Source organism: Prosthecobacter sp. (genome assembly GCF_046154365.1).
Classification (GTDB): Bacteria; Verrucomicrobiota; Verrucomicrobiia; order Verrucomicrobiales; family Verrucomicrobiaceae; genus Prosthecobacter.
This window is the reverse complement of the sequence record NZ_JBJXFV010000129.1, coordinates 1-48,295: the sequence shown is the minus strand read 5'-3', so window position 1 is coordinate 48,295 and position 48,295 is coordinate 1. Positions and strand designations below refer to the sequence as shown.

General features: G+C 60.8%; 41 protein-coding genes, 1 tRNA gene and 1 pseudogene. 25 read left to right on the top strand and 18 right to left on the bottom strand.

Features of this window, described 5'->3' with window-relative positions; all coding sequences use genetic code 11:
* Positions 1-392 (bottom strand): ISAs1 family transposase (locus ACKVY0_RS16970; RefSeq protein WP_409216015.1); only part of this gene is annotated, 392 nt, incomplete at its 3' end.
* 89 nt (positions 393-481) lie between these two features.
* Here ACKVY0_RS16970 and ACKVY0_RS16965 point away from each other — a divergent pair.
* Positions 482-1,201 carry a hypothetical protein gene (locus tag ACKVY0_RS16965; RefSeq protein WP_409216014.1) on the top strand — a complete coding sequence of 240 codons (720 nt, stop codon included), beginning with the start codon at positions 482-484 and terminating at the stop codon, positions 1,199-1,201.
* 13 nt (positions 1,202-1,214) lie between these two features.
* On the opposite strand, the gene ACKVY0_RS16960 is transcribed toward ACKVY0_RS16965, so the two are convergent.
* From ACKVY0_RS16960 to ACKVY0_RS16925, 8 genes are all read right to left on the bottom strand, one after another.
* Entirely contained in the window at positions 1,215-1,541 is a 327-nt protein-coding gene (locus ACKVY0_RS16960) for an FtsB family cell division protein (RefSeq protein ID WP_409216013.1), read from the bottom strand.
* A gap of 6 nt (positions 1,542-1,547) precedes the next feature.
* Positions 1,548-2,834 carry a phosphopyruvate hydratase gene (gene eno, locus ACKVY0_RS16955; RefSeq protein ID WP_409216012.1) on the bottom strand — a complete coding sequence of 429 codons (1,287 nt, stop codon included), beginning with the start codon at positions 2,832-2,834 and terminating at the stop codon, positions 1,548-1,550.
* A 614-nt stretch (positions 2,835-3,448) separates the two neighbouring features.
* Positions 3,449-4,219 (bottom strand): SDR family NAD(P)-dependent oxidoreductase, encoded by a 771-nt coding sequence (locus ACKVY0_RS16950; protein ID WP_409216011.1) that lies wholly within the window; start codon positions 4,217-4,219, stop codon positions 3,449-3,451.
* A 47-nt stretch (positions 4,220-4,266) separates the two neighbouring features.
* The gene (locus ACKVY0_RS16945) at positions 4,267-5,169 is read right to left on the bottom strand and encodes a hypothetical protein (protein WP_409216010.1); all 903 of its coding nucleotides are present in this window, start codon (positions 5,167-5,169) and stop codon (positions 4,267-4,269) included.
* Positions 5,170-5,233: 64 nt separating this feature from the next.
* Positions 5,234-6,268, bottom strand: coding sequence for a carbohydrate kinase family protein (locus ACKVY0_RS16940; RefSeq protein ID WP_409216009.1), 1,035 nt, complete (start codon positions 6,266-6,268; stop codon positions 5,234-5,236).
* Between the two features lie 4 nt (positions 6,269-6,272).
* The gene (locus tag ACKVY0_RS16935) at positions 6,273-8,156 is read right to left on the bottom strand and encodes a hypothetical protein (protein ID WP_409216008.1); all 1,884 of its coding nucleotides are present in this window, start codon (positions 8,154-8,156) and stop codon (positions 6,273-6,275) included.
* A gap of 39 nt (positions 8,157-8,195) precedes the next feature.
* Positions 8,196-9,299 carry a sialidase family protein gene (locus tag ACKVY0_RS16930; protein ID WP_409216007.1) on the bottom strand — a complete coding sequence of 368 codons (1,104 nt, stop codon included), beginning with the start codon at positions 9,297-9,299 and terminating at the stop codon, positions 8,196-8,198.
* 18 nt (positions 9,300-9,317) lie between these two features.
* Positions 9,318-10,097 carry an ABC transporter ATP-binding protein gene (locus tag ACKVY0_RS16925; RefSeq protein ID WP_409216006.1) on the bottom strand — a complete coding sequence of 260 codons (780 nt, stop codon included), beginning with the start codon at positions 10,095-10,097 and terminating at the stop codon, positions 9,318-9,320.
* Positions 10,098-10,391: 294 nt separating this feature from the next.
* Here ACKVY0_RS16925 and ACKVY0_RS16920 point away from each other — a divergent pair, with 294 nt between their 5' ends.
* From ACKVY0_RS16920 to ACKVY0_RS16880, 9 genes are all read left to right on the top strand, one after another.
* A complete protein-coding gene (locus tag ACKVY0_RS16920) occupies positions 10,392-13,343 on the top strand; it encodes a tetratricopeptide repeat protein (protein WP_409216005.1) in 2,952 nt (983 codons plus the stop codon).
* A 28-nt stretch (positions 13,344-13,371) separates the two neighbouring features.
* The gene (locus tag ACKVY0_RS16915) at positions 13,372-14,304 is read left to right on the top strand and encodes a tetratricopeptide repeat protein (RefSeq protein ID WP_409216004.1); all 933 of its coding nucleotides are present in this window, start codon (positions 13,372-13,374) and stop codon (positions 14,302-14,304) included.
* A gap of 31 nt (positions 14,305-14,335) precedes the next feature.
* Positions 14,336-15,163: a MotA/TolQ/ExbB proton channel family protein gene (locus ACKVY0_RS16910; RefSeq protein WP_409216003.1), complete on the top strand. Its 828-nt coding sequence runs from the start codon at positions 14,336-14,338 to the stop codon at positions 15,161-15,163.
* A gap of 53 nt (positions 15,164-15,216) precedes the next feature.
* Positions 15,217-15,645: an ExbD/TolR family protein gene (locus tag ACKVY0_RS16905; protein ID WP_409216002.1), complete on the top strand. Its 429-nt coding sequence runs from the start codon at positions 15,217-15,219 to the stop codon at positions 15,643-15,645.
* Positions 15,646-15,656: 11 nt separating this feature from the next.
* Positions 15,657-16,133, top strand: coding sequence for an ExbD/TolR family protein (locus ACKVY0_RS16900; protein ID WP_409216001.1), 477 nt, complete (start codon positions 15,657-15,659; stop codon positions 16,131-16,133).
* A 109-nt stretch (positions 16,134-16,242) separates the two neighbouring features.
* On the top strand, positions 16,243-18,327 hold the full coding sequence (locus ACKVY0_RS16895) for a prenyltransferase/squalene oxidase repeat-containing protein (RefSeq protein WP_409216000.1): 2,085 nt from the start codon (positions 16,243-16,245) through the stop codon (positions 18,325-18,327).
* Positions 18,328-18,590: 263 nt separating this feature from the next.
* Entirely contained in the window at positions 18,591-19,565 is a 975-nt protein-coding gene (locus ACKVY0_RS16890; RefSeq protein ID WP_409215999.1) for an MBL fold metallo-hydrolase, read from the top strand.
* Positions 19,566-20,117 (top strand): dihydrofolate reductase, encoded by a 552-nt coding sequence (locus tag ACKVY0_RS16885; RefSeq protein WP_409215998.1) that lies wholly within the window; start codon positions 19,566-19,568, stop codon positions 20,115-20,117. It abuts the gene before it with no gap.
* A 34-nt stretch (positions 20,118-20,151) separates the two neighbouring features.
* Positions 20,152-21,000 (top strand): hypothetical protein, encoded by an 849-nt coding sequence (locus tag ACKVY0_RS16880; RefSeq protein ID WP_409215997.1) that lies wholly within the window; start codon positions 20,152-20,154, stop codon positions 20,998-21,000.
* Here the strand turns inward: ACKVY0_RS16880 and ACKVY0_RS16875 are convergent.
* Positions 20,997-22,352 (bottom strand): DUF1501 domain-containing protein, encoded by a 1,356-nt coding sequence (locus ACKVY0_RS16875; protein ID WP_409215996.1) that lies wholly within the window; start codon positions 22,350-22,352, stop codon positions 20,997-20,999. The genes ACKVY0_RS16880 and ACKVY0_RS16875 overlap by 4 nt on opposite strands.
* Positions 22,353-22,617: 265 nt before the next feature.
* On the opposite strand from ACKVY0_RS16875, the gene ACKVY0_RS16870 reads away from it, so the two are divergent.
* The 6 genes from ACKVY0_RS16870 (at position 22,618) to ACKVY0_RS16845 (ending at position 32,451) form a co-directional block, all read left to right on the top strand.
* Entirely contained in the window at positions 22,618-26,349 is a 3,732-nt protein-coding gene (locus ACKVY0_RS16870) for an IPT/TIG domain-containing protein (protein ID WP_409215995.1), read from the top strand.
* Positions 26,350-26,364: 15 nt separating this feature from the next.
* Entirely contained in the window at positions 26,365-27,189 is an 825-nt protein-coding gene (locus ACKVY0_RS16865; protein ID WP_409215994.1) for an SseB family protein, read from the top strand.
* Positions 27,190-27,345: 156 nt separating this feature from the next.
* The gene (locus tag ACKVY0_RS16860) at positions 27,346-28,311 is read left to right on the top strand and encodes an ATP-binding cassette domain-containing protein (RefSeq protein ID WP_409215993.1); all 966 of its coding nucleotides are present in this window, start codon (positions 27,346-27,348) and stop codon (positions 28,309-28,311) included.
* Positions 28,308-29,066: an ABC transporter permease gene (locus tag ACKVY0_RS16855; RefSeq protein WP_409215992.1), complete on the top strand. Its 759-nt coding sequence runs from the start codon at positions 28,308-28,310 to the stop codon at positions 29,064-29,066. Before ACKVY0_RS16860 ends, ACKVY0_RS16855 begins: the two co-directional genes overlap by 4 nt.
* A gap of 20 nt (positions 29,067-29,086) precedes the next feature.
* On the top strand, positions 29,087-30,586 hold the full coding sequence (locus ACKVY0_RS16850) for a Gldg family protein (protein WP_409215991.1): 1,500 nt from the start codon (positions 29,087-29,089) through the stop codon (positions 30,584-30,586).
* A gap of 14 nt (positions 30,587-30,600) precedes the next feature.
* Positions 30,601-32,451 (top strand): DUF4340 domain-containing protein, encoded by a 1,851-nt coding sequence (locus tag ACKVY0_RS16845; protein ID WP_409215990.1) that lies wholly within the window; start codon positions 30,601-30,603, stop codon positions 32,449-32,451.
* Positions 32,452-32,535: 84 nt separating this feature from the next.
* Here the strand turns inward: ACKVY0_RS16845 and ACKVY0_RS16840 are convergent, their stop codons facing one another.
* The 3 genes from ACKVY0_RS16840 to trmD form a co-directional block, all read right to left on the bottom strand.
* Positions 32,536-33,294: a hypothetical protein gene (locus tag ACKVY0_RS16840; protein WP_409215989.1), complete on the bottom strand. Its 759-nt coding sequence runs from the start codon at positions 33,292-33,294 to the stop codon at positions 32,536-32,538.
* Between the two features lie 110 nt (positions 33,295-33,404).
* Positions 33,405-33,495: transfer RNA gene (locus tag ACKVY0_RS16835), tRNA-Ser, on the bottom strand.
* Between the two features lie 91 nt (positions 33,496-33,586).
* Positions 33,587-34,255: a tRNA (guanosine(37)-N1)-methyltransferase TrmD gene (gene trmD, locus ACKVY0_RS16830; RefSeq protein WP_409215988.1), complete on the bottom strand. Its 669-nt coding sequence runs from the start codon at positions 34,253-34,255 to the stop codon at positions 33,587-33,589.
* A 117-nt stretch (positions 34,256-34,372) separates the two neighbouring features.
* Between trmD and sucC the strand changes: the two genes are divergently transcribed.
* From sucC to ACKVY0_RS16815, 3 genes and pseudogenes are all read left to right on the top strand, one after another.
* Positions 34,373-35,560: an ADP-forming succinate--CoA ligase subunit beta gene (sucC, locus tag ACKVY0_RS16825; protein ID WP_409215987.1), complete on the top strand. Its 1,188-nt coding sequence runs from the start codon at positions 34,373-34,375 to the stop codon at positions 35,558-35,560.
* Between the two features lie 148 nt (positions 35,561-35,708).
* Positions 35,709-36,083 carry a hypothetical protein gene (locus ACKVY0_RS16820; protein ID WP_409215986.1) on the top strand — a complete coding sequence of 125 codons (375 nt, stop codon included), beginning with the start codon at positions 35,709-35,711 and terminating at the stop codon, positions 36,081-36,083.
* Positions 35,999-36,202: pseudogene (locus ACKVY0_RS16815) on the top strand (serine/threonine protein kinase); the annotation flags it as partial. The gene ACKVY0_RS16820 and the pseudogene ACKVY0_RS16815, both read left to right, overlap by 85 nt.
* 135 nt (positions 36,203-36,337) lie before the next feature.
* Here ACKVY0_RS16815 and ACKVY0_RS16810 read toward each other — a convergent pair.
* Complete coding sequence (locus tag ACKVY0_RS16810; protein WP_409215985.1) at positions 36,338-37,291, bottom strand: Rpn family recombination-promoting nuclease/putative transposase; 954 nt, start codon at positions 37,289-37,291, stop codon at positions 36,338-36,340.
* Positions 37,292-37,423: 132 nt separating this feature from the next.
* Here ACKVY0_RS16810 and ACKVY0_RS16805 point away from each other — a divergent pair, with 132 nt between their 5' ends.
* The 5 genes from ACKVY0_RS16805 (at position 37,424) to ACKVY0_RS16785 (ending at position 44,311) form a co-directional block, all read left to right on the top strand.
* Positions 37,424-38,719: a Gfo/Idh/MocA family protein gene (locus ACKVY0_RS16805; protein WP_409215984.1), complete on the top strand. Its 1,296-nt coding sequence runs from the start codon at positions 37,424-37,426 to the stop codon at positions 38,717-38,719.
* A 268-nt stretch (positions 38,720-38,987) separates the two neighbouring features.
* Entirely contained in the window at positions 38,988-42,143 is a 3,156-nt protein-coding gene (locus ACKVY0_RS16800; RefSeq protein ID WP_409215983.1) for a fused MFS/spermidine synthase, read from the top strand.
* A 6-nt stretch (positions 42,144-42,149) separates the two neighbouring features.
* On the top strand, positions 42,150-43,253 hold the full coding sequence (locus ACKVY0_RS16795; protein WP_409215982.1) for a cytochrome-c peroxidase: 1,104 nt from the start codon (positions 42,150-42,152) through the stop codon (positions 43,251-43,253).
* Positions 43,250-43,669 carry a hypothetical protein gene (locus tag ACKVY0_RS16790; RefSeq protein ID WP_409215981.1) on the top strand — a complete coding sequence of 140 codons (420 nt, stop codon included), beginning with the start codon at positions 43,250-43,252 and terminating at the stop codon, positions 43,667-43,669. The genes ACKVY0_RS16795 and ACKVY0_RS16790 overlap by 4 nt, the downstream gene beginning before the upstream one ends.
* 333 nt (positions 43,670-44,002) lie before the next feature.
* Positions 44,003-44,311, top strand: a complete 309-nt coding sequence (locus tag ACKVY0_RS16785; RefSeq protein WP_409215980.1) for a hypothetical protein — start codon at positions 44,003-44,005, stop codon at positions 44,309-44,311.
* 156 nt (positions 44,312-44,467) lie between these two features.
* Here ACKVY0_RS16785 and ACKVY0_RS16780 read toward each other — a convergent pair whose 3' ends face one another.
* Entirely contained in the window at positions 44,468-45,028 is a 561-nt protein-coding gene (locus tag ACKVY0_RS16780) for a J domain-containing protein (RefSeq protein ID WP_409215979.1), read from the bottom strand.
* A 6-nt stretch (positions 45,029-45,034) separates the two neighbouring features.
* The gene (locus tag ACKVY0_RS16775) at positions 45,035-45,403 is read right to left on the bottom strand and encodes a HesB/IscA family protein (protein WP_409215978.1); all 369 of its coding nucleotides are present in this window, start codon (positions 45,401-45,403) and stop codon (positions 45,035-45,037) included.
* Positions 45,404-45,542: 139 nt separating this feature from the next.
* Here ACKVY0_RS16775 and ACKVY0_RS16770 point away from each other — a divergent pair, with 139 nt between their 5' ends.
* On the top strand, positions 45,543-45,902 hold the full coding sequence (locus tag ACKVY0_RS16770; RefSeq protein ID WP_409215977.1) for a hypothetical protein: 360 nt from the start codon (positions 45,543-45,545) through the stop codon (positions 45,900-45,902).
* Positions 45,903-45,912: 10 nt separating this feature from the next.
* Here the strand turns inward: ACKVY0_RS16770 and ACKVY0_RS16765 are convergent, their stop codons facing one another.
* Entirely contained in the window at positions 45,913-46,857 is a 945-nt protein-coding gene (locus ACKVY0_RS16765; protein WP_409215976.1) for an NAD-dependent epimerase/dehydratase family protein, read from the bottom strand.
* Complete coding sequence (locus tag ACKVY0_RS16760; RefSeq protein WP_409215975.1) at positions 46,854-48,149, bottom strand: nucleotide sugar dehydrogenase; 1,296 nt, start codon at positions 48,147-48,149, stop codon at positions 46,854-46,856. The genes ACKVY0_RS16765 and ACKVY0_RS16760 overlap by 4 nt, the downstream gene beginning before the upstream one ends.
* Positions 48,150-48,295 lie beyond the last annotated feature (146 nt).

Sequence of the window (48,295 nt, the reverse complement as noted above, 5' to 3'; positions counted from 1 at the left end):
GTGCCGCGAAGAGTTTTGCCATCAATGGCAATGTGCAGACCGTTGAGTGGGCCACTCCATTGGCTGAGGATGTCGATCATGGCTTGTGGATCGATCTTCATGAAGACATTGCGGAAGACGTCATGCGAGGGTGCGCCATGCTTGAGAGTGAGGAAGCTGCGTAGCCAAGGCAGTTGAGTTGTGGCGAAATCCTCCATGTCAGTGAAGCTGTCAGCATCGCAGAGAATGGCACAGAAGGAACAGACAAGAACTTCATCGAGCCGGTGGAGGACTTTGCTTTGCTGGCGTGTGTCATCAAAGAGAGAGAAAGCAGAGCGCAAGCGGTGCAACACACTGAGATCAGCAGCAGAGGTAATGGCAAAGGCAGGAGAGGCGGATAGGTTGGGTTTCATCTACACTCTCATCACTCATTATGGTAATTTGTACGGTGAAGAGTTTATTCATTCGCTGCGTGTAATAACCAGGTTTTCCATCTCTGCTCATGCGTAAGCCCCGCTCTGATTCTGATCGTCTCGCGACCTTGGAGACGATAGCCACGACTGCTGCCCTCAACAACGATGACGCCCGGCTGCTACCCGCCGCGCTGCGCCAAAAAGTGGACGCCTTCCTGCCCGCCTACCGCCCCGCCGTGCAAGCCGTGGAGGCAGCGACAGCGGGACGTGCCAAAGAAGTGAGCGAAAAAGACGCCTCCCTGGAAATCCTCATCACTCATGTGCGCGACTTCTTTGAAGTGCTCAAACGCCGCACCGCCCGCCTGCACCACGATGTCTCCGCCCTCGTCCATTACGGGCTGCCCCAGTCAGGTGACGTACCCAAGCAATACAACGAAAGCGTGGCAGAAGCCGCAGCGGACGGGATCGTGAAGGGAGAGGCGGCGGCGGTGGCCGCAGGCTTCCCGGCGATGGCGAACCCCTCGGCAGCGGAAGTGCAAACGGCGCTGGACAGCTACCGCAAGGAATCTGGCGAGGTGGTGCCTGCGGATGCCGCCGTGCGCCAGGCGCAGACTGCGGCGGCTACGCAGCGTGAGGCGGCGAATGAACTGATCGGCGATGTGAAGGATGAGCTGACGCACGCCCTGCGCAAGCTGGGCGGCCCCGCCCAGCGCCGGGTGCTGCGCCTGTTCGGCTTCAAATTCACCGCGAACGCAGGTGAGAAGCCAGAAGAGCCGGTGCCTGCTCCCGTGCCAGCGCCGGGTGCGTAAGCCGTGCGCCTGCCTACTCAAACCGCAGGACGTACTCGCCTTCTTTCTGCATGTGCAGGCGGTCGCGGGCGGCCATTTCGAGGTAGGCGTTGTCGTTTTTGATCCACTCCATGCGGCGCAGGAGCTTGTCGCGGTCGGTTTTGACGACATCGCGCTGCGCTTTGAGCTGGTCGAGCTTGGTGCGCATGGCGAGCTGCTCATCCAGCGGGTTGTCACACAGGACATAGACTACGGGGACGATGAGCAGCAGGAGGATGAACTTGGCGAGCTTGAGAAGGGCGCGCATCCAATACTCCCAGGGGGTCTGGGGTTCGGCTGCGCGCACTTCTCGGTAGTTCATCGGTGTTTAGACTTTCATGCGGCCACCAAAGATGGCGTTTTCACCGAGTTCCTGCTCGATGCGCAGGAGCTGGTTGTATTTGGCGATGCGGTCGCTGCGGCTCATGGAGCCGGTCTTGATCTGGCCGCAGTTCGTGGCGACGGCGAGGTCGGCGATGGTGTAATCTTCGGTTTCACCGGAGCGATGACTCATGACGGCGGTGTAACCATGACGGTGGGCGAGATCGACGGCGTCGAGGGTCTCGGTGAGGGAGCCGATCTGGTTCACTTTGACGAGGATGGAGTTTGCCACGCCGAGGTCGATGCCCTTCTGGAGGAATTCGACGTTGGTGACGAAGAGATCGTCGCCGACGAGCTGGGTGGTGGCACCCATTTCCTTGGTGATGATGTCCCATCCTGCCCAGTCGCCTTCGGCACAGCCGTCTTCGATGGAGATGATGGGGAACTTCTTCTTCAGCTCGGCGTAGTAGGCCACGAGTTCGGCGGCGGTGCGCTCGGACTTGTCGGACTTCTTGAAGACGTACTTGTTCTTGGTCTTGTCGAAGAACTCGGAGGAGGCGACGTCGAGGGCGATGAAGATGTCCTCACCGAGCTTGTAACCAGCCTTGTCCACGGCCTGGGCGATGACTTCGAGGGCGTGGTCAGCGCTCTTGAGCGTCGGGGCAAAGCCGCCTTCGTCACCGACGGCGGTGCTGAGGCCGAGATCGTGCAGGATTTTCTTTAGCGAGTGGAAGATCTCCGCGCCGTAACGCAGCGCCTCGGAGAAGGACGGGGCGCCTTTCGGCATGATCATGAACTCTTGGAAATCGATCGGGGCATCGGAATGCGCGCCGCCGTTGATGATGTTCATCATCGGCACGGGCAGCACCTTGGCGTTCGGGCCGCCGATGTATTTGTAGAACGGCATGCCGAGTGTCGCGGCAGCGGCCTTGGCGACGGCCAGTGAGACGCCGAGAATGGCGTTCGCACCGCACTTGGACTTGGTCTTGGTGCCATCGACTTCGAGCATGGCTTTGTCGATGCCGACCTGATCAGCGGCATCGGCACCGATGAGGGCATCAGCGAGTTCGTTGTTCACGGCATCGACGGCCTTGAGCACGCCTTTGCCAAGGAAACGCTTCTTGTCGCCGTCGCGCAGCTCCAGGGCTTCGTGTTCGCCGGTGCTGGCACCGCTGGGGACTGCCGCACGGCCCATGGCACCGCCTTCGATGTAAACATCCACTTCAACGGTGGGGTTGCCGCGTGAGTCGATGATTTCGCGTCCGATGATGCGTGCGATGTTAAGTTCTTCCATGAGATTAGATTATTTAAGTTTTGCTAATTAATTGGGATTTTTCAAGAAGGTTTCCAGAAATCTCCGGGGGAGCGGGCTTCATACACGGATGCAGCAGCCGCTCAAGTACGGAGTCCTGCCTTGTCGCGGAGTCCTGCCTTTAGGCGGAACAGTTGGCACTGCCTGCATGCGCTTCGCCTCCTCCAGAGGGAGTTGATGTGGATTCGTGGTGTCTGGGCTGATGAACGCCTTTCCGGCTAAAGCCGGGACTCCGTACGGGGAGTCCGTGCCAGCGCCCCGGTGCCGCATCCAACGGGACGGAGGGTTTTCATGCCGCCGAGTGCGGCAAGAAAGTGAGGCGAGTTTAAAATTGACGCAGCAGCAGGCTGTCTGCGCCCTGAGCCGTAACCATGCAGAAGGTGAACCACAGAGGCACCGGGTACACAGAGGAATTATCAAACGCCTGGAAGTCACCTCATGGTGAAGTCGATCAACAAGACTCTTCCCTCTGTGTCCCCTGTGTCTCTGTGGTTCCATTGCATGGACACGGCTGAGGGCAACGTGCCGTTGTCGATCTCGCTGCGCTCGGTTCGCGCTCCAGTGGTGGCAGCCATTGCGGCGCAACGACGGTGCTTTTACAGCACGTTCACCGCTGCACCGCCATCGACGACGATGCCTTGGCCGGTGATGTAGCTGCCGGCTTCGCTGGCGAGCATGAGGGCGGGGCCGGCGAGTTCGCGGGGGGCGGCCCAGCGTTTCACGGCGGTGCGGTCGGCGAAGTATTGCTTTTCCTCGTCGTTGAGGAGCTTGCCGGGCATGTCGGTGAGGAAGGGGCCGGGGCAGAGGCAGTTCACGGTGATGCCGTAGGGGCCGAGATCGAGGGCGCTGGCACGGGCGAGGCCGATGAGCGCGGCTTTGCAGGCGCAATAGACGTTGCGCTTCAAGCGACCACCGACGCCGAGCACGCTGGAGATGTGGATGACGCGGCCCCACTTGCGCGCCTTCATGCCGGGGACGATGGCGCGGGTCAGGCTCATGACGGCGGTGAGATCGACTTCGACGTTGCGGTCCCAGACCTCGTCGGTGATTTCGTCGATGGCCTGCGGGTTGTTGATGCCGGCGTTGTTGACGAGGATGTCGATCTTGCCGAGACGCTGCTCGGCTTCTGCGGCCAACGCTTTGACGGCGGCACGATCTGCCATGTCGGCGACCATCCATTCGACGCGCACATTCAATCCATCACCGATTTCAGCAGCGGCGGCTTTGAGTTCGTCAGCGTTGCGGCTGGAGATGAAGACATCGGCACCGGCTTCGGCGAAACCGCGTGCCATCGCTTTGCCGAGGCCTTTGCTGCCGCCAGTGACGAGTGCTGCTTTGCCGGAGAGATTGAAAAGTGGGGAGGGCATGCGCGCGGTTTAGCATGCGTGCATGAACTGCGCGAGCGGAAAGCGCGTCATGCCGCAGCAGCGGCGAGTTCGGTCTTGTCGAGCTTGGCGATGTCGGTGAATGCGGCTTTTTTATCGACCGTGAAGTTGGTCAGCGTCAGTTTCAGATGATGCGCGTCGCACTGCGGACATTTCTTCAACGTGAAGGTGATGCGAGCGGCGGCGTCTTTTTGAATGGCGGAATCAAGCGCGGCGACGGCGGCTTCGGTGTCGGCGAGTGGAGCGGTGGCGATGGGAGCGGTGATTTCGTTGGCGCGAGCGGTGAGCGTCTGGATGGCGGCCTGCAACGCGGCGAGGCGGTCTTTTTTGGCGAGTTTCTTCACGATGGACCACTGATCCGGCGAGTGGATGTGCGCGGTACGGTGGGCTTTGAGGTATTGCTGGCATTTTTTGCAGTAGGGCATGCCGAAGACCGTGAGGGAAGGCACCATGGCACCGAGCGCGTAGCCGCCCATCTCCAGCAGCTTGAAGAGATAGCCCCACATGCCGAGCGGGCTGCCGGGCTCGCCGGAGTTGCGGTCTTTGAAGGACATGCCCTCGCAGATTTCACGAATGTAGTCGGTGAAGCCGTAGCGCTCCGGCGGGATGTGCAGGCGCTCAAGCAGATGCGTGTAGGTGAGGTATTGCGCGGCGAAGTAGTCGATGATCGCCGTGGTGATCATGCCAAAGACGAAGGCCTTGCTCAGTTTCACCTGGAGCAATCGCGAAGCGACGGCATAACCGACACCGCTGGCGATTCCCACAATGAGCGCTCCGCCGGGGATGATGGCGTTGACGTACCAGCCCATGATGTTGAACTCCTGGGTTTCATTGAGGTAATGCACGAGCCAGAGGGCGAGGGCGGAGGTGCCGAGGCCGCAGAGATAGACGATGAGGCCGGGCTGACGGAGGGATTTGCTGGGAGTGCTCATGGATATTCGATGGAAATATCAGGCGGCGAATTGGGAGTCAATCCTGTTGGTGATTTCAACTCACTTAAACGCGGAATCCAAGTTCATCCGCGAGCTTCAAGCAGTTGGCAACGGGGCGCAGGCCCAGCGACGGCGTGGGATGCGTGAGGCAAACGGCGGCGGTGCAGACGGCGAGTTTGAGGCGTTCGGCAATGGGCCAGTTCTCGTGCGTGCCGTGGAGGTAGCCGGCGGCGAAGGCATCGCCTGCGCCAGTGGCTCCGGCGATGAAGCCTGCGGGGAGTTGGAGTGAGGGTTGGTGATGAACTGTTCCGCTTCTTTCGGCGACGATGGCTCCGGCTTCGAAATGGATGATGACCTCGCGACGCACGCCTTGGCTGAGGAGTTGCTGGGCGGCAGTTTGGATTTTTGCGAGGTCGGGTGGTGATGATTTGAGGTCGATGCCGGTGGCATTACCGGCTTCGATTTCGTTTACGATGAGAAAATCGGTGAAGGGCAGGGAGGCTTCGGTGATTTCACGAAATTGCGGATGGTTCGAGCTGACGAGATCGACACTGGTGAGCAATCCGGCCTGTTGCGCGGTTTCGAGCACGCGGCTGGCGATGGTGCGGCCATCGGGGAGCAGGCGGTCCATCTCAGTGAGGAGCATGAGGTAGCCGAGGTGGAAGATTTTGGCCTGCGTGCGGCTGAAATCGAAGTGCTGTTCGCCAAGCAGGGCATTCGTACCGAGTTGGTGGAAAAACGTGCGACGTCCGCTGCCGGTGACGGTCATGGCATCGGTGTAGCTCGTGGGAGCGGCATCGGTTTGATGCAGCTGTGCGATGCCGATGCCGGCGGAGTGGCAGTCGCGCAGAATCCAGTCGCCATTCGGGTCTTGGCCGACGAGTCCGGCGGCTTCGAGCGGGTAATCGACGCGCATGGCGGCCAGGTCTTTGAGGACGTTGTAGGGGCCGCCGCCGTTGGAGGAAGTCTCGCTGCTGATGAAGGCGAGCATGTCCTGCTCAGGATAGGCGTCGATGAGCTTGACGTGATCAATGATGAAATTGCCGCCGGCGAGGATGCCGGAGCGAACTTTGAACTTTGAACCTTGAACGTTGAACATCGAATCAGGGCTTGATGCGCTCGTAGTGGCCGCGGAATTCGTCGATCAGCGTGCCGTCGGCCTTGTGCCGGGTGCTGTGCCATTCGATGCGGTCCTTGGAGATGAGGTGGCGTGAGCTTGTGAGCTGGGTACCTAGCGCCGGATGCTGGCTCTGTGTCTTCAGCGTCAGTGTTTGGCTGGCGGCATCCCAGATGGTGGTGGATTGGAACTGTTCGGACTGCGGGTGGGACGTTGTTTCGAGGTAGCTGCCGGTGGCGGGATCATGCGTGATGAGAGACGTGAAAATCAGGGAAGCAGGATGGGCGGCGTTCCTGTTTTCCCGCCAGATGCCCTTGCCATCATTCTTCCAGAAGTAACGAACGACATTCTGGCCGGGACCCTTGTCCGGCGGGGATTCAATCGTCAGCCGCCATTCGCCGATGAAGCTGGCCAGGCGGCGCATGTTCTCATCAGGCTCCTTCGTCGTGGTGGAATAGCCGTCGGAAACCACGTCGGGAAACTCGAAGGTCTCGTCGTACTTCAGCCGCTTGGCGATCGCCAGGTTGAGGTCCCAGTTTTCATCGCGCTTGTGATGCACCAGGTATCGGCGTCCGTCCCCCACGGTGATCGTCGTGGCGATGGAGTCGGGGCCGATGTTGAAGCTGGCGACCTTGCCGCGAAAGGGCGGCAGCTCGCGCAACTGCGCAAAACTGCGCTCCTCAGGAGTCATGCCCATGGGCGAACTCGTGCTGGAGGAGGTCGTCTGGGTCATGATGGTTTTCTGGCCGCTGGAGCTGATGGACGTCGTGTTGGTGACGGATGGCTGGAAAGAAACCGACGGGGAGGAGGGCGTGGAGCTTGGCAGTTTCAGTGTCGAGGCCACGGCGGCCACGCGTTGGTAACTGCCGCGACGGGTGGCGATGGTCTTGCCCGCCGCGTCTTGCGTGACGGTTTGCCAGTCAATGCGGTCATCGCTGCTGAAGGTGGCCGTGTTCACTCGGCTTTGGCCGGGTTCTGCGGGCAGGGTGCTCACAAAGGAACGCTCATCCGCCTTCCAGACGGTGTGAAACAGCACCGCGTTCCCCTTTGCGGGATCCACCACCACGAACTGCTTCTCGGCCTCGTCGTAAGTGATGAGCGAGATGTCGAGCGTGGCGGGATCGTCGTCGTGGGAAAAGGAAATCTCCCGCCAGATGCCGGTTCCATCCACCTTCCAATGGCACTTCATCACGATCTTCGCGCCGGGATCATCCTCCAGGCGGCCGCTCCATTCGCCGATGTAGCGTCCCAGCACCCGTGCAGCCCCGGAGGCAGGTTGCGCCGCGCTCTTCGGCTCCAAAGCGATGGGAAACTCAAAGGTCTCGCCACGTTGCAGGGTCTGCACCGTCTTCTTCACTGCTTCATTGTCAAAACTGCCCGCTACATGCAGCAGTCGCGAATCCGCCGCCTGCAGCACCAGGGAGTAGTCCCCGTCATCCATCCACCGGTCCAGCACCACCGCCCGGAAGGGATGGTCCTTGCCCAGGGACAGCAGGGCCGAGGGAAATCTCGGCGGCGGGGTGAGGAAAGAAGTCACCTGCGGATTCGGCAGCAGACGCACGATGGCGGCGGTCTGCTCGTAACCCAGCAGATCGATCAGGTATTGCGGCATCGCATAGCGGCGGCCCTCTTCAAGACGGGAGACGATGCCCAGGTCCGACTCGCTTGCCCCGCTGCTTGTAAAGCTGCTCGTCGAGCCGTCATCGAACTGCACCGACAGCTTGAAGCTTGCCGGGCCACGCGTCAGGCTCGTCACCTGCATGATGCCGGGTGGATGCGTCAGCAGCGAGGTCAGGCCGCCCGCCGCCGCAGGAAACTGCGCGTGAAGGGTGCTGGTGAGGAGAAGAACGAGGAGTGCGAGGCGGGGCATGAGGTCAACGGTCATGAGGTCAAGCAGTCAAGACTTGCATCAATAGAGGATGACAAATTTTTCTCCTTCAGCATACGCCGCACTGAAGCCCCAGACGGGAATGCCGGGCTGTATGCCGCGAGTCGAGGTGGGTTTGCCTGCGGAGTCGAGAACAAGCCAGCCGAGCTGTCCGCCTTTCTGCCAGCCGGTGCCGATGCTCCAGGAGACGAGGGTTTCGCCGCCTGAATTGATGGCTAGCGCGGGATGGCGGGCTTTGTCGTTGGAGACGGAGATGGCGTCAGAAGTGGCGTCGAGCAATGAGGTGAAGACTTTGCCTTCGGCTTCCCATGCGGCGCGGGTTTTGGAGCCTGCGCTGATGACACTGGCGCTGCTCATGGGGCACATGTTGACGGCCCAGGGACCGACATCGCGATGCTGGAAGGTCGTGCCGCCATCACGCGAGGTCATGAGCACGATGTCGCGCTGGCTCATGCTGCGTGCGGCGCGGTAGAGCGTGAGCAGTTCGCCTGAGGGGGCCACGAAGGTTTTGAGCGAGCAACAGGCGCAGACGCCGGGATCGTCGGCGTTGGCGATCTTGGGCGCGGCGAAGGTTTGGCCGTTGTCGGTGGATTTGAGGATGAAGACACGGCGGTTGATCTCGCCGGGCGTGGCATTGGCAGGCGCACCGTGCCAGACGACGAAGACCTCGCCTTTTGCACTGGCGGCAACGGAAGCGCCGCCGTCGAGGGCTTCGGTGTTGGCACGCAGATCGCGCTGCGGCTCGAAGGTTGCGCCACGATTCACGGAACGGGTGTAAAGCAGCGGTGAGGGCTGATTTTTACCACCGGGGCCGTTCCATACGATGTGGAGCGAGTCATCTTTGCCGACGGCGATCTGCGCACCGCGAATGGTGCCGGCGGCAACGGCCGTGTCTGGCTTGCTGTTGATGGTGCGCGGTGCGCTCCACGAAGACGCGTCGATTTTTTTCGTGGTGTAGCGGACGTCGCTGCCACGCGGATCGCCTTTGAGATAGACGAGATGCAGCGTGCCGTCACTGGTGGTGACGATTTGTGGCTGCACACCGTCTTCGGGGACGCGTTCGAGGGTCACTTCGGTGCCGAAGGCTAAGAGCGGCAGCAGAAGAGAGAGGAGAAGCTGTTTCATGGTCGAAGACGGGTTGGTTCAGGCCAGCCGCAGCGCATAACGCTCTCCATGGCGTGTTAGCTTCAAGGGAGCGCCATAAATGTGAGTGAGGTTCATGCTGGTGAGCACGTCGTGCTTTGGACCTGAAGCGTGAACCTGGCCGTCTTTGAGCAGCAGGCAGTGGGTGATGCTGGGGAGGATTTCTTCGACGTGATGGGTGACCATGACGAGGGAAGGGGACTTCGGTTGGGCGGCGAGGGCCTGCATCCATTGCAAGTAATGCTCCCGGGCGACGGGATCGAGGCCGGCGCAGGGTTCGTCGAGGATGAGCACCTTGAATTTTGCCATGAGGGCGCGGCAGATGAGCACTTTTTGTTTTTCGCCTTGGGAGAGCGGCCCCCAGAATGCATCGCGCAGGTATTCGCAGCCGACTTGCTTCAGCAGGCGTGTGGCATCACGACGCACGGCGGGTGGCGGTATCTCGATGAGGTTGAGCTTGGCTTCACGACCACTGGCAATGACATCGAGCACGGGTTCGCTGCTTTCTAAATAGGTGGTGAGCGTATTCGTGACGAGGCCGACGCGGCGGCGCACCTCACGCCAGTCGTCGTCGCCGAAGACGCTCTCGCCGATGCGCAGCGTGCCGCTGGTGGCGCTGTCGTAGCCGGTAATGAGGTTGATGAGCGAGGTTTTGCCGCAGCCGTTGGGACCGAGAATGCACCAGTGCTGGCCGGGATCGACCCGCCAGGAGATGCCTTTTAATATAGGGCGACCACGACGGAAGGTGAGATCGGTGACGGCGAGAACAGGAGAGGGCATGAGCGGGAAGGAATCTTGAATGACGAATGCCCCGCCTGCAACGCTGTAGCATCTGCGGGCAGGGGAATGTCGAATGGCGGCGAAAAAATGGACCTGTTTTATCCTTTTGATTTTTCTCCCGTGACAAAAATGACCATCCTGCTAATCTCGGCTCTCTTTCCCGAAAAAATGTCAGTCTTCCCAGCAGCCCAGCCCTCCTGCGCAACGATTCGCGATGAAACGCGCAATTCCATGCTTGCGCGCCGCCGTTCTTTTTTTGTATTCTGCCCGGAACTGGAACGCACCCTGCAACACATGAGACCGATTTTCTGCGCCGCACTGGCTTTTGCCGTCAGCACGCCTGTATTTTCCCAGGCACCGCCGCCTGCGCCCGGAGCGCCACCCGCCGCACCGGGAGCACCACCTGCCGCACCGGGAGCGCCAGCAGCCCCTGGGGCGCCCGCTGCTCCGGCAGGTTTGAACATTCAAGAAGTAACCGAGGGGCTCGTCAATGCTGCGGGAGCTCTGTTTACGGAGGCAAAGTATCAGGAGGCGCTCTCCAAGATAAAGGAAGCCAAGATAAAGCTGAATAACAAGCCCTTCGAGGGCATCATGTTCATCGAAGGTGCCTGTTATTACAATTTGAACGACTATCCGAAGGCGATCGAAACGCTGGAGGCGTTTGTGAAGGAGTTTCCAACGGGCGCGGCGATCATTGATGTGCGCATGGCGCTGGGCCGCTCCTACATTGCCAGCAAGCAGGAGGACAAGGGCATTGAGGTGCTGAAGGAAGTGGTGAAAAGTTCTCCGGAAAAAAAGGCCGAGGCAGGCTTGATCATTTCGGATGCGCTGATCAAGCAGGATAAAAAAGATGATGCACTGACCATTCTGTCGTCAGTGCTTGCGGATGGTATCCGCACGGCGGAGTCCATCCAGGCGGCGATGATGGCGGCGAATCTGTATGTTAGCACGGGCAAGCTCGACGAGGCCGGTGCGCTGATGGAAAAGGTGCGCAACTTCGCCTCCGGCGGCGACAGCATCGCCCAGATGAACAACATTTACCTCAAGCTGGGCGATGAGATGATGGAGAAGAAGGCGTTTAAGGAAGCACTGGGCGCCTACCAGCTTGTGCGCAAGAAAACAGAAATCTCGCGCATCCAGAAGGAGCAGGTGGCGAAGTTGGAGACCCAGCTCAAAACCGCCAAGGGGGTGCGCAAAGAAGAGATCGAGACCAAGCTCAAGGCCAATCAGGATATCATGGCGGAGATCGAGAAGCGCACGGATTACGATGCCTCGCTCTACTACCGTCTGGGCCGCTGCTACTATGAAATGGGTGCGCCGAAGGAGGATGGCACGGCCACTGATGCCTCGCGCCTCTGGCAGGCGACCCTGGCCTTCGAGGTCATCGTTACTGATTTTAAGGAGTTCCCACAGCGGGACCGCTGCATGTATGGTCTGATCATGGTGAACGCCGCATTGAAGCGCATCAAGGAGTCCCGGGAGCTGTGCGAACAGTTCATCGACAACTTCCCTGAGAGTGAGCAGGTCGGTGAAGTGTCCATGATGTTTGGCATGCTGGCCTATAATAACAAGCAGTTGAAGGAGGCGGTGAATGCTTGGAAAAAGGCCAAGAGCTTTCCCAAGGCCGACAAAGAGCGCCTGAGCTTCCTGATTGGCAGCGTGTTGTTTGAAATGCAAAACTTTGACGAGGCCCGCACCAATTATGAGCTGATGATTCAGGAGTTTCCGCAGACGATTTACAAAGACGACGCTCTCTACCGCATCGCGCTGAGCTATTTCTACCAGAACGATTACAAGAGTGTGACGAAGGCGCTCAAAAACTACATCAAGGAGAATCCTAAAGGGCAGTACGTCGTCGATGCGCGCTACCGCATGGCCTTTATCAACTTCCAGGGCGGCGACAAGGAAGACGCGAAGACGGAACTGGAGAGCATCATCAAGGATGCGCCGAATGACCAGAACATCGGCCAGGTGTACTGCCTGCTGGGAGACATCTTCAATCAGAAGACCGATTATGAAAATGCGATGATCAATTTCGGCTTCGCCGTGGACAAGGCCAAGAGCGACGACGTGCTCAAATACGCCATGGACCAAGTCACCGACCTTTATGTGGGGGCCAACGAGTGGAAAAAACTCGGCGACATGTGGCAGAAGTATTACAACACCAACAAGGATGATGACGATCTCTCCCTTAAAGCCATCCTCTGGATCAGCCGTTCGCTGATCAAGGAAAGCAAGGTTGATGACGCGAAGAAACTGCTCGCCGAACACATCAAGACCCGCATCGCTCTTCCGGCGAATCAGCAGGTGGAAGGTTTGATTCAGCAACTCGTGACCATCAGCGCCCCGAAGCGCCGCCGTGTTGCTGCCGTAGCGCCCGCGCCAGCATCGGATGCGGCGAAATCGGAGGATGGTACGGCGGCACCCGCTCCGGCCCCGGTCGTGGCACCCGCTCCTGATGTCACCTTTGAAGATGTCGAGAAACAGCTCGAAACACTGCTCACCCCGCCTCAGGAGGCGATGAACGGCACGGCGCAGATGCGCATTCTCTTTGCCAAGACTTGGCTGGCCAAGTCGATGAAACTTCCCGATAAGGCAGAGAAATTTTTCAACATCATCATTGAGGTGGCCAAACCTGATGATCTCAGCCCGATGCTGCTCGCCACCGTGGGCGACAGCGCTCGCAAGAAGGGCGATCTGGACAAGGCTGATGCCTGCTACACGCGCCTCAAAGATTTGTTCAAGGACAGCGAGTACGCCGATGGTGCCATAGTCGGTAAGGGCGAGATCGCATTTGAGAAAGGTGAGTTTGACAAGGCACTGGAGTTGTTCCGTGAAGCACAAACCTATGTCGGCAGCTCCCGTGTTCTCGAAGCCACGCAGGGCGAAGGCAAGACGCTGTTCAAGCTCAAGAAGTATGAGGACGCGAAGAAAATCTTCGAGCAGATCGCCAACACCAAGGAATGGCGTGGTCAGCCGACTGCGAATGCGTTGCGCATGCTCGGCGAGATCGAGGCGGCCAACGGTAAGCACGAAGCCGCCATCGCCTACTTCCAGCGCGTGTTCATCGCCCATCAGAAATGGAAGGATGAAATGGCCAAGTCCTACCTGCTGTGTGCCAAATCCTTCATTGTGCTCGGCAAGCGTGACGAGGCCAAAAAGACCCTGGATGAGATGATCGCCCGCAAGGATCTCGAACCTCAGCCTGAGATGAAAGATGCCAAAGCACTTCGTGCGACCCTGTAATTTCATGCGAACCCACTTCACGACTCCCATGCGCACGTTCGCTCTGCTTCTCTCCTTCTTCGCCGCCATCGCAGGCTCAGCCTTTGGGCAGGCCATTGTGCTCAAGGATGGTAATCGCGTTTTTTCCTCGGAATTCTCGATTCAGGATGGCAAAATCGTCCGCACCCTCATCATCGGCGAAAACAAAGCCACCAGCATCCTGGATAAAAAGAACATCGACTCGCTGGAGTGGCCCTATCCCGCTGAACTGACTGAGTCGGCGGATCTGCTGTCCAAAGGCAAAACCGAGGAAGCCATCGCCGTGCTGAAGAAGGGCCGGGACTTTTTTGAGCACTTTGAGGGCATTGAGGGCAACTGGTTTGTCGATATCTACTTCGCCTATATTGAAGCCTTGAATCAGGGCGGCAAATTCGATGACGTGGTGAAATCCCTCCCCGCGCTGCGTGCTCTGAAGCTCACCGACGCCCAGAAACTGCGCCTGCGCATCATCCAGCTCGACATCGAGCGTCAGACGACCTCCGATTATGTCGCCATCATCACCGAGGCGCAGGGCATCTTGACGGAAACGGATGATTCCGCGATTGGTGCCTCGTTGTGGGCCATCATCGCCGATGTGCATACCCGGAAGAAGGACTGGGAGAAAGCGTTGCTGGCCTACCTGCGCATTCCGGTGTTTTACGGTACGCAGATGCAGCGTGTCCCGGAGGCGGAGTTAAACGCGGCAAAGACTCTCATCAAAATGAAGCGTTACGAGGATGCGAACGCCTTCCTGACCCGCATCACCGACTCCTATCCCGGATCGCCGGTCGCTGATGCCGCCACAAAGGAAAAAGCGGCGATTGCCGGAATGAAAAATGTCGCCGAAGAAGAAGCCGCTGCTGCCGAGGAAGGCAAAGCTGGCGATGCCAAGCCGAAGGAAGGCGAACCAGCCCCACCTACCGAATCCAAACCCAAAGCCTGATCTCTCCATGCAAACCAACACTGCCACCACCATGACCCGATACATCCCCCACGGCCCCGCCCGCGCGTTCCTTTGCGTCCTGCTGGCGTTCGGCGTTTTCACCTCCCTCAATCTTTACGCGCAGGAAGCCGCTCCGGCGGAAGGTGCCGTTGAGGCCCAGCATACTCTCATCGACCGTTTCATCGAAGGCGGCTGGGTGATGTATCCCATCACCGCCTGTTCCATCGCTCTCGTCTGGCTCACGGTCGATCTTTGGATGCGCACCGGCCTCAAGAAGATGGCACCTCCAGCCCAGGTGGCACAGGTGCAGGATCTGTTCCGCGCTGGTGATTACGTCGGTGCCTACCAGTTCTGCAAAGGCAATCCTTCCGCCTTCTCCAACACGACCCGCGTCGCCCTTAGCTTCCTGGGAGACGGTCACGATGCGACCGAAGGCGCGTTGTTCTCCGAATTGAACAAGGCCAACGCCTCCATCCAGACGCGCATCAACTATCTCTCGGTTATCGGTGTTTGCACGCCGATGATCGGGCTGACCGGCACGGTGACCGGTATGATGAGCGCCTTCGCCACCCTGAAGACCAGTGGTGCGGGCGATCCGGCGAAATTGTCAGGTGCCATCGGCGAAGTGCTCATCGCCACCGCCTCCGGTCTGTTCATCGCCGTGCCGGCCTTCATGTTCTTCTACTTCCTGCGCAATCGTCTCCAAGTTTCCATGAGCGATCTGCAGGAGGTTTGCACCGCACTGTTCCGCAAGATGCCCTACCAGCATCTCAAGGACGCGCACGTCGGCGAAGAAGAATTTTATGCCGCCATTCCGAACTGGGTGGCTGGTGACGGCGCGGCTGTTACTGCGGCATAAGGCCTGTTCCTGCATTCCTTCCTTTTTATATCAACCCTTGACCTTCTAACACTATGGGCGGCGGCGGCGGTGGCGGTGATGGTGAACCGGAGTTTCAAATAGCTCCGATGATTGACGTGCTGTTGGTGCTGCTCATTTTCTTTATGAGCATCACTTCGGCGCAGGTGTTGCGCATCGACAAGGAGATCACCCTCCCGGTCGCTGCCGATGCTAAAAAGAAGGAAAAAAACATGATGAACGAGGCCGCGCTCAATGTTCGCTGGACCAAGGGCAAGTCGCTCATCATGTTTGAGGACACCAGATATGATGATGTGCAGCCGTTGGTGGAACTGCTGGGCAAGCGCAAGGAGAGCAACGCCAAGTACCGTGTGGTCATTCGTGGTGATAGAAGCCTCCCCGCCATTGAAATTCAGCGCGTCATGAGTGTCATCGCCCAGGCGGGCATTGATGACATTTCCTTCTCCGCTTTGAACAAAAACTAACCGTTCCCCTCATGTCAGCCCCAGGCAGAAAAAAACCCCGCGAAATCGAGACTGAGCAGTTGCAGGTCGGCTTCCAGATCGCCCCCATGATCGACGTGGTGTTCGTCATCATGCTCTTCTTCATGGTCATGGTCGGCTCCGTGAAGGTGGAGCGTGAACTCAAGAGTCAGCTCCCTGGCCTCGCCCCGCCTTCCGCCGATGCCCCGCAGGAAATGCCCGATGAAATCATCGTCGGCGTCGAGGAAACCGGTGCTGTGACGCTCAATGAGGAGGAATTCGACGGCCCTACGGATAAAAAATTGCCCAACTTCACCTCTACGCTCATGCGCCTCAAGCAGGAGGCAGACAATCGCAACGCCAAGGTTATCGTTACCATTCAGGCCGAGGAGCAGGCAACGTATGAGCGCGTGATCGATGTGCTCAACGCCCTCGCTGTTGCCAAAGTCGCCAATGTGACCTTCACCGTCGGCAGTGACGTGGGCTTCTGACGCCTGCTAATTTCATTTTTTGACCCGCAGCCTCCCCAAGAAATGAGACGGCGGGCCGTCGCTTGAGTGGAGCACTTCTTTTGACTCTGTTTCTCTAAAAAGCCCCGCCATGAATCCGCAGCAGCCAGGCCACCCCTCCAATCCTCCGCAGCCATCGCATCCCGGTGCCACGCAGCCGCTGCCACCGGGCTACGCACCACCTCCGGGCTATCCGCCACAGGGCTACCCGCCGCAGATGCCGGGCTACCCGCAGGGTTATCCGATGCCGCAGGGCTACCCGCCACAGATGCCGGGCTACCCGCAGGGTTATCCGATGCCGCAGGGCTACCCGCCGCAGATGCCGGGCTACCCGCCCGGTTACATGCCCACCATGCCCATGCCGGCCATGATGCCGCCACCCGCGCCCGCGCCTGCCACCGGCACCGTGCCCGCCGCCCCCAAGCCGGCCAGCGCCTCGATTCCCGTGGCGATGCCTGCTCCTGCCGCCGTGGCACCATCCAAGCCCGCACCTGCCGGTGCCGCGCCGAGCACGCCGATGGCCATTCCTACCGCAGTCCCGACCGATGACGAAGGTGAAGCCGTGCTGGTCGAACATCACGAGGGCGAGGTGTACCATCCGCCCGCGCTCACGCACATCGAAGTGGGGCCGCCGCCCAACGCGTTCGTGCAGATGTGGCGCAAGGTGGGGGCGAGTTCGCTGCTGGTGAGCATCCTGGTGCATGCCGGACTCGGCGTACTGGCGCTGTTCATCGTGTTCAGCACCGGGGTGATGGACAAGCAGGTGGACTTCCTGCCCGGCGGCGGCACGGCGCAAGGGGCGAAGGCCAGCGCGGATCTGCAGCACAAGGTGCAGCAGAAGAAGCGTAATTCGATCAACAAGACGATGCCGATGAAGAAGCTGGTAAGCACCAGCATGAACTCGGCGATCACATTGCCTGAGGCACCGCCGGACGCGCTGGACATGCCGGACGTGAGCGCGATGATGGGCGGCGGAGCCTTGGGCGCTAGCGGTGGCTTTGGCACCGGGGGTGCGGGCGGTGGCTTTGGCAAAGGGATGGGACTGGGTGGTGCGGCAGGCTTTGTGACGCTGCCACCGTCGATGCGGGCACGCTGCTCGACGCAGGAGCGCTTGGAAAAACTGCGGCAGAACGGCGGCAGTCCCGAGTGCGAGGCGGCGGTGAGCGCCTCACTAGAATGGCTTAAAGGCAAACAAAATCCCGACGGCTCCTGGGGCCGTGGCAACAAGTGCGCGATGACAGGTCTGGCGCTGCTGTGCTATCTGGGCCGCTGTGAGACGCCGGAATCGCCGTTCTATGGCGACAATGTGATGAAGGGCATCATGTACCTGATCGAAGCTGGAAAGAAGAACCCACACGGCATTTTCTCTGACGGTTGGAAGGGCAAAGCCAATGGCGGTGGCGGCGGTGCCGGCACCTATGAACATGGCATCGCGACGTATGCGCTCGGCGAAATGTACACGCTAGCTCGTCTCGGCAGCAAATCACTTCCAGGCATGCGCGAGTCCTTTGAAAAAGGCGTCAAGGTCATCATCGAAAACCAGACTAAAGTGGGTGCGTGGGCCTACGGCGGCCCGGACCAGATCGTGTACAACAAAGCTGGCGGTGCTGACCTCTCGGTCGTCGGCTGGCAGTTCCAGGCGCTCAAGGCGGCCAAAAACACCGGCCTCAAAATTGACGGCCTGCACTCCGCCATCGGCAAGATGACCGATTATCTTGAAAGCACGCAGACCAAGGACGGCGGCTTCGGCGGCGCGAACCGTGACGCGCACTACAATCAATGGAGTCTCTCCGGCGTTGGCATCCTCGGCTTGCAGACGATGGCCAAAGGCAAAACCACCCCGATCAAGAAGGGCATCAAGTTCCTGACTGAATTCCTCACCGCCGAGCCGCTGGACTGGAACAAGAACTGCAACCTCTACTGCTGGTACTACTACACCCAGACCTTCTTCCAGGCCGGCGGGGAGGACTGGAAGTTCTACAACCAGCAGTTCCTGCCGCAGATCCTCGGCGCGCAGCAGCCCGATGGTGCCTTCAAGCATGGCCGCCCCAACTGGCCCGCTGGTGACGCCGCCGACGAAATCTACCGTCAGTGCCTCTGCACGCTGCAACTCGAAGTGTACTATCGCTACCTCAAGGTCGGTGACCGCGAGGAGTCATCGTTCTTCGACAAGTAAGTCCAGCAGCAGCGCGGTGGCAGCTTCGCGCACGCCCCATCGCCACCAAGCCGCCTTCCTGGCCGCTTGGGCTGACTCCAGTTTCATCGGCGACATGAAAAGCGATGACATCGCCAGGACAGTCGCAACTTTACCGAAGTCTGTTCCGAAGCTGGCCCAGCACTCGTGTTGGCCGGTGCCGCGGATGGTGAAATCAACTTAAACCTTGTCTATGAGGCTCTTAGTCTCTAATTTCCCCCAGACTCAAGCACTCCCGCTCCGTCATGCTTTTCGATCCCGCATCATCTTCCGGCGGGGCTGGACTTTCCGGCCCGAGAAGGCGGCGCTTCACCCTGCGGCGTGAGATTTCGGATGCCAACCGCATCGGCCTGCTGCCCACCCAAGGCTGGCGCAAGCGTAACATGCAGTTCCTCAACGAGGTGCTCATTCCCAGCCTGCTCGCGCCCCGCAAACCTGGCCAGGACTTCGGCCTGCTGCCGGTCGCGACGCGGGATGAGATCGCGGTGACGTGGCTTGGCCATGCCGGGTTCTTTGTCCAGGTTGGTGGCATCAACATCGCCATCGACCCGAATTGGGCGCTGTGGCACGGCCCGGTGAAGCGACTGCGCCATCCCAGCGTCTGGGCGCATGATCTACCGCCCATCGACCTCGTACTGGTGACCCATGCGCATTACGACCACCTGCATCTGCCCAGCCTGCGCAAACTGGCCGCCGCACAACCGATCATCGTGCCCGTGGGCGTCGGCAGCTTGGTCAAGAACTGCGGCTTTGGGCGCATCGTGGAATTGAAGACCTGGCAGAGCGCCACGTTCCAGGATTTGCGCATCACGCTGACTCCCGCACGCCATTGGGGTGCGCGCATGATTCACGACACGCACCGACAGTTCGGCGGCTTCTTGATCAAATCGCCCGACCGCTGCCTCTACCACTGTGGTGACAGCGCCATGTTCGACGGATTCCAGGAGATCGGCAAACGCGCCAGCATTGATCTCGCGCTCATGCCCATCGGTGCCTACGACGCCCCCAGCGGTCGCCCGGTTCACATGAACCCCGAGGAAGCGCTCGATGCCTTCGAGATGCTCGGCGCAAATTCAATGATCCCGATGCATCACGACACTTTCCCGCTCGGCGGCGAACCGATTCACGAGCCTGCCGAACGTCTCGTCAAGGCCGCCCTCGAACGCCAGATGGAACATCGCGTGCGCCTGCTGCGCGAGGGCGAATCCGCGATCTATTGAGTGAGTGCGCGGCCTCTCCTGACACTCGTCGCCGTCGTGTCGGCGGATGGCTTTATTTCCACCGGCACCGGCGTGCCGTGGGCTCTGCCGCGGGACAAGGCGCATTTCCGTCGTGTCACGCGCGGCCAGTGGCTTCTCATCGGCCGCCGCACCTATGAGGAGATGATCGGCTGGTTTCGGGATCATCACCCGTTGGTCCTGACGCGTGATCGCGATTTCAAACCTCCCGTTGGCCAGCGGGTCGGCAGCGTCGCGGAAGCCCTACGCATCGTCGGCCAGGCTGGCGCGCACGAGCTGGTGGTGGTGGGCGGCAGCGGGCCGTTTGATGCCGCCATGCCCATGGCAGACCGGCTCATCATGACCGAGGTGGCGGACGTTCTCGGCAGCGGAGTGCCCTTCCCCGCCATTGCGCCGGATCAATGGCATGTCGTTTCCCGCCAGACGTTTCCCCCAGACGCCGAGAATGCCTACGGCATGGCTATTGTGACCTATGAACGCCGCCACCCCGGCCAGGACCGGCCCCCTGATTCACTTTCCGAAAATTCAAGATGAGCAAAACCGGCTTTCGTGTATCTAAGCCGTGCTGATGAACCTCTCCACCCGGCTCCCTCTTCGCTATGCCACCGCTTTGCTGGCGGCGACGGTATTTTGCTCAGGCTGCACTGGCTTGAAGAGCACATCCCCTGCGACGGCCAATGCGACCAGCACGACCAAAAAGGATGCCGTGCTGGTCAAATCACCGGTAGATCTGAGCTTCCTGCTCAGCATGAGCTTCACGGAGGCCAAGACGCTCTCCACCCAGCAGCTTGAGTTCCCGCCGCACCTCAAGATCGCCGCCGACTCCATCCAGGTCTTCAAATACGCGCCGGACGGCAGGCCGCTCAAAGCCCGCGCCCGTGGCAAAGTCTTTATCGAGATGAATTTCAACGAACCCGCCAAGGCGCTCTGCCAGGAGGCGTTCATCACCGGGGACGAGATCATCCTGCGCGGCAGCCCCATTTTGCAACGTGGCGGCAGCATGGTCGAAGGTCTCGACGAGAGCACCATCTTTTACTTGATTGGCAGCTCGCTGCGCGTCATCGGCCTGCACAAGGTGAACAATCAGAGTCAGATCGCCGAGATGATGCCCACACTCGGCTCCTGGGCGGGCGGCCCCAATCCTTTGCTGCCACCGCTGACCGAGGGCGATGTGCCCGTCAACATCCGCAGCGAAATGCAGCGTGCCGCCGAGGCTGAAATGATGCATCAGAAAACCCGTGAACTCTACGGTCCGGCCCCCGCCCCCGAGACCACCCCGCCGCCGACAAAACCGGACAAAGCAGCAGACCCGCCGCAACCTGCCACACCGGCTGCCACGGCAAAAAAGAATCCCCCCGTGGAAATCCGCCGCGCCATCCCGAACAAGAAATCGTTCTGGAGCAAGACACGGGCCTAGCCCACGATCGCTCGCGGCACCCGCCCATGCACGTCGGTCAGCCGGTAATCACGTCCGGCATAGCGATAGGTCAGCTTTTCGTGATCCATCCCCAGCAGATGCAGGATCGTCGCGTGGATGTCGTGGATGTGCATCTTGTCCACCGCCGACTTGAAGCCGAACTCATCGCTCTGTCCATAAGCCGTGCCGCCCTGCGCACCGCCGCCCGCTAGGAACATGCAGAAGCCGTGCGGGTTGTGATCGCGGCCATTGCCGTTCTCACTCACCGGCGTGCGGCCAAACTCGCCTCCCCACACAATCAGCGTGTCCTCCAGCATGCCGCGCTGCTTCAAATCGCTCAGCAGCGCCGCGATGGGTCGGTCAATGTCCGCCGCCAGCTTGCGCGTCTGCTCGTCATGCTTCGAGTGCGTGTCCCACGGCTGGCCGTTGCCATAGTAGAGCTGCACAAAGCGCACGCCGCGTTCCACCAAGCGCCGCGCCATCAGGCAGCCGTTGGAGAAATGGCTCGTGCCATACATCTCGCGCACCTTCGCCGGTTCCAGATTCACATCAAAGGCATCCGTCGCCGCCGACTGCATGCGGAACGCCGTCTCCATCGCCTGGATGCGTCCATTCAGCGCCACATCCGCACCGCCGCGTGCCGCCAGATGCTCCGCATTCAGCGCCTGCATCAGATCAAGCTGCTTGCGCTGATCCACACTCGCCAGCCGGTCATTGTGCAGCCACGGAATCATCTGCTTCGGCTCCAGGTTCGAGTGATTGATGTAAACACCCTGATGCTGCGCCGGCAGGAACGCACTGCTCCACAAAATCGAAAACCGCACCGGCTTCCCCGGACACAGCACCACAAACGACGGCAGATTCGCGTTCTCATTGCCCAGTCCGTAGCTCAGCCACGATCCCATGCTCGGCACGCGCTCCGTCATCGTGCCGTTGTTCATCAGCAGCAAGGCCGGACCATGATTCGGATTGTCCGTGTGGCAGGAACGCAGCACGCACAGGTCATCCGCATGCCGCGCCAGATTCGGCAGCAGCTCGCTGATCTCCAGTCCGCTCTGCCCGTGCTTCGCAAACGCATACGGCGACGCCAGTAGCCCGCCGGTTGGTCGCTCCGTGCGCAGATCCGCTCCCTCGGGCTTCTGCCCGGCATACTTCGTCAGTCCCGGCTTCGGATCAAAGAAGTCCGGCCCAAACGGCCCACCATTCATGAACAACTGGATCACCCGCTTCGCCTTCGGCACGAAGTGCGATTTCGCCGCCCCCTGCACCGACGCCGCCAGCCCCAGCGCCCCCAAACCGCCGCCCATGCGGGTCAGCAGTTCACGACGAGACAGTAAGGAGAGATCGGACATGAACAAAAATACGCTCTCATGACAACATCCTTGCGCCGGCGAAGCACGGGTTCACGACCGGCGTTGACTGCGCCTTCACCTGCCCAGCCCCTGCAACTCTAGTCCAGTACCGTGCCGTCCTGCCCCTGCACCGCTCGCAGTGACCACTCCAGCACCTCCGACCCACCGGTGTACTGCTCGCCGGAGGCCCCAATGCGGCCAACCGTCTTGCATTTTGCAGCAACACCCAACATTATCGCCCCAAGCTCTCGGTGATCCTGCCTTCATGAACCACCTCCCTCCAATCTCTGCGCCGTCATTCGCCCGCCTGCAGCGCCTCGCGCAGAATAATGGGCAGGTCATTCTGCATACGGCATTCTGCCTCCTTCGCACTCTCCGCCTTGCTTCGTTGGCAGGGTTGCTCGCCTTCAACTCCAGCCCGGCCCACTCCGCCCCAGGGGCTGTGGACTCACTTAATGCCAATGTCACCGGCAGCTATGTGTCGGCCTCCGCCATGCAGCCGGATGGGAAGACGATCATCGCAGGCCGCTTCATTTCCGTGCTGGGCCAGCCGCGCAACAACATCGCCCGGCTCAATGCTGACGGCACGCTGGACGCGGGCTTCAATCCCAATGCAAACAACACCGTCAGTAGCGTGGTGGTTCAGGCGGACGGCAAGATTTTGCTCGGGGGGTCCTTCACCACCGTGGGCGGGACCACGCGCAACTTCATCGCGCGAGTGGCAGCCGACGGCGCACTCGATATGGGCTTCAATCCCAATGCGAGTAACGGCATCAATAGCGTGGCGGTGCAAACGGACGGGAAGATTCTGCTCGGTGGCTCCTTTACCGGGGTGGGCGGGACCGGGCGAACCTTCATCGCGCGGGTGGCTGCCGATGGCACGCTGGATGCGGGCTTCAATCCCGATGCAAACCACATCGTCAGTAGCGTCGCGGTGCAGGCCGACGGGCGAATTCTGCTCGGGGGCTGGTTCACCAGCGTGAACGGAACCGTGCGCAACCGGATCGCGCGAGTGGAGCCTGACGGCACACTCGATACGAGCTTCAACCCCAATGCGAACGACACCATCAGTAGCGTGGCGGTGCAGGCGGACGGCCAGATCCTGCTCGGGGGCAACTTCACCACCATGGGTGGGACCGTGCGCAACCGCATCGCCCGGGTGGCGGCCACTGGCACGCTGGATGCGGGCTTCAATCCCAATGTTAATGACGGCGTCAATAGCGTGGTGGTACAGGCGGACGGCCAAATTCTACTCGGAGGCTGGTTCACCAGCGTGGACGGAACCGTGCGCAACCGGATCGCTCGGGTGGCGGCCGATGGCACACTCGATGCCGTCTTCAATCCCAATGCGGACGGCGTAATCTTTAGCGTGGCGGTGCAGACGGACGGGCGGATTCAGCTGGGGGGCCTTTTCACCACCATGGGTGGGACCGGGCGTAACCTGTTTGCTCAACTGCTCAATGATCCCGCGACGCAGACGCTAAGCGCGGTGGATACCACGCAGGCCCTCTGGACCCGTGGCGGCAGCACGCCGGATGTCTCGCGGGTCACGTTTGAGCTGAGCACCAATGGAGGTGCCACTTACACACCGCTAACTGGCATCGCCACCCGCGTGGGCAACTCGGCCAATTGGCAGCTCTACGGCCTGTCACTGCCCAACAGCGGCCAGCTCCGCTCCCGTGGCCGCACCGCAGGGGGCTTTGACAATGGCAGTTCCGGGCTGGTGGAGCAGGTAGCCAGCTTCAGCGGGCTGGTCACTCCCGCCGTCACTGTCACCGGCATTAATCCCACCCGTGGCAGCACGCTGGGCGGCTCCAGCGTGACGATCTCCGGCACCGGCTTCACCGGAACCACTGTCGTGACTTTTGGCGGCACTGCCGCGAGCAGTTTCACGGTGGAAAGTGACACCGAGATCACCGCTACCACACCAGCCCACGCGGCGGGAACGGTCAACGTGGAAGTAGCCGCCCCCGCCGGCACGAATGCGAACACGCTGTATACCTATGTGATTCCGCCGACGGTGACTCCCAACACGATACATTTGGCGAGCACCGCGACGAGGCTGGTCATCAGCGGAGCCAACTTCAGTCCCACACCAGGGAACAACACGGTAGTTTTCACGCCTGCAGGCACAGGTAACGTCACGGCAGCCACTGCGACTTCACTGACGGTCACCGGCCTTTCGGGCCTAACGCTTGGCGCGTTGAATGCCGTCGTCACCTCCAGTGGTTTACACAGCGGCACCGCCGTGGAGGTGGCCACCGTGGTTGCTCCGAGGCCGGGGGATCTGGATCCTCTCGATGCGAATGTCATCGGTAGCTCCGTGGTAGCGACCGCCGTGCAACCGGATGGAAAGACGATCATCGCTGGAAAATTCTCCTCCGTGTTGGGTCAGCCGCGCAACAACATCGCTCGGTTGAATGCCAACGGCACGCTCGACGCGGGTTTCGATCCCGATGCCCGTTTCTTCGGCACTGGCGCCTTCGGGAATGTCTCGACCGTGGCAGTGCAAGCGGACGGGAAGATTCTGCTCGGTGGCTCCTTCACCAGCATAGGCGGGACCACGCGCAACCACATCGCACGAGTGGAGGCTGATGGCACACTCGATACAAGCTTCAATCCCAATGCGAACAACAGCGTCTCTAGCGTGGCGGTGCAGGCCGACGGCCAGATTCTGCTCGGTGGCTCCTTCACCACCGTGGGTGGAACCACGCGCAACTACATCGCGCGGGTGAAGGCTGACGGCACACTCGATACGAGTTTCAATCCCAATGCGAACAACGCCGTCCTTAGCTTGGCGGTGCAGGCCGACGGCCAGATTCTGCTCGGGGGCTTCTTCTCCATTGTGGGCGGGACCGGGCGCATCAGCATCGCTCGAGTAGCGTCAGATGGCACGCTCGATGCAGACTTCAATCCCACTGCGAATGACTCCGTTTATTGCGTATCATTGCAAGCGGACGGCCAAATTCTAGTCGGGGGCTGGTTCACCACCGTGGGCGGGATCGGACGCAACTTCATCGCGCGGGTGGCGTCCGATGGCACGCTCGATACGAGCTTCAATCCCGCCCCGAATAACTACGTTTATAGCGTATCAGTGCAGGCGGACGGCCAGATCCTGCTCGGGGGTTCCTTCACCACCGTGGGCGGGACCGGGCGCAGCCGCATCGCGCGAGTAGCGTCCGATGGTACGCTCGACACGGGCTTCGATCCCAATATGAACAACGGCGTGTCTAGCGCGGCGGTGCAGGCGGACGGGCGGATTCTGCTCGGGGGCTCCTTCACCAGCGTGGGCGGGACCACGCGCAATCTGTTTGCCCGGCTGCACAATGCCCCCGCGACGCAGACGCTGAGATCAGTGGATCGCACGCAGGTGCTCTGGACCCGTGGCGGCAGCGCACCGGAGTTCTCACACGTCACCTTTGAGCTGAGCACGGATAGCGGCAGCAGCCACACCCCGCTGGGCGGCACCGCGACGCGCGTGGGCAGCACGCCGAACTGGCGGCTCACCGGCTTGAGCTTGCCCACCAGCGGCCAGCTCCGCGCCCGTGGGCGCACTGCAGGCAGTTCCGGGCTGGTGGAGCAGGTCGCCAGCTTCAACCGGGACTCGGACGACGACGGCCTGCTCGACTCCTGGGAGGAACTCCACTGGCCCGGCGCGACTGCGCTGCACGGTCCGCTCGATGACGACGACCACGACGGCCTCGTGAACCTGTTAGAACTGGCCTTTGGCCTGAACCCCACGCTCTCCAACGGTGCGGCCCTGCCGCCTGCGGTGCTTGAGGGCGACTATCTGACGATGACGATCCCCAAGCAGCCCGGCGTGACCTACGAGGTGCAGAGCGCCGGCACGCTGCTGCCCGCGCTGCCGGATTCCTTCAGCGCCAGCTCCACCACGGTGCTCCTCAATGACGCCACCACGCTCAAGGTGCGAGACAACACCCTCTTTGGCACGCCGCCCGCCCGCTTCATGCGCGTGCAGGTGACCGGAGCACCGTGAACTCACTCCACGCTCATGTCCCACTCCCCCACCGAAGACTGGCGGCCCGAGCCGGAGCCGCAGAATGAGCTGGAACGTTTGATCAAGCAGGCGGCGGAAGATCCGGCGCTCCAGGGGCGGATGTTCCGGCTGCTGATGAAGTCGGAGCTGTTCATCTACGTGCCCTACCACCCGGAGCTGGTGGGGGAGCACACGCGGACGACGGATCAGGGCTTCGTCTGGTGTACCTATGGCGATGCGGACGGGCCCTTCGCGGCGGTGTTTACCAGCCAGGCCGCTGCCGACTTTGAGATGCGCAACGTCCGCAAGGCCGGGGGCCCGAAGCCGATGATCTGCGCGATGCCGGCGGATGTGCTGATGAGATTCCTCAATGACCAGCAGACGACGGTGCGGGTGATGGCGGCGGGCGGCGGCACGATCCGGCTGCAGCCGCAGGCGGTGGCCTCGCTGGTGGCAGGAGAATTCACCGGCGAGCACCCGCAGTCCGGCAGCGGGGAGAAGACGCAGGTGACGCTCGTCGCGGTGCCGGAGGCCAAGGTGCCGCTGAAGCTGCGGCAGGCGATCCGCGTCTTCTGTGCGCGGCGGCGCGTGCCCATCGGCGTGTATGTGTTTCATCAGGCGGACGCGCAGACAGGCGCGGTGCCGGGCAATGACCTGCGGGTGATCCTGTGGCTGCGCCATGAGGACAACGTGTTCTACAACGACTTCTGCCTGATGGCGCAAAAGCTCACGCCCCGGCACCTGGAGTTCTACTGCGCAGTGGTCACCTCCGACGACGAGCAGGCCGTGACCTTCCTGCAGCAGCAGACGCCGCTGTGGCCGCTGCTGAAGGCGGAGTGAGGGCGGCGGCACGGCGAGCCGTCTGCAACCACGCAAAACGTCCATGGGGGCGTCCCTGCCCTCAATTTTGCGAATGGAGGATTGCGAATTGTCTTTCCGACGGCCATAGGCTTTAATTTCCGCCCTCTCAACCCGCCGCCCCTCTTCGCCCCCGTCATGATTGATGTTCAGGAACTCACCAAGCAGTATGCCGGTCGCACTGCGGTGAATAACATCTCCTTCCAGGTGGAGCCAGGGGAGATCGTGGGCTTTCTGGGGCCGAACGGGGCGGGAAAATCGACGACGATGCGGATTCTCAGCGGCTACATGCCGGCCACCTCGGGCCGGGTGCAGGTGGCGGGCTTTGATGTGTTTCAGCAGTCGATCCAGGTGCGGCAGTCGGTGGGTTACATGCCGGAGATGGCCCCGCTGTACGCGGACATGCGGGTGAAGGAGTACCTGCGCTTCCGGGCGGAGCTGAAGGGGCTCTCCGGTGATGCGATGCGCCACCGTGTGGGCGAGGTGATGGAGCTGACCGGTGTGACCGAAATGCGGAAGCGTTTGATCGGTAATCTGTCCAAGGGCTACCGCCAGCGTGTGGCGCTGGCCGACGCGCTGGTGCATAAACCGAAGCTGCTGATCCTCGACGAGCCGACCAACGGCCTCGATCCGGTGCAGATCCGCCATGTGCGTGATCTGCTGCGCAGTTTGAAGACGAAGCACACGGTGCTGCTGTCCACCCACATCCTGCATGAGGTGGAGCAGACCTGCGACCGCGTGATCATGATCCACCAGGGCCGCATCCGTGCCAATGACACGCCGCAGAACCTGACGCGCCAACTGCGCTCCACGACGCTGCTGCATCTGGAACTCGACGGTCCGGGCAATCTGGCGGAAAGGCTCACCGCCATTGCCGGCGTGCGCAAAACCACGGAGGAAAAGCTCCTGGTGCATCCCTGGCGCAAGTTCACGCTGCGCGTGGAGCCGGACCATGACGTCCGCGATGCAGTGCTGGAGCTCGCCATGCTGAAAAAATGGCGCATCCGCGAGATGCACCGCCAGCTTCCCACCCTGGAGGATGTCTTCGTCGAGCTGTCTCTGAACGCCGGCATCCCCGCCGACATCCCCACCCACGTCCTATGAGGATCTTCTGGATTCTGCTCAAGAAAGAGCTGCACGCCTTCTTTGTCTCCCCCGTCGCCTACGTGGTGCTGGCGCTGGTGATGGTGCTGAACGGCTTCGCCTTCCGCGCTGCGCTGTCCGTGCTGGAAAGCGCCCCGAGCGAGGGCTCCATCGTGAGCTGGAGCTTCCACGCGATGTGGTTCTGGCTGTCCTACTTCTTCATCTTCCCGCTGCTGACGATGCGCCTGTTTGCCGAGGAAAAGAAGATGGGCACGCTGGAAACGCTGTTCACCGCGCCGGTGCGGGCGTGGCAGGTGGTCGGCTCGAAGTATCTCGCCGCCGTCATCGTGTACTGCGTGCTGTGGCTGCCGAGCCTGTTCAATTTCAAGTTTGCGCACTGGATCACCGCCGGGGAGGTGGAACTGCCTGCCGGGGCGATGCAGGGCGCGTACCTCATCCTCGTGGTGATGGGTATGTTCAACCTCGCCGTCGGCTGCTTTGCCTCGTCGTTGACGGCGAATCAGATCGTCGCCGCGATCATTTCCTTCACCTTGAGCCTGATGCATTTCCTGCTGGGCATCTTCATCATGGTGGTGGGCCGGAAGATTTCCGACACCATCGTGGACATCGTGAACTACTTCGCCGCCACGGAGCACATCCGCATCTTCACCGCCGGGCTGATCGACAGCCGGCCGCTGATCTATTACCTCAGCATGTCGCTGCTGTTCCTCACCTTCACGCATCACGTCGTCGAGTTCCGCCGCTGGCGGCCATGACCGCCGATTGATCCACCACCATGCCGGATTCCGCCCAGAAACCACCGCCCGCCGCGCACACGCCGCCGCTCGCCATGCCAAAGCGCTCCGGCATCGGCCTGAACGTTGCCGTACAGATTTTTCTGGCGCTGGCGCTGTTCGCCGGCATCAACCGCCTCAACTACTATCACTACTGGCGCTGGGACTTCAGCCCCAGCCAGGACTACACCCTGAGCCAGGCCACGCTGAACACCCTGAACAGCCTGTCGCGTGATGTGCAGATCTACATCGTCTTTGGTCGTGATTCGAAAGTGTACGGCGAGGTGCAGTCCCTGCTGGAGGAATACCACCTGCATGGCAGAAAGCGCGTCAAGGTGCGCTCCATCGACCCGGTGCGCGACATCGAGCGCGCTGAACAGCTCAAGGCCGACACCGGCCTCTCCCTCGCCCAAAGCGGCGTCCTCGTGCGTTGCGGCGTGAACAAGCGTTTCATCACCGAGGAGGAGTTGGTCATCCGCGAGTCCGGCACCAGCACGAACAAGCAAATCATCGAGTTCCGCGGCGAAGATGCCATCAGTTCCGCCATCATCTCCGTCGTCGAAGGCCGCGTGAAGCGTTTCTACTACGTGGTCGGCAAGGGCAGCCGCTCCGACGCCGCCTTGAGCGATGCGTACAACGCCGCCCTCGACCTCGGCAAGCAGCAGAACTTTGAAGTCGTCCAGGCCAACCTCTCCGAAATCAGCAACATCCCGACGGATGCCGACGGCCTGCTCATTCTGGGCGCACGCTACGACTTGTCCGAGCGTGAGATCAAAATGCTGGACGATTACTGGAAGAGCAAGCGGGCGGGCGTCTTCATCATGCTCGACCCCGGCGGCGAAACCGCGCGTCTCAGCGCCTTCCTCAACGCCAACGGCGTGCGTCCGCGCGGCGACCGTGTCCTCACGGCTGAAAGCACCAGCACCGGCGCACGGAAAGAGTTTACCGTGCTCGCCGAGTTCATGGAAGATGTGCCTTTCATCCGCCATCTGGCCTCGTCCGCCATGACGCTGTCCGGCCAGTCGGAATCCCTCGAACTGCGTGACCAGGACACCGCGCTCAAAGAGCAGTCGATCAACGTGCAGCCGCTCATCCGTGCCTCACCGCGCTTCTGGGGGGAACGGCAGTTCCTGGAAGAACTGCCAGTCGTCGATGAAGAAGACACGCTGCCGCCGATCTATCTCGCCGCCAGCATTGAACGTGGCGCCGTACATGATGAAAGCCAGCGTGCCGACAGCTCGCGCATGGTGGTGGTGTCCAACTCCACCCTGCTCGACAAGCAGACCATGCTCGCCGTGAACCGCGACTTCGTCGCCGCCGGGCTGAACTGGCTGATGAACCGTGAGAGCAACATCGGCATCACCGCCAAGCCCAAACGCTCCTACCGCATCCAGCTCTCCAGCAGGCAGCATGAGCTAATTTTCTGGGTCACCTCCATCACTCTGCCGGGCATCGTGCTGGGGCTCGGCTTCATGGTCTGGGCCAGCCGACGGGCCGGATGAATTGATATTAACGCATGAGCGCACGCACCACCCTACTCTTGTTCCTGCTCGTCACCGCCCTGGGTGCGATCATCCTCGGCATCGAGCGCTATTTTCCCTCCGCCCAAGAGCTGCGTGAGATCAAACGCGGCCCCGCCCGTTTTGAAAAAGACAAGGTCACCCGCGTCGAGGTGCTCACCGCCGAAAACACCCCGCTCACCCTGGTGCGCGAAGGCAATTCCTGGCGCATGGAGGCACCGTTCAACGATCTGGCCGATCCGCAAAAAGTCGCCGCGCTCATTCTTACCCTCGACGGCGTCGAATGGATCGAGCGCATCCACCACGAGGAGTTTGATGACAACGAGTGGCAGAAGACCGGCCTCGACAAACCGCGCTACAAGGTACGTCTCCTTGCCGGCACAAACGTGGTGCATGAATGCTGGTTCGGCGCGCCCGCCGTCATCGAGAACAGCGTTTACATCGGCATCCCCGACGCCAAAATGCCGGGCACCGCCTGGTATCTCGCCAAAAGCGAAGCCCCCGTCGTCCTGCAAATTCCCGCCGCCTCCTGGCGTGATCCCAAGCTGCTGCGCCTGCCCGCTGAAGTCATCACCAGCATCACTTTGACCCAGGCCTCCGGCCAGATCGTCCTCTCCCGCGAGAACGAGCACGCGCCCTGGCTGCTCGACAAGCCGCTCAAAACCCGCGGTAGCAAGGAACGCATCACCGAACTGCTCTCCACCCTCCTCAACATCGAAATCACCGAGGCCAAAGATGTCAGCACGGCGGCCAATGGCAGCACGGCCAAAGGGGATGCACAAACCACCCCGGCGGATGAGATCAAAGTCACCATCGAATCCAAGACCCGCGGCAAGTCCTACGAGTTCAGCTTGAAGAAACCCGCCGACGAAAAACAAGCCGTCACCACCGCCACCACGGCGTATCGCAAATCAGCCTTCACCGTCGCTGCCAAAAACCTCGCCAGCCTCTGGGTCAGCCCCAATGCCCTGCGCGACCATCTGCTCGCACAAATCGACGGAGAGAAGCTCGATTTCATCACCCTCACCAGCAAGACGCACCCGGAGATCAGTCTGCGCAACGAAGGCGGCTCCTGGTACCTCCAGCGCCATGGCAAATGGGACGCCGCCAATGGCGAACGCGTCGCCCGCTGCCTCAACGCGCTCAACACGCACGAGATCATGCAGTTCACCGCCGACACCGCCGCTGATCTCATGCCCTACGGCCTCGATGATCCGTTCCAGACCATCACCTGGACCCCCTCGCGTGAGAAACCCGTGAAGCTCATGTTCGGCCACAATGCCGAGAACACCCAGTTCTTCGCCAAATACGACAGCGAACCCTTCATCTACCGCATCGACGCCTCCCTGCTGCCCTCCCTGGCCACCGACGGCATCAAATGGAAAGGCCTCGGTGCCCTACGCTTCACCACCTTCGCTCTCCGTCGCATCACCATGTCGCTCGGCTCCAATGCGCCGGTCATCCTCGACTACAACCCCGTCACCGCCCAGTGGAAAGCCACACGTGGCGGTCGTGATGTCACCGCAGAGATCGACCGCGTGAAAGCCGACCAACTCGCCGGTAACCTCGCCCGCTTCACCGTGCAGGACTGGGCCGCCGACCGCAGCGACGCCCTCGAAGCCTTAAAAACCCCCTTCCTCACCATCCAGGTCGTCCTTGGCGAACCCGGCCGCACCGACGGCCCCGTGCGCGAGGTGGAGATCATCTTCTCCCCCACCCAGCCCAACGCCGAAACCGCCTTCTACTTCGGCCAGATCAAAGGCGACCCCGACATCTTCTACATGACCCGCAGCGCTTTGCTCCAAATCGTCGGCGACGGCGTGTTCAAGCCGAAGCCGGTGAAGTAACCAACGGCGACGCAAGCCGCAAGAGCACCTTGGGGGGACGGCGAGCTTTACGAAACAGCAGACCGGTTCTGACCATTGGTGCCATCATGGCTCGCTCACATGACGTTTGCTGGCCGATGACTTGCGGTTCTTGAGCACCATACAGGCCAAGGCGATTGCCGCGACGAACAACGCGGCCATCAGTGACCACCGGATAAATTCAAAGCGGGCATCAGGCGGCAAATCACTCGGGCGATCAATCGGTTGCTGCCGCAGAAATTCAGATTCTTCCCGAAGTATTGCGTCTCTCACAGCAAGCTTCCCTGACAGGACATCGGTGATCCAATTCGAGGTGTTTCGATCACCATCGAACTGTTTCTTATATTCATTGAGAAGGGCACGGACTTTCGGGCTACGGTAGTTCGAGGTGAAAACCCACTGCTTGCGTGTGCTCGGCATAAAAAAGCCAATCTCGAAAACACTTCGTCCATTTATATCGGCAGGAAGATCGGCCAAAGCCGCGTGACCAACTTCGATATATGCGTCAGCCGATATTCCTTCGAGAGCGTGAAGGAATACAGTTAGCTCGTCTGGTGTATGTGCCACGCCAGCCCACCAAGTGCGAGGGTGAGATTTTAGTGTTGGCAGCAAATCTCTAAGTTCCTGGAACTCTTTTATTTGAGCAAGAGATCCGTCAACAGCAGAGTCAGGGAACTGGCCCTGAGGAAAGTTTGCGTTGCTTACAACCGCTCGAACCAGAGCAACGATGCGATCAAGCCCGTCTGAATTTGCAGCAACTGTGCTGCCGGTTCGCGCAGCCAGCAGTATCACCGCGAGTGCAAGGGTGGTTGGAAATGCTTTCATAGACTGCTTCCTGATCACGGCGCTGCTCTGGTAGAGAAAGCCTGATTACTGTAGTCTGTTGTCACCAACACGGCGTGATTCCCATAAAATCCTTCACCATGGGGAAAAACTGGCGGAGAGAGAGGGATTCGAACCCTCGGTAGCTGTTAAGGCTACGCATCTTTAGCAAAGATGTGCTTTCGACCACTCAGCCATCTCTCCGTTGCGCTAGACCGGTCGGGCCGCGCGGCGCTATTTAGCTCGCAGCGCGGGAGATCGTCAAACGAAATGTCATCGTCACACGCATCTCATTTCACAGCAGATCCGGGCGGTTCGCCCGCGTGCGTTCCACCGCCTGCTGGGCCCGCCACTCGGCGATCTTCGCGTGATTGCCGCTCAGCAGCATCTCGGGCACCGTCAGGCCGCGATATTCCGCTGGTTTGGTGTATTGCGGCGCTTCCAGCAGGCCGCTGGCCCCGAAGCTTTCCTCCACCGCGCTCATCTCATCCCCCAGCACGCCGGGGAGCAGGCGCACGATGGCATCCATGACGACGACAGCAGCAATGGCACCGTTGGTCAGCACGTAATCACCGAGACTGATCTCCTCATCGACCCAATGCTCAATGATGCGATGGTCGATGCCTTCGTAGTGGCCGGAGAGGAAGATCAAATGCGGTTCTGCTGAGAGTCGGCGTGCCGTGGCCTGATCGAAGCGTTTTCCGGCCGGTGACAGGTAAATGACCCGCGCCTCCGGCGTGTCGAGGCGGTCCAGCGTTTCAAACACCGGCTCGGGGCGAATCACCATCCCCTGCCCGCCGCCATACGGCGTGTCGTCCACCTGGCGATGCTTTCCCACCCCCTGCTCGCGCAGATCATGCACGCGCAGGTCTAGGATGCCTTTTCCCTGCGCACGTCCCATCATGCTCAGGCCCATCGGCACCGAGACCAGCTCCGGGAACAGCGTCACCACATCAATTCGCATGCGCGTGCTATGCCCCAGCCCATTCCGCACGGCAAGCGCGGCATTCTCGCCGCAAGCGGGAATGCGCCTTGACGCTTTGGACGGCACTTCTACTATCGCGCTCCCCATTTTCCCGCCATGAACATCCACGAGTATCAAGCCAAGCAACTGTTTGAAAAATTTGGCGTCGCCAGCCCCAAAGGCATCGTCGCCAGCACGGCGGAGGAAGCAGGCGTGGCCGCGCGTGAGATCGGCGGCGGCGGACTCGTGGTCAAAGCCCAGGTGCATGCGGGTGGTCGTGGCAAAGGCACCTTCAAGAACGGTTTCAAAGGCGGCGTACATCTCGTCAACACGCCCGAGGAAGCACAGGACATCGCGGGCAAGATGCTCGGCCAGACGCTCGTCACGCACCAGACCGGCCCCGAAGGCAAGCTGGTGAGCAAGGTGCTCATCGCCAAGGCCGTGGACATCACCAAGGAATACTACTTTGCCATCCTGTTTGATCGCGGCACCAGCACCCACGCCATCATCGCCTCCACCGAAGGCGGCATGAACATCGAAGAAGTCGCCGAGAAGACTCCCGAGAAGATCAGCAAGGAGTTTGTGAGTCCCACCATCGGCCTGCAGCCCTACCAGTGCCGCAAGATCGCCGCCTCGCTCGGTTTGCGCGGTCCGTTGATGAACCAGGCCGTGAAACTCTTCACCGCGCTGTGGAATCTTTACCTCAAGGCCGACTGCTCCCTCGTGGAGATCAATCCGCTCGCCATCACCACCGACAATCAGGTCGTGGCGCTCGATGCGAAGTTCAACTTCGACGACAACGCGCTCTACCGTCAAAAAGATGTCACCGCGATGCGTGACACCACCGAAGAAGACCCGCGCGAAGTCGCCGCGAGCGAGTTCGGCCTCAACTACATCGGTCTCGACGGCAACATCGCCTGCCTCGTCAACGGCGCCGGCCTCGCCATGTCCACGATGGACATCATCAAGTTCCACGGCGGCGAACCCGCCAACTTCCTCGACGTCGGCGGCGGCGCGACGAAAGAACAAGTCACCGCAGCCTTCAAGATCATCCTCGGCGATCCCAAGGTCGAAGGCATCCTCGTCAACATCTTCGGCGGCATCATGGACTGCGACATCATTGCCAACGGCATCATCGCCGCCGCGAAAGAAGTGTCCCTGAACATCCCGCTCGTCGTCCGCCTCGAAGGCAACAACGTCGAAGCCGGCAAAGCGACTCTCGCCGCCAGCGGCCTCAAGATCACCAGCGCTGCCGATTTGACCGACGCCGCGCAGAAGATCGTGGCAGCAGTGAAGGCGGCGTGAGGAGAAAAAGGTTAAGAGTTAGAGGTGATGCGTTAAGGGTTATGGATCGAGTTCTTCGTAACCCATAACCCATAACTCCTAACCCTTAACCCCGCACTCCCCCCAGAGCGGTTGCAATCCAGCGCCGCATGTCTCAGCATGCTCCCGCATGTCCACGTCGGACGATCTTCCCACAGCACCGCCCGCTGAAAGCGCGGACGATTTTGCGACGCTCATCGTCGCCAAGTCAGCGACATCGCCGACGCAGACGGTGACATACCCTTCCGGCGCGAATCCAGCCGCGCCGGTGCCGTTTGTGTTTGGCCGTCGCATCGCGCAGGGCGGCATGGGCGCGATCCTGGAAGCCGATGACTGCAAACTGGGCCGCAAGATCGCGGTGAAGGTCATGCTGTCGGAAGCCGCATGCAGCGAGGAGCAAAAGCAGCACAAGAAGCGGCGGTGCTTGGCCGGCTGGAACACCCCAACATCGTTCCCATTCACGATCTCGGCCTCGATTCCGAGGTCCAGCTTTATTACACCATGAAGTTGGTCAAGGGCCGCACGCTTCAGCACATCATCGACGAACTGCGCCGCGAGCATCCCGAGAACCTGCGGGAGTTCACCCTCGACCGTCTGCTCACCATTTTCCGCAAGGTCTGCGACGCGCTGGCCTTCGCGCATGCACAAAATATCATCCATCGCGATTTGAAGCCGGAGAACATGTGTGGGCCGAACTCGATGCGCAGGCGGGGAAAAAGTGAGCGGTCTGGTCGCTGGAGCCTTGCAAGCCTTGCCGCCTCAGCCCTGCTTGAAACGGGCTTTGTATTCCTGCTCCAGCGCCGTGAATCGCTGCTGAAGGTCTTCGAGGCTCAGGGCGCGCAAGGTATCATCCAGCATTGCGGGTTTGCCAAGAAGCTGTTCGAGCAGACGAACCTTGCCGCGCAATTCTCCACGGGCTTCTCCACGGGCTTCTCCACGGGCGATAAGTCTTTCGGCGAGTGACATGATGTTCTCCTTGAGGTGCGGATGTTGTTCCAAGCTATGGGCGATCTGCTCTTCGTCAATCGTCGTGTCTGTGTGCATCGCGTAGAGATAGCTCAGCAGCAGGAGCGGCTCCGGCACGCTCCAACCTTGCCGCTGCATTTCAGCGGCGATCCAGACCAGGAACTCCGCGAGACGTTTCTGCCGCGCGAGCTTCATCAATTGCAGCACCACACGCAACTGCGCGTGATCTTCGTCACGATCAGGATCGAGCTGCGTGAGATCGAGCAGCGCATGGCGAAACTTCGGCAGGTAGGGCAGCAGCGCGGCAGCTTGCGCATCGGACAGCTCAAACAGGTCTTCAAAACAAGGCGAAACCTTCCAGCGCTCCGGCCCCTGATGCAACACGAAGGCCAGCACGGGCGGCAGCGGCAGACCGTGGCGTTTGTGATTCGCCTGCATGATCTCCAGCATATAGCCGAGCACACGCAACGGCATCTCAGCATCGACGGTGGTCTGGTGCTCGAACAAGAGATATAGCTTCACTTCACGTTCACCGAGCCGCGCGGTGAAGAGCAGGTCAGAGTGTGTCTGTTGCAGCGTCTGCTTTATGAATGATCCCGGCTCCAGCTTCAGTGAAGACCAGTCGATCAGCGCCACCAATCCGGCGTCGAGATGACTTTGGAAAAACAACGCCGCACGCTGCGGATCGGAGAACACCTGCTTGAAGTAGGCGTCATTCGGCTGCGATGAGAGATCAAGGTCGTCCACCCCGCTAAACTGCCGAAGCGCGGATGCGGCGCAAGTTTTCCGGCAGCCCGGCTGCCAACCGAAGAGTTTCAATCATTCGCATGGTGGAGCATTTTCGATGCGTTTGAGTTTCGGCACAACCAATCCACCACCATGAACACGTCCACTCGTCGTCAGTTCGTCCGCAGCTCTGCTTTGGCCACGTTTGCTGCTCCCGCCATCCTCAAGGCCGCCACCGCAGATAAGATCAACCTCGCTTTCATCGGCCCCGGCGGCATGGGCAGCAATCACGTCAAGTCGATGTGCCAGCGCAAGGATGTGATCTTCTCCTGGGTGTGTGATGCGGACGCGAAGCGGGCGGCGGCGGCTGCGAAGACGATTCAGGAACTGACCGGCCAGACACCGAAGATCGCCAGCGACATGCGCCAAGTGTTTGATGACAAGGCCGTGCAGGCCGTGCTGATGGCGACACCGGATCACTGGCACGCGCCGGGCGCGATCCTCGCGGCCAATTCAGGCAAGCATGTGTATGTGGAGAAGCCCTGCTCGCACAATCTGCGTGAAGGCCGGCTCATGATCGAAGCGGCGGCGAAAAACAAGGTCTGCATGCAAGTCGGCACGCAAAGCCGCAGCACGGCCAGCATCAGCCAGATCATCGAGAAGCTGCGCAGCGGCATCATCGGCGATGTTTTGGTGGCGAAGGCCTGGAACAGCCAGCTCCGCAAGAATCACGGCCACCAACCGGCCACCGAACCACCCGCCGAACTGCATTACGAACTCTGGCTCGGCCCGGTGCCGAAGGTGCCGTTCAAGCGCACCTATCATCCGGCGCACTGGCGCTGGTTTCATCATTTCGGCGCGGGCGATTTCGGCAACGACGGCGTGCATGACATCGACATCGCCCGCTGGGGCCTCGGTGTGGAGCAGCATCCCGACCGCATCATCGGCCAGGGCAGCAAGCTCTTCTTCGACGACGATCAAGAGTGGCCCGACACGCTGTACTGCGGCTTTGAATACGACATTGCGGGCAAAACCAAGCAGCTCATCTACGAGCAGCGTGATTGGTCGCCTTATGTGCAAGAAGGCCACGAAAACGGCTGCGCCTGGTATGGCACGGAGGGAATGGTCATCGGCGGCAAGCAGAAAGGAAGCTGGCAGATTTACGGCCGCAACAACAAGCTCATCGAGGACATCAAACCCACCTCCGGCCCCGACCTCGCCGCGCATCACGCGAACTTCTTCGATGCCATCCGCACCGGCGCGAAACTCAACGCCGACATCACCATCAACCATCTCTCCACCGCCCTCTGCCACCTCGGCAACATCGCCGCACGAACTCGGCAGGCGCTCGTGTTTGATCCGGCGAAAGAGCAATTCATCGGCAACGCCGACACCTCCAAGCTGCTCAAACGCGAGTATCGCGAACATTGGGCGACGCCGGTTGGATGAGGGTGCGCCCCTGTACTACTCAGATTAGCCGCAGAGGGGCAACGAGGCAAAGATGGCAGAGTGAGAACATGGCGGTTTCACCACAGAGATCACAGAGAAGCACAGAGGTTTCATGGCAATGATTTTGGTCATTCTCCGTGTCTCTCTGTGACCTCTGTGGTTGATTCAAAACTCTGCCGCCTCTGCTCCTCTACCTCTCAGCGGCAACTCCGATCTGCGGGTTTAGCGGCTGGACACTGCATCCTTCATGCGTCTTGATGCGACAACCATGACGTTCCCTTCATCTGCACGCCTCCCATTCCTCGCCACGCTTCTGGCTTTGTCAGGAGCCTGCGCTCTCGTGTATCAGATGGCTTGGCTGCGGGAGTTTCGCCTCGTCTTCGGCGGTGCCACGCCTGCCACCGCTGCGGTGCTGGCGATCTTCATGGGCGCGATGGGCGCTGGCAGTGCTTTGTTTGGCCGCAGAGCGGAAACGTCCAACAATCCCCTGCGACTCTATGCGTTTATCGAACTGGGGGTCGGTGTTGCGGCACTGCTGACACCGCTGCTGCTCTGGCTGGTGCGTTCGCTGTATCTGAGCACGGGCGGCATCGCCGCGCTGGGTCAGGTCACCGCCACGCTGCTGCAACTCTTGCTCGCCACCATCGTGCTGGCACCGCCATGCCTACTCATGGGCGGCAGTCTGCCAGCAGCTTTCAAATGGGTGGAGACAGATCAAGACCAGCAACGCGGCAATCTCGGCGTGCTGTATGGCGTGAACACACTTGGAGCACTCGTGGGCGTGTTACTGAGCACGTTCTGGCTGCTGGAGCACTGGGGCATTCGCATCACCGTCATGACCGCCGCCGTGGTGAATCTTCTCATCGGTGCGGCCGCGTGGTGGGTGGCGCGTGATGCATCGCCGGTGGAGCCTTTGAAACCTGCACCATCGCCGTCAACGGCATCGAGCAGCCTGAGAACGCGCTTCATCTATCTCGCCGCCGGCATCACCGGCTTCACGTTTTTCCTCAGTGAACTAGTCTGGTTTCGTCTCCTGGCGCCGTTGCTCGGCAGTTCCGTGTATGGCTTCGGTTTGATCCTCGCGCTCGCGCTCACAGGCATCGGACTCGGTGGATTGCTATATCGCATGCTCTGGGCTTCACGCGCAGGTGCCGTGACGCTCGCGGCACTGGCCCGCGTCGCGGCATGGCAGGCGCTGTTCCTGGCAGTGCCATGGGCGCTGGGAGATCGCATCGCCGTCTTCGCCGTTGATGTGAATCAACTGCGTGCCCTCGGTTTGCCTGGTCAAGTCGTTGGCTGGACGTTGATCTCCAGCCTGCTCGTGCTGGGGCCGTCCATTCTCGCAGGCGTGCAGTTTCCATTGCTCGTCGGCTTGCTGGGCAGTGGGAATCGCAATGCGGGGCGTCATGTCGGTTACGCGTATGCCGCGAACACCGTCGGTGCCATCACCGGGTCATTGGCCGGGGGCTTTCTTCTGCTGCCCTGGCTCACCGCACCCGGTGCGTGGCGTTGGGTGATGCTGTTGACGCTGCTGCTCAGTCTGAGCGCAGCAGTGCTGGGTGCGCGATCAACCGCACGCCGCGTCTGGCCCGGGATCATCCTGCTATGGCTCGGTTCCGCTTATCTCATCCTCGCCCCAACAGGCCCTACCGCCGCCTGGCGGCACAAACCCATCGGCTATGGCCGTGTCGAAGCGCTGCCGACTTCCATCAATGGCCTGCGCGGTTGGTTGAATGCCAGCCGCTGGAAAATCGCGCATGAATTTGAAGGACGTGAAGCCAGCGTGGCCGCTGTCGCCAGCGATGACGGTTACTGCCTCTACGTGAACGGCAAATCCGACGGCTCGGCCTTTGGCGATGCTGACACTCAGGTGATGCAGGGCCTCGTGCCCGCGATGTTGCACCCCAAACCGCAGAACGCCTTCATCGTCGGTCTGGGCACAGGAACCACCGCCGGCTGGGCCGCAGACGTGCCGGGCATGGAGCGCGTGGATGTGGTGGAACTGGAGACTGGCATGTCCATCCTCGCCCGTGATCACTTCGCCCCAGTGAACCGGAATGTGCTGACCAAGTCGAACGTGCATCTCATCGCCGGAGATGCACGCGAAGCCTTGCTCGCCGCCGGTAACAGCTACGATCTGATTATCTCCGAGCCTTCCAATCCCTATCGTGCCGGTGTGTCCACCTTGTTCACGCAGGAGTTCTATGCAGCGGCCAAAGCGCGGCTCAAAGATGGCGGACTCTTCGCGCAATGGGTGCAGGGCTATGAAGTCGATGCGCACGCCATCCGCCAGGTCTATGCCACGCTCACCGCCGTGTTTCCCCATGTGGAAACCTGGATCTCCGGCCCCAACGACCTGCTGTTCATCGGTCATCAGTCGCCACCCGCATACACGTTGGAGCAACTCCGCACCCGCATCACTCAACCGCCGTATGCCGAAGCGCTCCAACGCGTCTGGCTCACGCGTTCCGTCGAAGGCGTGCTCGCACATCATCTCGCCTCGCCTGTCTTTGCCCGCAGCCTGCTGCAAACAACCCCAGCGCACATCAACACCGATGATCGCAACCTGCTGGAGTACGGTTTTGCCCGCGCCCTCTCCAAAGACAATCAATTCGAAACCACCCAGGTGCTCTCCATGGCCATCGCAGCGGAGGCCGATGTTCCGGCGCACCTCGCTGCTCAGATTGATCGAACTCGACTCATCTACGAGCGACTGCGCATGCTGGCCGCCGATGGCGCCACATTCTCGATCCCATCCGCACTCGAAGGCGATGACCAACGTCGTGCCGAAGCGCTCGTGGCGTTTGCCAGAGGAAATCATGAAAGCGTCCTCGCTTCATGGACCGGCAATCCATCCAGTCCGTTTGAGCAGTTGATGCTGCTGGAATCCACCGCCCAAGCCGGCACAGCGGAAGCCATGCCGCCGCTTCTCGCCGCCGTCCGCGCTGACTGGCCCGCCGATGCTCAATTCGCGGCCGCGCTGTCCGCCTTCCGCCACGAATCATACGACGATGCCACAGCTCACTTGCTCGACGGCTTCAAAGCATTGCGTCAACAAGTCTGGGTGCGCCTGCCCGCCGTTCAAACGGCCCTGTCGCTCGTTCCGCCACTGGTGGCAACCAATCACGACCTCGCTGCACCATTCATGGAAGTGCTGCGTCTCCCGTTTCCCGGTGGTCTCGCCGATCCGACCCGCATGAACACGCTGGTCGAAATCATCCCGCTGCTCTCGTCCGAGCATCAACTCGAAGTGCTCGCCATGTTTGAACCCAACCCGCCGTGGCAGCGCCAGTTCCTGGAGTTTCGCCTCAAAACCTATCGCGCAGCCACTCATCCGCGCACGCAACAAGCCGAACAGGATCTTCAGGCATTTCTGCGCCACGCCGACCGCCCCTTGGATGAACCCGCCGCCAACGTTCGTTGAAAACGCATGTTCACCACTCTCGTCGTGATCCTGGCGGCTGCGGCGGCTGAACCGTTGCCGAACACGAAGATCGAAGCGCTGCCTCGCTCCGCCGCACTGCCCACCGACACGCCTGCCAAGAACGAACTCGGCCGCCTGCTGTTCTTTGATCCGATTCTCTCCGCCACCCGCGATGTCGCGTGTGCAACCTGCCATCATCCGCAGCACGGCTGGGCAGATGCACGTCCCACACCACTCGGCGTGCATGCCAGTGGCCTCGGACCTGAGCGCAAACTCGTCAAAGGTGCCGAGTTCCTCCCGCTGACACGCAACACGCCATCCATCCTCAACGTCGCCTTCAACGGCATTGAGTCCGACAAGCCGTTCGATCCTGCCAAATCGCCGATGTTCTGGGACAATCGTGTACAAAGCCTCGAAGCACAGTCTTTGGCCCCGATTCGCCAGCGTGAAGAAATGCGCGGTGATGGGTGCAGCGAAGCCGAGGCCGTTCCCGCGATGGTTTCACGTCTGAAAGCCATCCCGGAATATGTGAAGCTCTTCGAAGCCGAAATCACTCCCGAACGCGTCTCTCAGGCCATCGCCGCGTATGAGCGCACGCTCATCACGCCCAATTCCCCCTTCGACCGCTTCATGCGCGGCGACAAAACCGCGATGAACTCCGAACAACAGCACGGCATGGCGGTATTTCAGCGCGCAGGTTGCGCCCTCTGCCACAACGGCCCCATGCTCGCCGATTTCAAGCTCCACGCCATCGGCCTCACCGACTCCGCCACACAGCGCCACGAGTTCCGCACGCCCACGCTGCGTAATTTGCAGCACACCGCGCCCTACATGCACCACGGCGGCACGCTCACGCTCGATGAAGTCCTGCTCTTCTACGACCGCCTCATGGATCAAGCCGCCGAAACCTTCGACGGTGGCGACACCTCTCTCCCGCCGCTCGATCCACTGCTGCGGAAGATGAACATGCTGCCCGAGGATCACGCGCCGCTGAAAGCCTTCCTCGAAACCCTGAACAGCGACGACTACGACAAATCCGTGCCGAAACGGGTGCCCAGCGGCCTGCCCGTTCCCAGCATCACTCACAACCACCAACCCATAACTCCATGAACCCATCCCTTGGTCATCCACGCCTCCAATCTCTGATTCTCAGAGCCGCCTGCCTCATGTCCCTGCTGACTCTCGGTGCGGTGTTCGCACCGGAGTATGTGCTGGGAAAACTGAACTGGTTCCTCGGCTTGGGCAAGCTGCCCGACTCCGTGCTGCTGCGCTATCTTGGCTCCGGCGGTTCATTCGTGTACATCATCACGGGGCTGCTGATGTGGATGATGGCGGGCGATGTCGTACGTTACCGGCCCATGATTGTTTTTTCCGCGTGGCTTATGCTCGCAGCGGCACCCATCTACGCATACATCAACATCCATACCGGCATGCCCAGATGGTGCGCCGTGATGGATGTGGTGACATGCCTCGGCTTTGGTGCCGCCCTGCTCTGGGCCTGCCATGCCAGACCGAAAAGCGCCTGATCCCCCAACGAAAACAGCACAGCCGGGCAGGCTGTGCTGATGAATCCAATGGCCGAACAAACCGGCCATCAAAGCTGGTGCGGCTAACCGCGTTTGGCCTTCTTCTCCTGCTTCGCGAGCTTCTTTTCCTTCATGGTCTTCTGCGGCGCTTTCTTTTGCTCCTTCTTGGCGTCTTGGGCTTTCATAGTCAGATGGTGTTGTTGGGTTCACCGTCAATGAATGGACGGCATGCGGTGGTTGTAGCGTGGGTTTGAAAAATGGGCAATCGCAATGATGCGTTAGCTCCATCAACTCCAGGGCGTTTTCACGCTTCGCGCTGGGAGGCTTTAAAACTTGGCCTCGTGCTGGAGCCAGACCGAAGTGCGCGGCACCAGCGTGGCGGAGTTTTGGCATCAAGAGGCTGGCTGGGCCAAGGCGCGGCGGCTGGTGGTCATGCGCCACGAGGTCAAAGAGAAGCAGCGCCCCGGAGGCAAAGTGCTGCTGGAAGTGCCCGGCTACCTGTTCCAAGCGCTGGCGACCAACCAGGGCGCAGCGCACACGCCCATCGCGCTCTGGCGTGACTATAATAAGAAAGCTGGCTGCGAATGCGTGATCAAGGAACTCGATGTCGGGTTTGCGTTGCCCAAGCCAGCGTCGTTTTAGCTTCCTACTGCATGGTTACGGCTGAGGCTGATTGCGCACTTTCACCCATCTGGCCGCCGCTGCGGGTGCGTACTTGAGTTGGATGCTGAATGCTCGCTGGGGCTTTGTTGTCTCCGTTTTCTCCTGTGAAGGTCACGGCGTAAGCCAACCTCCGGATCACATCAAGTTCAGCAACGCCTCGCGTACCTGGGCCTGCCATTTGCCGTGGTAGGCGAGGCGGGCCTGCAAGGTTTGCAAATCGGCGAGAGCGGTGGCGTCGCTGGATGTGAGGCGAGAATCGAAGGTGGGCAGATCTTCGAGCAGGGCGCTGCGTTCGGCATCGAGCGTGATGCCGAGGGCCTCGAGCTGCTCACGCAAACGCATCTCTTCGGGAGCGAGCAAGGCTTTGGCGAGCGCGGAGGTAGCGGCCTGCCGGCGTTTGAGAAAGGCGGCGACGTTTTGCAGCGTCGGGCCGAGCTGGCTGAAGAGCGCCATCATGGCGTCGTCGATGGGCACGGCGCGCCAGGGGACTTGATGGAGGTCGAGCAGGTGCTTGAGACGTTTCTCGGGCGTTTGCAGCGTCTCGTAGGCGGCGTTGATCTCGGCGGCACGGGCGGTGGCACCGCCGGGCTGGTCGGGATGGGCGCTGCGGCTGGCGTCACGGTAGGCCTGCTGCAAAGCTTCGAGGTCGAGGGCGGCAGCACGCGGCAGGCCGAGGAGGGCGAAGGCGTTCGGCATCGGCGATCAGGCGGCAAAGCTTTCGCCGCACGAGCAGGTGACGACGGCGTTGGGGTTTTTCACCTTGAAGCCGCCGCTCTGCATATCGTCGCTGTAATCCAGCTCGGAGCCGGAGACGAACAGGGCGCTTTTCGGGTCGATGACGACGCGCACGTCGCTGGAAGTGACCATGATGTCGCGGTTGGCGGGGCCATCGACGAGATCCATCTTGTACTGCAGGCCGGAGCAGCCGCCGCCGACGACGGCGACACGTAGGGCACCGTTTTCGGCCCGGCCCTGCTTCTTGAGCAGGCCGAGGAGGCGGTTCGCGGCGTTGGGCAGCACCTTGATGAGTTTTTCGTTGCCGATTTTGAAGCTAGGAGCAGTGGCGGTCATGGGCAGGGAAGCGATAGCGCAGAAAGGGAACCTTGAACATGGAGCATTAAACGCTCGGACGGGCTTTTTTGCAGGGAGTTTCACGCTTCGCGCTGGAAGGCTTTAAAACTTGGTTGGGGTACTTTGTGCTCAAAGCATCGTGCGCACGCTCACCGAATCGCTGGAGGAGGACGGGCGAGAGCCGCAACGGCGCGACTGGATCAGCAGCCTGGAAGCCGATGCGACCGGAGCGCAGCGCTTCGGCGCGCTAGCGCGTGGGCACTGGACCATTGAAAACGGCAGCCATCGCCAGCGCGACACGCTTTGGCGGGAGGATCACCAGTGCATGAAGCATCACGGACGCGCGCACATCCTCGCCAGTCTGAGGCAACTTGCCCTCTGCCTGCACCGCAGCGGCAAGGTGCAGCCCAAAGCCATGCGCACCAGCCACCAAATCAAACGCCTCAGCCACGCGCCAGGCACAGCTATGCCGCTTAAAATTATCAACCCCAGAGAATGAAAACGCCCTGTTAGCCCTGCTGACGATAATACTCCAACGTTCTGCGCAGACCTTCCTCCCATGACACCTGGATCTCATAGCCCAGGCACTCGCGTGCCGCGCTGATGTCCGCCAAGGAGTGTAGGATGTCGCCCGTGCGACGTGGTTCAAAGCGCGGCTGGAGTTGCTGGCCGGTAAGCTGGTTGAGGTCTTTCACCAGGCGCAGCAGGTCGATGGAGTCGCCGCAGGCCACGTTGAAGAACTTGCCGGCCGCTTTTTCCGCCGGCGCTTCGGCAGCGCAGAGGTTGGCGGCCACGGCATTGTCCACGAAGGTGAAATCACGTGCTTGGCTGCCGTCGCCAAAAATCACCGGCGCCTCGCCGGCCAACATGCAGGTGCAAAATTTCGCGATCACGCCGGAGTACGGCGAATCAAACGCCTGCCGCGGACCGAACACGTTGAAGTAGCGCAGCGAGATGGTCTCAAAGCCGTACAACTGATGGAAAAGCTGAGCGTACCGCTCGCCGCCATATTTTTGCAGCCCATACGGTGAGAGCGGCTGCGGTGGCAGGCTTTCATGCTTCGCGGGAGCGTCGGCGTTGCCGTAGATCGACGAGGAAGACGCGAACATCAGTCGTTTCACGCCCGCATCTCGCGCGGCGACGAGCACATTGAGCGTGCCCTCCAAATTGTGAGCGTTGGTCTCCTGCGGGGCGCTGACGGAGCGTGGCACGGATGGCAGCGCTCCCTGGTGGAACACCCATTCGATGCCGGGCATGATCTTTGCCAGCAGCGCGGTGTCGCGGATGTCACCCTCGACGAGTTCAACCTCATCTCCCGACTTTTTCCAAGCGAGGTTGTCAGCCTTGCCCAGGCTCAGATTGTCCAACACGACCACGGATGCTCCGCGACGGCACAATTCCTCCGTGATGTGGGAACCAATGAATCCTGCGCCGCCGGTAACGAGAGCTTTCATGCTTTAAAGTAATTGGGTTGTCCTTTCATCTGCCTGCTGAGGGCGTTGCGTGAATCCACCACGAGCCGCGCATGTGCCGCGAGGAGATTCGCGTCCACCGCCTGGTGATTCGTGGCCACCAGCACCAAGTCATAGCCCGGCAACATGTCTGCCCCGAGTGTCACACTCTTACGCCCCGCGAAGTGCGCATGCTCGCGCGAAGGGCGGATCACCGGCACATGCGGATCGTGGTAATCCACCTGCGCCCCGGCTTGCTCCAGCATCTCCCATAGCACATAGGCCGGGCTTTCGCGGTCGTCATCGACGTTGGCCTTGTAGGCGATGCCGATCATCAAAATGCGGCTGCCACTGATGGTCTGCTGGGTGGTGGCGAGCGCTTCTCCCACACGCTGGATCACATAGGCCGGCATGGCGGTGTTCACTTCGCCTGCCAGCTCGATGAACCGCGTCTCCTGACCGTATTCGCGTGCCTTCCAGGTCAGATAAAACGGATCGATCGGGATGCAGTGCCCGCCGAGGCCAGGTCCGGGATAAAACGGCATGAAACCAAATGGTTTCGTCTTCGCGGCGTCGATCACATCCCAGATGTCGATGCCCATCGCCGCATAGACGACCTTGAGTTCATTCACCATGGCGATGTTCACCGCGCGGAAGATGTTTTCGGTCAATTTCACCGCCTCGGCCACCCGGCAGGACTCCACCGGCACCAGCGTCTTGATCGCACGGCCATAGACGGCCAGCGCGTGCTGCTGACACTCCGCCGTGAGACCGCCGACGATCTTCGGGATCACCGCCACATCACTCTGCGGATTGCCGGGGTCTTCACGCTCCGGGGAGAAGGCGAGGTGGAAATCTGCGCCCGCTTTAAGGCCGGAACCGGCTTCAAGCACCTCGCGCAATTCCGTGTCCGTGGTGCCGGGATAAGTCGTGGACTCCAGAACCACGAGCTGCCCACGCTGCAAATGCGGCGCAATGGCACGTCCGGTATTCAGAACATACGTCAGATCCGGCTCACGCTGTTTCGCCAGCGGCGTCGGCACACAGATGATGACCGCCTCGCACTCGCGCACGCGGGAAAAGTCGGTGGTGGCGGACAAGCGCCCCGCATCGCGCTGTGCTTTCACAGCCTCGGCGGAAATGTGCAGGATGTAGCTCTCCCCAGCCGTCAGCGCATCGGTCTTGGCGGCATCTATGTCAAATCCCAGCACCACGCTGCCTGTCCGGGCGAATTGGAGGCTCAAAGGCAGCCCCACATAGCCAAGGCCGATGATACCGATGGTGGATGACGTCATGCGTTAGAAACTGAACAGTTCAAACCGTCATATGAAAGCAAGGCACCCGGCATGCCAGAAGTTTTTGTCAAAAAGCGGCTTTATTTCGCCTGCCGCTCTGGCAATGGAACGGCGCTCGCTGCATGGCTGACTCCCAACCTCCACAT

Coding starts and splice junctions, on each gene's coding strand:
- ACKVY0_RS16965 (WP_409216014.1), top strand. CDS start 482: ATGCGTAAGCCCCGCTCTGATTCTGATCGTCTCGCGACCTTGGAGACG.
- ACKVY0_RS16960 (WP_409216013.1), bottom strand. CDS start 1,541: ATGAACTACCGAGAAGTGCGCGCAGCCGAACCCCAGACCCCCTGGGAG.
- eno (WP_409216012.1), bottom strand. CDS start 2,834: ATGGAAGAACTTAACATCGCACGCATCATCGGACGCGAAATCATCGAC.
- ACKVY0_RS16950 (WP_409216011.1), bottom strand. CDS start 4,219: ATGCCCTCCCCACTTTTCAATCTCTCCGGCAAAGCAGCACTCGTCACT.
- ACKVY0_RS16945 (WP_409216010.1), bottom strand. CDS start 5,169: ATGAGCACTCCCAGCAAATCCCTCCGTCAGCCCGGCCTCATCGTCTAT.
- ACKVY0_RS16940 (WP_409216009.1), bottom strand. CDS start 6,268: ATGTTCAACGTTCAAGGTTCAAAGTTCAAAGTTCGCTCCGGCATCCTC.
- ACKVY0_RS16935 (WP_409216008.1), bottom strand. CDS start 8,156: ATGCCCCGCCTCGCACTCCTCGTTCTTCTCCTCACCAGCACCCTTCAC.
- ACKVY0_RS16930 (WP_409216007.1), bottom strand. CDS start 9,299: ATGAAACAGCTTCTCCTCTCTCTTCTGCTGCCGCTCTTAGCCTTCGGC.
- ACKVY0_RS16925 (WP_409216006.1), bottom strand. CDS start 10,097: ATGCCCTCTCCTGTTCTCGCCGTCACCGATCTCACCTTCCGTCGTGGT.
- ACKVY0_RS16920 (WP_409216005.1), top strand. CDS start 10,392: ATGAGACCGATTTTCTGCGCCGCACTGGCTTTTGCCGTCAGCACGCCT.
- ACKVY0_RS16915 (WP_409216004.1), top strand. CDS start 13,372: ATGCGCACGTTCGCTCTGCTTCTCTCCTTCTTCGCCGCCATCGCAGGC.
- ACKVY0_RS16910 (WP_409216003.1), top strand. CDS start 14,336: ATGACCCGATACATCCCCCACGGCCCCGCCCGCGCGTTCCTTTGCGTC.
- ACKVY0_RS16905 (WP_409216002.1), top strand. CDS start 15,217: ATGGGCGGCGGCGGCGGTGGCGGTGATGGTGAACCGGAGTTTCAAATA.
- ACKVY0_RS16900 (WP_409216001.1), top strand. CDS start 15,657: ATGTCAGCCCCAGGCAGAAAAAAACCCCGCGAAATCGAGACTGAGCAG.
- ACKVY0_RS16895 (WP_409216000.1), top strand. CDS start 16,243: ATGAATCCGCAGCAGCCAGGCCACCCCTCCAATCCTCCGCAGCCATCG.
- ACKVY0_RS16890 (WP_409215999.1), top strand. CDS start 18,591: ATGCTTTTCGATCCCGCATCATCTTCCGGCGGGGCTGGACTTTCCGGC.
- ACKVY0_RS16880 (WP_409215997.1), top strand. CDS start 20,152: ATGAACCTCTCCACCCGGCTCCCTCTTCGCTATGCCACCGCTTTGCTG.
- ACKVY0_RS16875 (WP_409215996.1), bottom strand. CDS start 22,352: ATGTCCGATCTCTCCTTACTGTCTCGTCGTGAACTGCTGACCCGCATG.
- ACKVY0_RS16870 (WP_409215995.1), top strand. CDS start 22,618: ATGAACCACCTCCCTCCAATCTCTGCGCCGTCATTCGCCCGCCTGCAG.
- ACKVY0_RS16865 (WP_409215994.1), top strand. CDS start 26,365: ATGTCCCACTCCCCCACCGAAGACTGGCGGCCCGAGCCGGAGCCGCAG.
- ACKVY0_RS16860 (WP_409215993.1), top strand. CDS start 27,346: ATGATTGATGTTCAGGAACTCACCAAGCAGTATGCCGGTCGCACTGCG.
- ACKVY0_RS16855 (WP_409215992.1), top strand. CDS start 28,308: ATGAGGATCTTCTGGATTCTGCTCAAGAAAGAGCTGCACGCCTTCTTT.
- ACKVY0_RS16850 (WP_409215991.1), top strand. CDS start 29,087: ATGCCGGATTCCGCCCAGAAACCACCGCCCGCCGCGCACACGCCGCCG.
- ACKVY0_RS16845 (WP_409215990.1), top strand. CDS start 30,601: ATGAGCGCACGCACCACCCTACTCTTGTTCCTGCTCGTCACCGCCCTG.
- ACKVY0_RS16840 (WP_409215989.1), bottom strand. CDS start 33,294: ATGAAAGCATTTCCAACCACCCTTGCACTCGCGGTGATACTGCTGGCT.
- trmD (WP_409215988.1), bottom strand. CDS start 34,255: ATGCGAATTGATGTGGTGACGCTGTTCCCGGAGCTGGTCTCGGTGCCG.
- sucC (WP_409215987.1), top strand. CDS start 34,373: ATGAACATCCACGAGTATCAAGCCAAGCAACTGTTTGAAAAATTTGGC.
- ACKVY0_RS16820 (WP_409215986.1), top strand. CDS start 35,709: ATGTCCACGTCGGACGATCTTCCCACAGCACCGCCCGCTGAAAGCGCG.
- ACKVY0_RS16805 (WP_409215984.1), top strand. CDS start 37,424: ATGAACACGTCCACTCGTCGTCAGTTCGTCCGCAGCTCTGCTTTGGCC.
- ACKVY0_RS16800 (WP_409215983.1), top strand. CDS start 38,988: ATGACGTTCCCTTCATCTGCACGCCTCCCATTCCTCGCCACGCTTCTG.
- ACKVY0_RS16795 (WP_409215982.1), top strand. CDS start 42,150: ATGTTCACCACTCTCGTCGTGATCCTGGCGGCTGCGGCGGCTGAACCG.
- ACKVY0_RS16790 (WP_409215981.1), top strand. CDS start 43,250: ATGAACCCATCCCTTGGTCATCCACGCCTCCAATCTCTGATTCTCAGA.
- ACKVY0_RS16780 (WP_409215979.1), bottom strand. CDS start 45,028: ATGCCGAACGCCTTCGCCCTCCTCGGCCTGCCGCGTGCTGCCGCCCTC.
- ACKVY0_RS16775 (WP_409215978.1), bottom strand. CDS start 45,403: ATGACCGCCACTGCTCCTAGCTTCAAAATCGGCAACGAAAAACTCATC.
- ACKVY0_RS16765 (WP_409215976.1), bottom strand. CDS start 46,857: ATGAAAGCTCTCGTTACCGGCGGCGCAGGATTCATTGGTTCCCACATC.
- ACKVY0_RS16760 (WP_409215975.1), bottom strand. CDS start 48,149: ATGACGTCATCCACCATCGGTATCATCGGCCTTGGCTATGTGGGGCTG.